Annotated in this window: 45 protein-coding genes; 36 read left to right on the top strand and 9 right to left on the bottom strand. The window is 37.3% G+C overall.

Going from position 1 to position 47,056, the window contains the following annotated elements; translation table 11 throughout:
- Positions 1 to 205 precede the first annotated feature (205 nt).
- Both H5S39_RS00315 and H5S39_RS00310 read left to right on the top strand, forming a co-directional pair.
- A complete protein-coding gene (locus H5S39_RS00315; RefSeq protein WP_182595597.1) occupies positions 206 to 1,621 on the top strand; it encodes a C69 family dipeptidase in 1,416 nt (471 codons plus the stop codon).
- A 47-nt stretch (positions 1,622 to 1,668) separates the two neighbouring features.
- Positions 1,669 to 1,842 (top strand): hypothetical protein, encoded by a 174-nt coding sequence (locus H5S39_RS00310; protein WP_182595595.1) that lies wholly within the window; start codon positions 1,669 to 1,671, stop codon positions 1,840 to 1,842.
- Positions 1,843 to 1,915: 73 nt separating this feature from the next.
- Here H5S39_RS00310 and H5S39_RS00305 read toward each other — a convergent pair whose 3' ends face one another.
- Positions 1,916 to 2,872, bottom strand: coding sequence for an L-lactate dehydrogenase (locus tag H5S39_RS00305; RefSeq protein WP_182595593.1), 957 nt, complete (start codon positions 2,870 to 2,872; stop codon positions 1,916 to 1,918).
- Positions 2,873 to 3,352: 480 nt separating this feature from the next.
- Here H5S39_RS00305 and H5S39_RS00300 point away from each other — a divergent pair, with 480 nt between their 5' ends.
- From H5S39_RS00300 to dtd, 6 genes are all read left to right on the top strand, one after another.
- On the top strand, positions 3,353 to 3,658 hold the full coding sequence (locus tag H5S39_RS00300; RefSeq protein ID WP_182595591.1) for a hypothetical protein: 306 nt from the start codon (positions 3,353 to 3,355) through the stop codon (positions 3,656 to 3,658).
- A 76-nt stretch (positions 3,659 to 3,734) separates the two neighbouring features.
- Positions 3,735 to 4,694 (top strand): 50S ribosomal protein L11 methyltransferase, encoded by a 960-nt coding sequence (gene prmA, locus H5S39_RS00295; protein ID WP_182595589.1) that lies wholly within the window; start codon positions 3,735 to 3,737, stop codon positions 4,692 to 4,694.
- A complete protein-coding gene (locus H5S39_RS00290; protein ID WP_182595587.1) occupies positions 4,695 to 5,435 on the top strand; it encodes a 16S rRNA (uracil(1498)-N(3))-methyltransferase in 741 nt (246 codons plus the stop codon). It begins immediately after the preceding gene.
- A gap of 79 nt (positions 5,436 to 5,514) precedes the next feature.
- Positions 5,515 to 5,853, top strand: a complete 339-nt coding sequence (locus H5S39_RS00285) for a hypothetical protein (protein ID WP_182595585.1) — start codon at positions 5,515 to 5,517, stop codon at positions 5,851 to 5,853.
- 14 nt (positions 5,854 to 5,867) lie between these two features.
- Positions 5,868 to 8,105 (top strand): RelA/SpoT family protein, encoded by a 2,238-nt coding sequence (locus H5S39_RS00280; RefSeq protein ID WP_182595584.1) that lies wholly within the window; start codon positions 5,868 to 5,870, stop codon positions 8,103 to 8,105.
- Between the two features lie 10 nt (positions 8,106 to 8,115).
- The gene (dtd, locus tag H5S39_RS00275; RefSeq protein WP_182595582.1) at positions 8,116 to 8,553 is read left to right on the top strand and encodes a D-aminoacyl-tRNA deacylase; all 438 of its coding nucleotides are present in this window, start codon (positions 8,116 to 8,118) and stop codon (positions 8,551 to 8,553) included.
- Between the two features lie 140 nt (positions 8,554 to 8,693).
- On the opposite strand, the gene H5S39_RS00270 is transcribed toward dtd, so the two are convergent.
- Positions 8,694 to 9,542, bottom strand: coding sequence for a fructosamine kinase family protein (locus H5S39_RS00270; protein ID WP_182595580.1), 849 nt, complete (start codon positions 9,540 to 9,542; stop codon positions 8,694 to 8,696).
- A gap of 379 nt (positions 9,543 to 9,921) precedes the next feature.
- Here H5S39_RS00270 and aspS point away from each other — a divergent pair, with 379 nt between their 5' ends.
- Positions 9,922 to 11,724 carry an aspartate--tRNA ligase gene (gene aspS / locus H5S39_RS00265; RefSeq protein WP_182595578.1) on the top strand — a complete coding sequence of 601 codons (1,803 nt, stop codon included), beginning with the start codon at positions 9,922 to 9,924 and terminating at the stop codon, positions 11,722 to 11,724.
- 61 nt (positions 11,725 to 11,785) lie between these two features.
- Here the strand turns inward: aspS and H5S39_RS00260 are convergent, their stop codons facing one another.
- Together H5S39_RS00260 and H5S39_RS00255 are read right to left on the bottom strand one after the other, a co-directional pair.
- Positions 11,786 to 12,526 (bottom strand): amino acid ABC transporter ATP-binding protein, encoded by a 741-nt coding sequence (locus H5S39_RS00260; protein ID WP_269448399.1) that lies wholly within the window; start codon positions 12,524 to 12,526, stop codon positions 11,786 to 11,788.
- Entirely contained in the window at positions 12,516 to 14,012 is a 1,497-nt protein-coding gene (locus tag H5S39_RS00255; RefSeq protein ID WP_182595576.1) for an ABC transporter substrate-binding protein/permease, read from the bottom strand. The genes H5S39_RS00260 and H5S39_RS00255 overlap by 11 nt, the downstream gene beginning before the upstream one ends.
- A 300-nt stretch (positions 14,013 to 14,312) precedes the next feature.
- On the opposite strand from H5S39_RS00255, the gene rpsU reads away from it, so the two are divergent.
- The 18 genes from rpsU to pepT all read left to right on the top strand — a co-directional run bounded on the left by rpsU (position 14,313) and on the right by pepT (position 33,320).
- A complete protein-coding gene (gene rpsU, locus H5S39_RS00250) occupies positions 14,313 to 14,504 on the top strand; it encodes a 30S ribosomal protein S21 (protein WP_003674289.1) in 192 nt (63 codons plus the stop codon).
- A gap of 59 nt (positions 14,505 to 14,563) precedes the next feature.
- Entirely contained in the window at positions 14,564 to 15,010 is a 447-nt protein-coding gene (locus H5S39_RS00245) for a GatB/YqeY domain-containing protein (protein WP_182595612.1), read from the top strand.
- A gap of 118 nt (positions 15,011 to 15,128) precedes the next feature.
- A complete protein-coding gene (gene bsh / locus H5S39_RS00240; RefSeq protein ID WP_182595574.1) occupies positions 15,129 to 16,106 on the top strand; it encodes a choloylglycine hydrolase in 978 nt (325 codons plus the stop codon).
- 159 nt (positions 16,107 to 16,265) lie between these two features.
- Positions 16,266 to 17,489 carry an argininosuccinate synthase gene (locus H5S39_RS00235; RefSeq protein ID WP_182595572.1) on the top strand — a complete coding sequence of 408 codons (1,224 nt, stop codon included), beginning with the start codon at positions 16,266 to 16,268 and terminating at the stop codon, positions 17,487 to 17,489.
- Positions 17,479 to 18,861 (top strand): argininosuccinate lyase, encoded by a 1,383-nt coding sequence (gene argH / locus H5S39_RS00230; RefSeq protein ID WP_182595570.1) that lies wholly within the window; start codon positions 17,479 to 17,481, stop codon positions 18,859 to 18,861. Before H5S39_RS00235 ends, argH begins: the two co-directional genes overlap by 11 nt.
- A 129-nt stretch (positions 18,862 to 18,990) precedes the next feature.
- The gene (locus H5S39_RS00225; protein WP_182595568.1) at positions 18,991 to 19,998 is read left to right on the top strand and encodes a PhoH family protein; all 1,008 of its coding nucleotides are present in this window, start codon (positions 18,991 to 18,993) and stop codon (positions 19,996 to 19,998) included.
- Complete coding sequence (ybeY, locus tag H5S39_RS00220; protein WP_182595566.1) at positions 19,998 to 20,477, top strand: rRNA maturation RNase YbeY; 480 nt, start codon at positions 19,998 to 20,000, stop codon at positions 20,475 to 20,477. The genes H5S39_RS00225 and ybeY overlap by 1 nt, the downstream gene beginning before the upstream one ends.
- Positions 20,461 to 20,853 carry a diacylglycerol kinase family protein gene (locus H5S39_RS00215; RefSeq protein ID WP_182595610.1) on the top strand — a complete coding sequence of 131 codons (393 nt, stop codon included), beginning with the start codon at positions 20,461 to 20,463 and terminating at the stop codon, positions 20,851 to 20,853. Before ybeY ends, H5S39_RS00215 begins: the two co-directional genes overlap by 17 nt.
- A 16-nt stretch (positions 20,854 to 20,869) precedes the next feature.
- A complete protein-coding gene (gene era, locus H5S39_RS00210) occupies positions 20,870 to 21,775 on the top strand; it encodes a GTPase Era (RefSeq protein WP_182595564.1) in 906 nt (301 codons plus the stop codon).
- Positions 21,776 to 21,792: 17 nt separating this feature from the next.
- Positions 21,793 to 22,578 carry a DNA repair protein RecO gene (gene recO / locus H5S39_RS00205; protein WP_182595562.1) on the top strand — a complete coding sequence of 262 codons (786 nt, stop codon included), beginning with the start codon at positions 21,793 to 21,795 and terminating at the stop codon, positions 22,576 to 22,578.
- Between the two features lie 263 nt (positions 22,579 to 22,841).
- Positions 22,842 to 23,828 (top strand): glycine--tRNA ligase subunit alpha, encoded by a 987-nt coding sequence (gene glyQ, locus H5S39_RS00200; RefSeq protein WP_182595560.1) that lies wholly within the window; start codon positions 22,842 to 22,844, stop codon positions 23,826 to 23,828.
- 1 nt (position 23,829) lies between these two features.
- Positions 23,830 to 25,908, top strand: coding sequence for a glycine--tRNA ligase subunit beta (gene glyS, locus H5S39_RS00195; RefSeq protein WP_182595557.1), 2,079 nt, complete (start codon positions 23,830 to 23,832; stop codon positions 25,906 to 25,908).
- Between the two features lie 136 nt (positions 25,909 to 26,044).
- Positions 26,045 to 27,913, top strand: a complete 1,869-nt coding sequence (gene dnaG, locus H5S39_RS00190) for a DNA primase (protein WP_182595555.1) — start codon at positions 26,045 to 26,047, stop codon at positions 27,911 to 27,913.
- A 1-nt stretch (position 27,914) separates the two neighbouring features.
- Positions 27,915 to 29,057, top strand: a complete 1,143-nt coding sequence (gene rpoD / locus H5S39_RS00185) for an RNA polymerase sigma factor RpoD (protein WP_182595553.1) — start codon at positions 27,915 to 27,917, stop codon at positions 29,055 to 29,057.
- 216 nt (positions 29,058 to 29,273) lie between these two features.
- Positions 29,274 to 30,458 (top strand): aminotransferase class I/II-fold pyridoxal phosphate-dependent enzyme, encoded by a 1,185-nt coding sequence (locus H5S39_RS00180; protein WP_182595551.1) that lies wholly within the window; start codon positions 29,274 to 29,276, stop codon positions 30,456 to 30,458.
- Between the two features lie 83 nt (positions 30,459 to 30,541).
- The gene (locus H5S39_RS00175) at positions 30,542 to 31,252 is read left to right on the top strand and encodes a tRNA (adenine(22)-N(1))-methyltransferase (RefSeq protein ID WP_310735855.1); all 711 of its coding nucleotides are present in this window, start codon (positions 30,542 to 30,544) and stop codon (positions 31,250 to 31,252) included.
- A complete protein-coding gene (locus H5S39_RS00170; RefSeq protein ID WP_182595547.1) occupies positions 31,236 to 32,060 on the top strand; it encodes a Nif3-like dinuclear metal center hexameric protein in 825 nt (274 codons plus the stop codon). The genes H5S39_RS00175 and H5S39_RS00170 overlap by 17 nt, the downstream gene beginning before the upstream one ends.
- Positions 32,061 to 32,072: 12 nt before the next feature.
- Positions 32,073 to 33,320: a peptidase T gene (gene pepT / locus H5S39_RS00165; RefSeq protein ID WP_182595538.1), complete on the top strand. Its 1,248-nt coding sequence runs from the start codon at positions 32,073 to 32,075 to the stop codon at positions 33,318 to 33,320.
- A 228-nt stretch (positions 33,321 to 33,548) separates the two neighbouring features.
- Here the strand turns inward: pepT and H5S39_RS00160 are convergent, their stop codons facing one another.
- Entirely contained in the window at positions 33,549 to 33,791 is a 243-nt protein-coding gene (locus H5S39_RS00160) for a YjzD family protein (RefSeq protein ID WP_182595536.1), read from the bottom strand.
- 84 nt (positions 33,792 to 33,875) lie between these two features.
- On the opposite strand from H5S39_RS00160, the gene dnaE reads away from it, so the two are divergent.
- The 8 genes from dnaE (at position 33,876) to H5S39_RS00120 (ending at position 43,190) form a co-directional block, all read left to right on the top strand.
- Entirely contained in the window at positions 33,876 to 37,235 is a 3,360-nt protein-coding gene (dnaE, locus tag H5S39_RS00155; protein WP_182595534.1) for a DNA polymerase III subunit alpha, read from the top strand.
- A gap of 170 nt (positions 37,236 to 37,405) precedes the next feature.
- Positions 37,406 to 38,827: a pyruvate kinase gene (gene pyk, locus H5S39_RS00150; RefSeq protein WP_153930687.1), complete on the top strand. Its 1,422-nt coding sequence runs from the start codon at positions 37,406 to 37,408 to the stop codon at positions 38,825 to 38,827.
- A 144-nt stretch (positions 38,828 to 38,971) separates the two neighbouring features.
- On the top strand, positions 38,972 to 39,853 hold the full coding sequence (locus H5S39_RS00145) for a CvfB family protein (protein WP_182595532.1): 882 nt from the start codon (positions 38,972 to 38,974) through the stop codon (positions 39,851 to 39,853).
- Complete coding sequence (locus H5S39_RS00140) at positions 39,853 to 40,749, top strand: tyrosine-type recombinase/integrase (protein ID WP_182595531.1); 897 nt, start codon at positions 39,853 to 39,855, stop codon at positions 40,747 to 40,749. The genes H5S39_RS00145 and H5S39_RS00140 overlap by 1 nt, the downstream gene beginning before the upstream one ends.
- Before the next feature lie 13 nt (positions 40,750 to 40,762).
- Entirely contained in the window at positions 40,763 to 41,119 is a 357-nt protein-coding gene (locus tag H5S39_RS00135; RefSeq protein WP_182595530.1) for a reductase, read from the top strand.
- Complete coding sequence (locus H5S39_RS00130) at positions 41,112 to 41,903, top strand: segregation and condensation protein A (RefSeq protein ID WP_182595528.1); 792 nt, start codon at positions 41,112 to 41,114, stop codon at positions 41,901 to 41,903. Before H5S39_RS00135 ends, H5S39_RS00130 begins: the two co-directional genes overlap by 8 nt.
- Positions 41,866 to 42,471, top strand: coding sequence for an SMC-Scp complex subunit ScpB (scpB, locus tag H5S39_RS00125; protein ID WP_231832844.1), 606 nt, complete (start codon positions 41,866 to 41,868; stop codon positions 42,469 to 42,471). The genes H5S39_RS00130 and scpB overlap by 38 nt, the downstream gene beginning before the upstream one ends.
- On the top strand, positions 42,471 to 43,190 hold the full coding sequence (locus H5S39_RS00120) for a pseudouridine synthase (RefSeq protein WP_182595526.1): 720 nt from the start codon (positions 42,471 to 42,473) through the stop codon (positions 43,188 to 43,190). Before scpB ends, H5S39_RS00120 begins: the two co-directional genes overlap by 1 nt.
- A 245-nt stretch (positions 43,191 to 43,435) precedes the next feature.
- Here the strand turns inward: H5S39_RS00120 and H5S39_RS00115 are convergent, their stop codons facing one another.
- A complete protein-coding gene (locus tag H5S39_RS00115; protein ID WP_182595524.1) occupies positions 43,436 to 44,644 on the bottom strand; it encodes a tyrosine-type recombinase/integrase in 1,209 nt (402 codons plus the stop codon).
- A gap of 308 nt (positions 44,645 to 44,952) precedes the next feature.
- On the opposite strand from H5S39_RS00115, the gene H5S39_RS00110 reads away from it, so the two are divergent.
- Complete coding sequence (locus H5S39_RS00110) at positions 44,953 to 45,582, top strand: hypothetical protein (protein ID WP_231832845.1); 630 nt, start codon at positions 44,953 to 44,955, stop codon at positions 45,580 to 45,582.
- Here the strand turns inward: H5S39_RS00110 and H5S39_RS00105 are convergent.
- The 3 genes from H5S39_RS00105 to H5S39_RS00095 are packed head-to-tail and all read right to left on the bottom strand — an operon-like array spanning position 45,579 to position 46,844.
- Positions 45,579 to 45,725, bottom strand: coding sequence for a hypothetical protein (locus tag H5S39_RS00105; protein ID WP_182595522.1), 147 nt, complete (start codon positions 45,723 to 45,725; stop codon positions 45,579 to 45,581). The two genes, H5S39_RS00110 and H5S39_RS00105, sit on opposite strands and share 4 nt — an antisense overlap.
- Positions 45,726 to 45,780: 55 nt before the next feature.
- Complete coding sequence (locus tag H5S39_RS00100; protein WP_182595520.1) at positions 45,781 to 46,260, bottom strand: hypothetical protein; 480 nt, start codon at positions 46,258 to 46,260, stop codon at positions 45,781 to 45,783.
- Positions 46,257 to 46,844, bottom strand: coding sequence for a hypothetical protein (locus tag H5S39_RS00095; RefSeq protein ID WP_182595518.1), 588 nt, complete (start codon positions 46,842 to 46,844; stop codon positions 46,257 to 46,259). The genes H5S39_RS00100 and H5S39_RS00095 overlap by 4 nt, the downstream gene beginning before the upstream one ends.
- Positions 46,845 to 47,056: the final 212 nt, after the last annotated feature.

Raw genomic sequence — 47,056 nt, 5'->3', positions numbered from 1 at the left:
CAAGACGCTCCAGTTAATTCAAAGTGATTAAGTTGTCGAACCGCCGTATACGGAACCGTACGTACGGTGGTGTGAGAGGTCGATAATTGAATTAATCAATTATCTCCTACTCGATTCTTTTATAACAACCAAGCAAGAATAAATGTCGTATTATAAAAAGTAGTATAATTATTATGATATTTTACAGTAGGGGGTAAGTATACTTATGCAAAGTAAAGACGCATGTACGTCAATTATGGTTGGAAAAAAGGCATCGTTAGACGGAAATGTTTACATTGCAAGAAATGAAGATCGAGTAAAGGCAATTGAGCCCAAACGATTTTTAACCAAACCAGCAGTGAAAGGGCGGCATGAAACTTATGTATCGCCATATAATAAGCTAACAGTATCTTTGCCCACAAGTGGAATGCGATATACATCAACACCATCATTAGATCAAACAGCAGGTCCTAATGAGGAGGATGGGATTAATGAAGCTAATGTTGCGGCTTCATTTACTGAAAGCGTCTATGCAAATGACCGCGTACTAGCTTATGATCCCTTTATCAAAAATGGGTTAGCGGAGGATTCTCTTTGTACCCTTGTCTTGCCGTATATTCACTCTGCTCGTGAAGGGGTTGAATATACTGGAAATTTAATTGCAAAATATGGTTCAGCAGAAGGCAATGGGATCCAATTTGCCGATAAAGATAATGTTTGGTACATGGAAGTAGTAACAGGACATCAATGGGTTGCGGTTCGTATTCCTGATAATTGTTACGCCGTTACGCCTAACCAAGTGGCGATAGAAGATGTTAACTTTGATGACCCGCAAAATTATATGTGGGCACCTAAAATTCGTGAATTTGTTGAGGAGCATCAATTGAATCCTGACCATAATCGTTGGGATTTCCGTCATATTTTTGGTACAAGCACTCAAAAAGACCGTCATTATAATACTCCACGAACATGGTTTGCGCAGCGTTACCTTAGTCCGCAGGCATCACAAGGTCAAACACCGGAAGATGCAGAGATGCCTTTTATTCGTAAAGCTGAGTTTAAAATCGCTCATGAAGATATTCAGTATGTTCTGAAATCTCATTTTAATGAAACACCTTTTGATCCAATGACTGATGGTCCAGAGAGTAAAAAGTATCGTGCAATTTCATTATCACGGACAGCGCAGTCTCATATTCTACAAGTTCGGGATACTAAGAGGTATAAATCAAGTATTCACTGGATAGAGTTAGGAGTACCAGCTTTCAATCCATATGTACCGTTCTTTACTAATGCTGAAGATACTGATGAATCTTATCGGAATGTTCCAGCAAAGATGGATTTAAGTTGCGCTTTTTGGCTAAATGAAGCACTCGCAGAAGTAGTGGAAAGCCACTATAATGAATTTATTGAAAAAGATGAAGCATACCAAAAAGAATTAAATGAATGGGCACGACGAAAGATTGCCGAAGTTGATAAGGCAACAGAAAAGCTTGCTGGTCAAGAACTACTTAATTATCTGACAGATCAAAATCATGAAATTGCTAGCCATTATAACCGACGAACAACTGAACTTTTTTATGAGTTATTAACTGCTGGGTGTGAACTATCAAAGATGTCGTTTAAGATGGATCCAAATCTTTAATCTTAATCCCAATTATAGGCAAAATAGAAATAGGGGAGGGATAAGAAATGGAAGATCGCGAATTAGTAATGTTTTGGCTTGCTGGTGATCACCAATTAGCAATTCAAAAAGGGTTAACTCCTACAATATTGGCAAATGAACTAAAGAAAAAGGGCTACAAGGATAGTTTAATAAAGGATTTTCTTAATGATTTTGCCCGTGATTTAAATAATGACCGCTAATTTTGTGTGGTAAGCAGAAAAGACTCCCAACGCTCGTAATAAACGTTGAGAGTCTTTAATTTAATAATAGGTTTTAGTTATTTTGTAACTTTGCCATACCGTTCTTAGCAACTTCTTCCAATTGCTTTGCAGAATCAGCCATTGCTTTCTTCTCACGGTCGTTAAGAGGAACTTCGATAACCTTGGCAACACCAGAAGCATTAACAACAGCTGGAGTACCGATGTAAAGGTCATTAAGTCCATATTCACCATTCATTGGAGCACCAATTGGGAGAACAGAATTTTCATCACGAAGAATAGCCTTAGAGATCCGCATTAAGGCAGTAGCAACACCGTAGAAGGTAGCACCTTTGCGGTTAATGATTTCGTAGGCCTTGTTACGAACGTCATCTTCAATCTTAAGTAATTCGTCGTCTGAAATACCTTCATCCTTAGCGATGTCGAGTAATGGCTTGCCACCAATAGTAGCACTTGAGTAAGCGGCAAATTCTGAGTCACCGTGTTCACCCATAATGTTAGCAACAACATCTCGTGGATCTACATGAAGCTTCTTAGCAAGAGCAACACGAAGACGAGCTGAGTCAAGTGAAGTACCAGAACCAACAACCTTGTTCTTAGGGAAGCCGGAAAGCTTTTGAACAGCGTAAGTAAGGATGTCAACTGGGTTAGCAGCAACTAAGAAGATACCGTCGAAGCCAGATTTAACGATTGGTTCAACAACAGACTTAATAATCTTTAAGTTCTTGTCAACTAATTGAAGACGAGTTTCACCAGGCTTTTGAGGAGCACCTGCAGTGATAACAACTAAATCGGCATCCTTGCAAGTGTCGTAATCAGCAGAGTAAATATTCTTAGGAGCGGTAAAAGCAGTAGCATCTTCAAGGTCCATTGCGTCCCCTTCAGTCCGTTCCTTAATAATATCAACAATAGCAAATTCTTCGGCAATTCCTTGTTGTGCCATTGCAAAGGCGTAGCTAGAACCTACAGCACCGTCACCAACAAGAACAACCTTTTGATGATTCTTAGACATAATAAACAGTCTCCCTTTCATCTTATGTATAATACATTATTTGAGATTTCTCTCACAGTAACGATTATAACATTCCTTGTGAAAATTACTATAAAATTCTTCTTAATAAATCAATTAAAGATACCAATGTCTAAAATAACAATGGCTAAAAGAATTGCGGGCCATAGTAGAATATGCACAAACATTCCTATTAAAAGAAGGAGCATAATTAAACTAATAAACTTAATGGTAAGAATTCCTACTTTCCACAGTAGCCAACAAATAAAAATAGCAATTAAGAGGCTCAATTAATCAATCACCTTTCGTATATATTGTGAAATTAGTATAGCATTTTTTCTGAAAATTAAAGTTTAAACATAGATTAAACTTTGGAACAATGCAGACCTGTGCTAAAATATACCTATCTAGGGAGATTAATTTAATTGATCAGGAATAAAGATAGAGGAGGTGGTTACCATTCTGAATAGAACTAAGCAGTTTATGCGCGATAATGATTTAATGTATAAAAAAGAGTACATTCGGCCAATGATGACACCCCAGCACGTATATGTGTTCCGCTTCGGCAAGCACAAGCTAAATAATCGGGTAATTGTTCGTTATTCCCACACATGGACTGGACGATTGAAGATTAACGAGATTGATGTGCGATTACATCACCAGCATCACCCTCGTATTTTCTTAACTGAGTCTGATCTAATTGATTACTTGAACCATCATCTCGAAAAAGAAAAAAGACGTGAACAAGAACGACCACACATTAATAAGACTGATACAGAAACTAAGTAGGCCTTATTAATCAGCATTTATCGTGACCATCTGATTAGATTGTGGTCACGATTTTATTATTTAAGGAGGCCATTAAATGGATTGGACAGCAATCAAAGTAATAACTTCCAGCGAAGCAGTCGAAGCCGTTAGTTACATTCTTACTGACGAAGGTGCGCAAGGAGTACAAATTGAAGATGCAGCGGACTTTAAGAACTTACATAAGGGCGAGTATGGGGATCGTGGTGAATTTATTGATCCTGCATCAGTTCCTCATCGCCATAGCGGAGCAGCCGTGACTGGTTATTTCCCACAAAATATATTCGTTCCCGAGTTGCTCCCTACCATTCACCAACGAGTTGCTAAACTAAGTGATTATAATTTGGATCCTGGTAAGAATGATGTATCTGCAGAAGCAGTGGACAATCAAAAGTGGGCAACGGTTTGGCAAAAATATTATCACCCGTTGCGTGTGACAGACCAGTTAACCATCGTACCACAATGGGAAGAATATCATCCCGAAAGTCAAAATGAAAAATTAATCTATCTTGATCCGGGGATGGCTTTTGGTACTGGTACCCATCCAACAACAAGATTAATGCTTGAAGCACTGGAAAAAGTGATTACCGGTGATGAATATGTTATAGATGTGGGAACGGGTTCTGGAGTATTAAGCATTGCTGCTAAGCAATTAGGAGCAGGAAAGATTGAAGCATATGATATAGACGAAGTTGCAGTGAATTCTGCTAAAAAGAATTTAGCATTAAATCCGGTGGCTAAAGATGTCAAAGTTGGCATTAATAGTTTGTTAGATGGAATTCATACGCAAGCTGATATCATTGTTGCTAATATTCTGGCAGAGATTATAGTCCCATTGGTACCACAAGCGTATGCAAATCTCCGACCAGGTGGTAAATTCCTTGTATCCGGAATTATTGATGATAAAGCTTCATTAATTCGGCAAAAACTTTCTGAACAGGGCTTTGTTATTGATGAAGAACAACAAATGAAAGATTGGCACGGTATTATTGCTCATAAGCCAATTGAGGTGAAATAAATGCAACGATATTTTGCTAATATTTCTCCCCAAGAAACGATTGTTTTACCCAAAGATCCAGCTCACCATTTAGTAAAAGTGATGCGGGCAAAAATAGGAACCGAAATTGAACTAGTTTTAGCAGATCATTGTGTATATCGGGCAGTATTGACTGAAACAGCGCCGGAAGTTAAATTACAAATCACTAAAAGACTGACTATTAATAGTGAATTACCGGTTTCGGTGGTATTGGCATGCGGCATTCCAAAAACTAAAGAAAAACCAGAATTAATTGTTCAAAAGGCAACAGAAATGGGGGCAGATAAAATTGTCTTTTTCGATGCTGCCCGTTCCATTAGCCATTGGCAGGAGAACAAGCGCGAACGTAAAATTACTCGTTTGCAAAAAATAGCTAAATCTGCAGCAGAACAGTCTCACCGTAACAAGGTACCAGAAATTAAGTATTGTGATAATTTAGACCAATTATTAGATAGGTACCAAACAACTAAACGAGTAGTTGCTTGGGAAGAATCTGCCAAGCAAGGAGAGACGAGTGCCTTATCACAGCAATTTCAGCGTTTAAGAACTGGTGATTCAATTCTTGCTATTTTCGGTCCTGAAGGTGGTTTGACATCTGAAGAAGTTATGAAGATGAATAGTGCAGGTGTGATATCAGTCGGTTTAGGACCACGAATTTTGCGGACTGAAACAGCACCGTTATATTTTATGGCAGCAATTTCATATGCAACAGAATTGTTATAATGAGTGTATCTAATTTTATGGTAAAATAAGTGATAACTTTAAACGGCGACTCGAAACTGAATATAGGTGTTGAAAGAGAATGAATTTTATAAAAAAAGCATGGCAAGGCTTGGATAAGCGGTTGTGGTTATCCAGTATTTTGATTGGAATTTTGTTAACATTAATTGTTGATAAGCTGCCCTTTGTTACAAGGGTAGTAATGGTAGAGCTCATCTTAATTTTAGTTAATGGGCTTTTTAGTATTTGGACAGGATACTGGATTTATAAACAACACAGAAAATGGATGGAATTATTTATTTTTCCATTCTTTTATTTCATCACTGCATATTTCTTCCTACCACGATATACATATTATTTTGCTCTTGCTTATTTAGCATTAGCATATCTGTCATGGTCATTACGTCAGCAAAATAACTGAGAGGAGGGAAGCTGATGTCAGAGCAAAAGGAATTAACGCATGAAGACGTTAAAAAAATGATTAGTTCATATATGAATGAGGAACACGTTGCCCTAGTTGAAAAAGCTTACCATTTTGCTGAGGTTGCTCATCATGATCAACGGCGTAAGTCAGGAGAGCCATATATTATCCATCCAATTCAAGTTGCTGGAATCTTAGCAAATTTGCATATGGATCCAGAGACTGTTTGTGCTGGTTACCTGCATGATATTGTCGAAGATACAGGAGCTACGTTAAGTGATATTGAAGAGCTTTTTGGTTCTACTATTGCGATGATTGTTGATGGTGACACCAAGCTTGGAAAGATTCGTTATAAGTCGAATAAGGAACAGATGGCGGCAACTCATCGAAAACTTTTGTTAGCAATGTCAAAAGATATTCGGGTTATGATCGTGAAACTTGCTGACCGTCTTCATAATATGCGAACGCTCAAACATTTACGCCCGGATAAGCAACGACGGATATCAAATGAGACTCTTGAAATCTATGCTCCAATTGCTGATCGGTTAGGAATCAGTACAATTAAGTGGGAGCTTGAAGACCTTTCGCTGCGCTATTTAAATCCACAACAGTATTATCGAATTGTTCATTTAATGAATTCCCGGCGCGATCAGCGGGTAGATTATATTGATGATTCGATTAAGCTAATAAAAAAGGCAATTGCAGACCTTGATTTAGGACCCAATGTTGAAATTTACGGACGGCCAAAGCATATCTATTCCGTTTATCGTAAAATGGTTACTCAACATAAACAATTTAGTCAAATTTATGATCTTTTAGCAGTTAGAATTGTTGTTGATTCAATTAGGGATTGTTATGCGGCACTAGGAGCAATCCATACTAATTGGAAACCGATGCCTGGACGATTTAAAGACTATATTGCGATGCCGAAAGCAAACGGTTACCAGTCTCTTCATACTACAATTATTGGACCAGAAGGGCGACCTTTAGAAGTGCAGATTCGTACTCATAAGATGCATGAGATTGCGGAATATGGTGTTGCTGCTCATTGGGCTTACAAAGAAGGAAAAACTAATGGTATTCAGCAGACACAGGATAGTCAAAAATTAAACGTTGTAAAAGAAATTTTAGAATTACGAAGTGAGAGTCAAGGCACTGATGAATTTATGCAGGGGATTCAAAGTGATATCTTTACTGATAAGGTATATGCTTTTACTCCTAAGGGTGATGTGATCGAGATGCCGAAAGGATCAGGTCCGCTTGACATGGCCTACCAAATTCATACGGAAGTCGGCAATCATACAACTGGTGCAAAGGTTAATGGACGAATTGTACCATTGGATTATGAGATTAAGAATGGTGATATTGTTGATATTCTTACTTCACCATCATCGGCAGGGCCAAGTCGAGACTGGTTTGATCTTGTTTCAACACGTCGAGCACGAAATAAAATTCGTCAGTTTTTCCGTGCTCATGATCGTGAAAAGAATATTGAACAAGGGAAACGGCTATTAGAAAATGAATTGCGTGAAGCAGGGTACTCTCCCGCCGAACTCATGACTGATGAAAAATGCGAAGAAGTTGCAAAAGAATCTCACTATAATAGTAGTGATGATATGTTTGCAGCGCTTGGCTTTGGTGATTTAGCACCGGTAGGTATTCGTAACCGGTTTACTGCTGATATTCGTCAGCAGGTAGAAAATGATCGTCAACAGGCTGCTGAAAAAGCAGTCCTTGAAGACCACCAAACGCTTGAACAACCGAACGAACGTGAAAAACAAAAGCAAGCAAAGGCGTCAAGTGAAGGTGTAGTAGTTGAAGGAGTTGATAACCTTCTTGTTCGCTTAAGTCATTGTTGTAGTCCAATTCCTGGAGATGCTATAACTGGTTATATTACTAAGGGACGTGGTGTTTCAGTTCACCGTGATGATTGTCCTAATATTAAGGCAGCACGAAAGAATGGTGAACGAATTGTCAGCGTATACTGGGCCAATCCAAATGGTGATAAGACTAATTATAATGCTGACCTTGAAGTTCAAGGCTATAACCGTAATGGACTATTAAATGACGTGCTTAAATCAGTTAATAATAGTACCCGGTTCCTAAACTCTATTAACGGTAAAGTTGACCATAATAAGATGGTAACAATTAGTCTGATTATTGGTGTCCGTAATTTAAGACAATTGCAATTAATTATGGATAGCTTAAAAAATATCCCAGATGTATATGTTGTTAAGCGAATTATTCGCTAGGAGGTCTAAAGTGCGAGTTGTTTTACAAAAAGTAAATCATGCGGCCGTTTCGATTGATGACAAAGTTGTTGGCCAAATCAAACAGGGTTACTTTCTTTTAGTCGGTTTTGCACCAAGCGATGGTGAAGAGCAGATTGATTATCTTGTCCATAAGATTACTAATTTACGTGTCTTTGAAGATGAAGATGGCAAGATGAACAAGGGACTGCGAGATGTTAACGGGGCGATTTTGTCAGTCTCTCAGTTTACGTTATATGCTGATACTAAGCATGGCAATCGGCCTGGTTTTTCGCAGGCAGCACGGCCGGAAATTGCCGAACCATTATATGACTTATTTAATCAAAAATTAGCAGCAACGGGAATTCATGTTGAAACTGGTCATTTTGGTGCAATGATGAAAATAGATTTGGAAAATGATGGTCCAACAACAATTTTGTATGAACGATAGAGAAAACGTGAGCAGTTTACTTAACGCTATATTCACATTCTTATAACACAAATAGAGCTCCAGGGGCATATCACTTTTGCCAGCACTGGAGCTCATTTATATACTGTGTTATTTGCTTTTAAATCAATCGATCAGGATATTTAATACTGACCTAAAATTCTATCGACTGCACTACCATAACTTTCACCAAATAAAATTAAATGCATGCATAAGTAATAGAAACGGTACCATGATAGACGTTCGTCAAGCTGGTCATCAAATGGGAAAATCTGGCTATACGCATGATAAAAACTTTTATCAAAGCCACCGAAAATAGTAGTCATTGCTAAGTCAAATTCCCGATCGCCATATACGGCATCAGGATCTATCAAGTATGGTTCATGATTGTCAGCAAACATAAAATTACCAGCCCATAAGTCGCCATGTAGTAGGCTAGGCTTTACCTGATGCTGATGATAAAAATTGCTAAACTGTTTAACCATTTGTAAATAGTGTTCTTGTCGCCATTTATTCCAATAACCGCGTTTAGCTGCAGCTTCAACTTCCGGTTCTAGTCGTTGATGAACGTAAAAATCAACCCAGTTGGAAGTCCAGGTGTTGTTCTTGATGAGTGCTTTTGTTTGATGATTTTCTGTAAAGCCAAATTTATCATTATAATGTTGATGCATTTTAGCAACAGCATAACCAAGGTCTGTTTGATCTCCCCACGTTTCATCGAGCCAATTAAGAATTAGGTAGGCATTTCCATCGATTTCGCCATGATAAATTGGGGTGGGAGTATTAATAATTTTTCCTATTGCGTTCAGTCCGCTAATTTCGTGATTGAAATAGTCCTGATTGTGGTGTGGTTGAACTTTAATAAAAAATTTTTTCTCATCTTTGGTAATTACTTGATATGCGAGATTAATATCTCCGCCACTTACGGATTTAACAGTGGTAATGTTAGTTAAAGGGAGTTTTCTAAACCAAGAAGTATCTAAATTATTCATTCTATCCCTCCTCTTTTATTATTAGACTAACCTATTTATAACATTTTAGATCAAGTTGTGTTAAGCAAAATTTATTTGTTAGGCGAGTATTGACTTTTAAGATGCTTTCGAGTATGGTAAAAATGTAAATTAAAGAATATTAATAGCTTTTGATAAAGAATGCTTGAGTATCTGGTATTAATCAGCGATTGGAGATTGGTGAGAGCTCCAAAATAATCCAGCCTCGATTGACACTTTTGAAGCTGAGCACTGAGCTCCGTCATTATGGCGTTATTTTTGAGTGATACCAAGGTGGTACCGTGCATTTGCACCCTTGTAATTTCAAGGGTGCTTTTTTATTTAAATTGTTATTAATAATATTGAAAGAGGTAAGCGGAAAATGAAGAGAACAAATTACGCTGGAGATACAAACGAACAACAGGTAGGACAAGAAGTTGTTTTAAAAGGATGGGTTGCTAAACGCCGTAATCTTGGTGGACTTATCTTTATTGACCTATGGGATCGTGAAGGAATCGTACAATTAGTATTTAATGAAAAAGAAAATCCAGAAGCCTTTAAGGTTGCTAATGCTGTCCGTAACCAGTATGTTCTTGAAGTCCAAGGAAAGGTTCAACTACGGGCACCAAAGGAACTTAACCCTGATATGAAGACTGGAAAAGTTGAAGTGGCTGTTGAGAATATCAAGGTTCTTGCTAAATCTGAGACAACACCGTTTGATATCGTTGATAATGTAGATGCTTCAGAAGATTTACGAATGAAGTATCGCTATCTTGACCTTCGTCGTCCAGAAATGATGCGAAATCTTAAGCTTCGAAGTAAAGTTGCTTCAATTGTTCATAATTACTATGATAACGAAGGGTTTATGGATGTTGAGACTCCTGACTTAACACGGTCCACTCCTGAAGGGGCACGGGATTACATTGTGCCATCACGAGTATATCCTGGTCATTTCTATGCATTGCCACAATCACCACAATTATTTAAGCAGCTATTGATGGCAGCAGGAGTGGATAAATATTATCAACTAGCGCGCTGCTTCCGTGACGAAGACCTTCGTGGAGACCGTCAACCAGAATTTACCCAAATTGATACTGAGATGAGCTTTGCTACACCAGAAGATATTCAAACTGTTACCGAAGGCCTAATCAAACGCGTGATGAAAGAAATCGTTGGTGTTGATGTTAAGACTCCTTTCCCACGGATGGAATGGCAAGAAGCAATGGATAAGTACGGGTCAGACAAACCTGATACTCGTTTTGGAATGTTAATCCATGATCTTTCTGATATTGTAAAGAACAGTTCATTTAAGGTCTTTGCTAATACAGTCGCAGACGGAAATTATGTTCGGGCAATTTGTGTGCCAGGTGGGGCTGATAAATATTCACGTAAAGATATTTCTAAGTATGAAGATTATATTAAGCGCTTTGGTGCTAAAGGACTTGCATGGGTTAAAGTAACTGCCGATGGCTACAATGGCCCAGTCGCAAAATTCTTGAATGACCAAGCAGCCCAGATTAATAACGAGATGGACGCAAAGGACGGCGATTTAATTCTTTTTGTTGCTGGTAGTTTCCATGTTGTTGCTGATTCTCTTGGATACCTTCGTCGTGCAATTGCAGAAGAATTAGGAATGATTAAACCTGACCAGTGGAATTACCTCTGGGTTGTTAATTGGCCGATGTTTGAATACGATGAAGGATTCGGTAAGTGGATTGCTGCTCACCATCCATTCACAATGTTAAACGAAGAGGACCTTCATTATCTTGAAGATGGCGAAGATCCACATAAGGCCCATGCACAAAGCTATGACATTATCTTAAATGGTAATGAAATTGGTGGTGGATCTATTCGTATTCATGATCCAAAAGTTCAAGAAAAAGTTCTTAAGGCATTAGGATATACGAAAGAACGTGCAGAGGCGCGCTTTGGCTTCCTGCTTAAGGCGTTAACAATGGGAATGCCACCAGAGGGAGGATTAGCTTTTGGGTTAGATCGTTGGGTAATGCTTCTTGCCCAAGCTGACAATATTCGTGACGTTATTCCATTCCCTAAGAATTCTAAAGCAGTTGAACCGTTAACTGCTGCTCCAGGCAAGGTTAGCCAACAACAGCTTGATGATCTTAAGATTGAGTTTGATGAAAAGGTTGATTATAAGCAGGATCAGGATCCTGACGAACAGTAATTAAAAATAAACCCTGTGAATAGTACACATTGATAATGTGTTGTCTATTCACAGGGTATTTTTATTTGAGGATTTTCTTTAAGAAGTCTTGTGCACGAGGGGTGGTAGGATGATTGAAAAATTCTTCCGGGGTGCCGGTTTCTTGAATATAGCCATCTGCCATAAACCAAATTTGGTCAGCAACTTCACGGGCAAATCCCATTTCGTGAGTTACAACAACCATTGTCATCCCAGAATTAGCAAGATCACGCATAACTTTTAATACCTCATCAACCATTTCTGGATCAAGAGCACTTGTTGGCTCATCAAAGAGCATTACTTCAGGGTTCATTGCTAAGGCACGGGCGATTGCAACCCGTTGCCTTTGACCACCTGATAGTTGATCAGGGTATTGATTTGCTTTATCAGCTAAGCCAACTTTAGTTAATAATGACATTGCAGTTTTTTCAGCAGTTGACTCATCAACTTTCTTAACTTTAATGGGAGCAATTGTAATATTTTTTAGGACGGTCATATTTGGAAAAAGGTTAAATCCTTGAAAAACCATCCCCATTTTTTCCCGCAACTGGTCGAGCTTTTTATCATCGAGGCCTATTAATTCTTGCCCCTCAAAGAGTACTTGACCGCTTGATGGCTGTTCTAAGGCATTGAGACAACGTAAGAAGGTACTTTTCCCAGCTCCAGAAGGGCCAATAATACAAATTACTTGTCCTTTATTAACCTGTTCAGAGATGTCTTTTAGAACAATAATATTTTTGAATTTCTTTTGTAAATTTTTGATTTCAATCATTTTAGTGGGCATGTTTCATTCTCCCTTCAAAGTAAAGTAAAATTCTGGAAAGCGTAAATGTAAGAATAAAGTAAATGATCATCGTAATAAATAATGGAAGCACACCTTTATATGTGGCAGACTGAACTAATTGTGTTTGGTACATTAATTCGGTAACACCGATAACTGATACTAGTGAACTATCCTTTAAAAGGGTGATTAATTCATTCCCTAGTGCTGGCCAAATATTTTTAAGTGCTTGAGGCATAATGACGTAGTGGAATGTTTCGCTTTTACTCATTCCTAGACTCCGCGCAGCTTCGGTTTGACCGAGTGGAATTGATTGTATTCCAGAACGAATGATTTCAGCAACATATGCTCCAGAGTTTAGAGAAACAGCAATAATTCCGGCAAGTAATGCGGGTAACGATTGAATAATAGCACCGATACCAAAGTAAACAAACATAATTTGAACCATCATTGGGGTTCCCCGCAAAAATTCAATGTAGCAAACGGCAATTGAATGTAGAAGTTTATTTTTTGATAAACGCATTAAGGCAAAGAGCGTTCCGAGGATAAAACCGAAGAAAACTGAAACGATAGTAATGATTAAAGTATACTCAATACCCTTTGCAAAATAACGCCAATAACTAAGGATGGTATTTTGCTTCTTATAACTCTTCATATATTGTGAAGCTTGAGGAATCCACTTTTTATTAATAAGATTTTCGCTATTAACCTTTTTGATTGTTTGATTAGCCGCGTTAACTAATGAAGTGTCACCCTTTGGGAATGCCATCGCAATCCCACCGGCTGTATTCGGTAACTTTGAATTAAAAGCATATAGATTGGAATTGTTTGCGGCATAGGCCTTTGCTGTGGCGGCATCCATTAAGATTCCGTCATATTTATGTGATTGTAAACCAATTACTAAAGAGGATAGCTTGGCAAGTCCTTTACCGGTTGCCTGGGGCATTTCTTTAGCGATGAGCGAAGATTGAAGCGTTCCGTTCTGCGCTCCTACTGTTTTTCCATTGAAACTTTTTGCGTTAACAAGTTTATCTTTATCGCTTTTATTAATTAGAAAATAACTGTCCCCAGAATAGTAGGTGTTGGAAAAGTCAACACTCTTTTTCCGTTCATTTGTAACATTCATTCCAGAAATAATGACATCTATTTTACCGGTTTCTAAGGCGACAAGAAGTGAATCAAAGTCCATATTTTTAATGACTAACTTGACACCAAGGTCCTTAGCAAATTGTCTGGCAAGTGAGACTTCAAAGCCAACATATTTGGTTTTGCCATTTTGTTTAGTGGTAAATTCATATGGAGGATAATCAGCACTTAACCCAACCACTAAGGTTCCTTTTTGCTTAATTTTCTGAAGTGAATCATTATTAGCGACTTGTGATGTATTTGTTGCTGAAGATGAATTTTCAGCAGCTAATGCTGAAGTCGGTGCACATAAAATCGGCAGTGCAATGATTATCAACATTAGTAAATGTTTAAAACCTTTCATAATCAATAGCTCCTTTGTATTTCAAATTGAATTATTGATATGTAATATACGCTATAATGATTAATTATGCAATATAATTTAGATAAAAAGTATAATTATTCATAAAAATGTATAGTTGAGGGTAACGCTTTCTTTGTTGTGTGCCAGTTAATGGTTAATATTCGAATATTTTTAAATTTTTATTTAAAAGTAATGTTGACAGGTTAAAGCATGTTGGGTACAATAACTTTTGTAGTGAAAGGGAAGTTGGTTTACCGCTTCCTCGATACGTAACTTTAAGCTCGGAGGGAGGGAATCAACATGTCAAAAACAGTCGTTCGCAAGAATGAATCTTTAGACGACGCTCTTCGACGCTTTAAACGTTCGGTTTCACGTAACGGAACTTTACAAGAATACCGTAAACGTGAATTTTACGAAAAGCCAAGTGTAAAACGCAAGTTGAAATCTGAAGCGGCACGGAAGCGTAAGAACAAGCGCAGTCGTCGTTACTAAAATGTGTGCTCTCACCTGTTGCCTGGTGAGAGCTTTTTTATATGAAAGAAGGACTAAAGATGAGTTTGCTACAACAGCTAACAGCAGATATGGTAACTGCAATGAAGGAACGTGACAAAGAAACACTTAATGTCGTTCGGATGTTAAAAGCAGCAGTACAGAATGAACAAATTGAACTTGGCCATGATTTAAATAGTGACGAAGAAGTTGCTGTAATGGCAAGGGAATACAAGCAACGTAAGGAATCGCTGGCAGAATTCGAAAATGCTGGGCGTGATGATTTAGTTGAACAAGCCAAAAAAGAGTTAACGATTGTTGAAAAATACATGCCTCAACAATTATCAAAGGATGATGTTGAAAAAATCGTTAGTGAAGTAATTGATACGTTAGGTGTCGATAGTATGAAGGGCTTTGGTCAGGTCATGGGTGCTGTTATGCCTAAGGTAAAAGGACAAGCAGATGGCAAGCTAGTAAATCAAGTTGTAAAGGAACAACTGAGTAAATAACAATAAGTGCAATAAATCAGCCATTTCGTTGTAATGATTTATTGCACTTCTTTTTAGTTTTGGCAAAGAGTGTTATATTCTTAGAGTAGGTAGTTAAACAAAAAAAGGAGTCCTTGAAATGTGTACATCTATTATTTATCAAGCAGGGGATAGTTATTTTGGTCGTAATTTAGATTTAGAGGTTTCACTTGGCCAACAGGTAGTTATAACTCCTCGTAATATGGTCTTAAATTTCCGCAAATTGCCGACTTTAGATCATCACTATGCCATGATTGGGATGTCAATTGTTCGTGATAATTATCCATTATATTTTGATGGAATAAATGAAAAAGGGGTTGGAATGGCCGGACTTAATTTTGATGGTCCTGCACATTATTTCCCAATTCAAGAGGGCAAGGATAATATTGGTTCATTTGAATTAATACCTTATGTTCTTGCTCAAGCTGCTTCGGTTGCAGAAGCAAAGGAACTTCTTGCTAATGCTAACATTGCTGATATTAATTTCTCAGCAAAAATGCAAGCAGCACCACTTCACTGGATTATTGCTGATAAGACTGGAGCGTCGGTAACGGTAGAATCGACTACTGAAGGATTAAATGTTTACGATAATCCTGTTGGAGTGTTAACTAACAATCCTAAATTTCCAGACCAGTTAATCAATTTAAGTAATTATCAGAGTGTATCTCCAGCTGAACCGCAAAATACGCTTGCACCAGGAGTAAAGTTACCAGTATATAGTCGAGGATTTGGCAGTCATTTTCTTCCTGGTGGGATGGATTCTGAAAGTCGTTTTGTTAAGGCTACGTTTGTAAAAATGCATGCACCAATTGGCGATAATGAAGTTGAAAATATAACTAACTATTTTCATATCTTACAATCTGTAGAGCAACAAAAGGGATTAGATGAGGTAGCACCTAATACATATGAGTATACTATTTATTCTGATGGTTCTAATTTAACTAAGGGAATCTTTTACTACCGAACATATGATAATGGTCAAATTAATGCAGTTGATATGCACAAAGAGGATCTCGAATCAACAGCATTAATTACTTATCCGGTAAATGATCAACAAAAGATTGAATATCAAAACTAATTTTTATACCTCTTATATGCAATCATGTGTATATAAGAGGTATTTTATACAATATTTTAAATAAAAATTGAAAAATTATGCTAAAACTATTGATTTTTATTCATAAAGATCGTATATTTATAAACAATCAATTATACGAAATTTATGGAGGACGAGATTATGACAAAAGAAAAAATTGTTTTAGCTTATTCTGGTGGACTTGATACTTCAGTAGCAATTGCATGGCTAAAAAATAAGGGCTATGACGTAATTGCTTGTTGTATTGATGTTGGTGAAGGTAAAGACTTGGAAGCTATTAAGGAAAAAGGCCTTCAAGTTGGTGCCTGGAAATCTGTTGTAATTGACGCTAAGCGTGATTTTGCAGAACAATTTGTTTTACCAGCACTTCAAGCACATGCAATGTATGAACAAAAGTACCCATTAGTTTCCGCACTTTCTCGTCCATTAATTGTTCAAAAATTAGTTGCGGTTGCTAATCAATATGGTGCAACCGCAATTGCCCATGGGTGTACTGGTAAAGGAAATGATCAGGTTCGATTTGAGGCTGGAATTCATGCGTTAGCACCAGAAATGAAGATTGAGGATCCAATTCGGGACTGGCATTGGTCACGGGAAGAAGAAATTCAATATGCAAAGGATAATGGAATCCCAGTACCAATTACTAAAGCAAGTCCTTACTCAATTGATGAAAACTTGTGGGGACGGGCAAATGAATGTGGAATTCTTGAAGATCCATGGGCAGCTGCTCCTGCTGATGCTTATGACCGGACAGTAGCAATTGAAGATGCACCAGATACACCAGCAACGATTGAAATCACTTTTAGCGAAGGGGTGCCAACAGCTATTGATGGTGAAGAAATGCCACTAGATCAATTAATTATGAAGCTTGATAAGTTAGCAGGAAGTCATGGCATTGGACGGATCGACCATGTAGAAAATCGGCTTGTTGGGATTAAATCACGGGAAATCTATGAATGTCCTGCAGCAACCGTTTTGCTTGCCGCTCATAAGGATTTGGAGGATTTAACTCAAGAACGGGAAGTAGCACACTTTAAACCATTAATTGAACAAAAAATGAGTGAAATTATTTATAACGGTCTTTGGTATTCACCATTGATGAAATCGCTAGTAGCATTTATTGATGAATCGCAACAAGTAGTTAATGGCGTAGTAAGGGTTAAATTATTTAAGGGAAATGTGATTTGTGAAGGACGGAAGTCACCAAATTCTCTATATGATAAGAATCTTGCAACATATACTTCAGCTGATGAATTCGACCAGGAAGCAGCTACTGGCTTTATCAAATTATGGGAATTACCAGATAAGGTCTATGCACAAGTACAAAATAAAAAGCTAAAGGAGGAAACAAGTAATGCCCATTAAGAGAATGTGGGGTGGCCGGTTTGAAGCGGCTGGCGACCAACTAGTTAATCAGTTTAATGCCTCAATAGGGTTTGACCAGGAAATGGCTCATGAAGATATTGAGGGATCATTAGCACATGTAAAAATGTTGAAACAAACAAAGATTTTATCAGCGACGGATGCAGATAAGATTATTGCAGGATTAAAGAAATTACGTGACCGATTAACTAACGAGGGACTCCCATTTTCAATTGAAAATGAAGATATTCATATGAATATTGAGGCGTTACTAACCGAAGAAATTGGACCGGTGGCTGGTAAGCTTCATACTGGACGAAGCAGGAACGACCAAGTTGCAACTGATCTTCACTTATATGTAAAAAAACGATTGCCGATTATAGTTAAAGAATTAAAAAAGCTTCAACAAGAATTAGTTAATAAAGCTGAAGAAAACGTTGAAACGATTATGCCTGGTTATACTCATATGCAACATGCTCAGCCAATTTCTTATGCTCATTACCTAATGGCATACTTTCAAATGTTTCAACGAGATATCGAGCGTTTTGAATTTAACAAGCTCCACACTAATTTGTCACCGCTAGGAGCAGCTGCTTTAGCTGGGACTACTTTTCCCATTGATCGGCAATTAAGCGCTGAATACCTGGGCTTTAAGCTTCCTTATCATAATTCACTTGATGCAGTATCTGACCGTGATTTTGCACTTGAATTTTTGAGTAATGCTAGTATTTTAATGATGCATTTATCGCGTTTATGTGAAGAATTAATTTATTGGTGTAGCTATGAATTTGGGTATATTGAATTATCAGACTCTTATTCGACAGGAAGCTCAATCATGCCACAAAAGAAAAATCCTGATATGGCTGAATTGATTCGGGGTAAAACTGGTCGGGTATACGGTAACTTAATTGGCTTGCTTACTACGATGAAAGGTCTTCCTTTGGCATATAATAAGGATATGCAGGAAGACAAAGAAGGACTTTTTGATGCAGTGAAGACAATTTTACCGAGCATAAAAATCATGGGTGGAATGATTGCAACATTAAAGGTAAAAAAGGATAACATGGAACACGCAACGCATCATGACTTCTCAAATGCAACTGAACTTGCTGACTATCTTGCAACGAAGGGAATTCCTTTCAGAAAGGCACATGAGATTGTTGGTGAACTAGTATTAAAAGGAATTAAAACAGGTACAAATCTTGTTGATATCCCGTTAGAGGAATATCAACAAATTTCTCCTGAAATTGATGAAGATGTGTATACATGTCTTCAGCCTAAAGTGGCTGTGCAGCGGCGAAATTCATATGGTGGTACAGGATTTAACCAAGTACGGCAACAGATTGCTGATGCTAAAAAATTGTTAGCTAAATAAAATAAGGATTTAGAGTGTGACCCATTCTAAATCCTTATTTTCTCATCCATTGACTTAATGTCATCAAATTATAAGCTATGATATAATTATCGTAAATAAAAATCTGCTAAATTAAAGGAGATTGTTTAGTTGGGAGAACAAAAAAAGACAATTGAACAGACTTTTCAAATTGAAAGTCCAGAGATTGAAGTAGGATTATTGGGCACACAAGACAAGTTTGTGAGCTTAATTGAAGAGGGGATGAATGTGGAAGTTCGTCCCTTTGGTGAAAATTTAAAAGTAACCGGACTAGAAGAAGATGTCAAACTGACGATTGATGTTTTTCGGGCGCTAATTGCTCTGTTGAATCAAGGAATTCATATTCATAGTACAGATATTGTTAGTGCAATGAAAATGGCACATCGTGGGACACTAGAGTATTTTGCGGATTTATATAGTGAGACAATTATTAAAGATCGTCGTGGACGCGCAATTCGCGTAAAGAATTTTGGCCAGCGCCAATATGTTAATGCAATAAAACACAATGACATTACATTTGGAATAGGACCAGCTGGGACAGGGAAAACATATCTAGCAGTAGCGATGGCAGTGGCAGCTTTAAAACAGGGTGAGGTAGAAAGAATTATTTTGACTCGTCCTGCTGTTGAAGCTGGCGAGAGCCTTGGATTCCTTCCGGGTGACTTACGTGAAAAGGTTGATCCATATCTTCGGCCAATTTATGATGCGCTTAATGATATTTTTGGTGCCGATCATACCCAACGATTAATCGACCGTGGAATTATTGAGATCGCACCACTAGCATATATGCGTGGACGGACACTTGACGGAGCATTTGTTATTTTGGATGAAGCACAAAATACAACAAATGCGCAGATGAAAATGTTCCTTACGCGATTAGGATTTGGCTCTAAAATGGTGGTTAATGGGGATATATCACAAATTGATTTACCCCATGGTACACGTAGCGGTCTAGTAAATGCTGAACGAATTTTAAAAAATATTAAATCGATCAAGTTCGTGCAATTTAGTGCAGAAGATGTTGTACGACATCCAGTTGTTGCTCGAATTATTACCGCATATGAAGATCAGACGGTGAAAAAATTAGCTAAAAAGGATAAGAAAAAAGAGGAAGAGTAATGGAACTTGAACTTTTTGATCATACAGCTGGCCAAGTAACAAGTGCCCAACAAGAATTAGTTAGTGATTTATTACAATTTGCTGCTAAAAAACTTGCGTTAACTGATAATACAGAAATGTCATTGACTTTCGTTAATAATCCGGAAATAAAGGAATTAAATTCAAAGTATCGAAATGTTGATCGGGCAACTGATGTTTTAAGTTTTGCGGCTGAAGAAGCGGGTGATGAGACACCGATTATTATGGATTCTGAATTAGCAGCGGAATTGCCTGTCAGTTTAGGAGACCTCTTTGTTTCAATTGATAAAGTCAATGAACAAGCAAAGTTTTTAGGGCATTCTATTAATCGTGAATTAGGATTTTTAGTAGTTCATGGCTTTTTGCATTTAGATGGTTATGATCACGAGAATCCTACCGATGAAAAAGAAATGTTTGACTTACAACGGGAGATCTTAGATGGTTATGGACTCACGCGATAAGCAGCAAACAGATAAGAATCACCACTTAGTTCAAGCGATGGGCCATGCAATTGATGGGATTGTCGAAGTTTTAAAAGAAGAACGAAATATGCGTTTTCATGTTGCAGCAGCAATTTGTGCTATTTTAGTAGCCTTTTATTTGCATATTTCATCGATGGAATGGTTGTGGATTTTGCTAGCCATTTTTGTTGTGTTTACAGCAGAATTTCTTAATACTGTTACCGAGGCGGTTACGGATTTAATTGTTGATCATCACTATGAGTTAAATGTTAAAAAGGCTAAAGATGTCGCTGCTGGTGGTGTTTTAATTTCAGCAATTTTTGCTGTGATTGTAGGACTGGTTATATTTATTCCACACTTTTTAGCAATTATATAGAAGGGAAAATATTAAGATGGATAATCCAAATTATAAATCAGGGTTTGTAGCTATTATTGGTCGGCCCAATGTTGGTAAATCGACACTGTTAAATTATGTTGTCGGTCAAAAAGTAGCAATTATGAGTAATGTTGCTCAAACAACGAGAAATAAGATTCAAGGGATTTATACAAGTCCAGAGGCCCAAATTGTATTTATTGATACACCAGGAATCCATAAGCCGGCTACAAAGCTGGGCGATTTTATGGAAAAATCAGCAATGTCTGCCTTAGACGAGGTAGATGCAGTCCTATTTGTTGTTAGTGCGACTGAAAAACGTGGACCTGGGGATAATTTTATTATTGAGCGTTTAAAAAAAGTTAGCCAGCCGATTTTCTTGGTGGTGAATAAGATTGATCAAGTTAACCCTAATGACCTTCCAGAAATTATTGATCAATATAAGGATGCCCTACCATTCAGAAATATTCTGCCAATTTCTGCATTGCAGGGAAATAACGTTAACAATTTGATTAATGACTTAATTAAAATTCTGCCAAATGGTCCCCAGTATTATCCAGCAGACCAAGTTAGTGACCACCCGGAGCGCTTTGTTATTGCGGAAATGATTAGGGAAAAGGTCTTTTTGCTGACTCGGCAAGAAGTACCGCATTCAGTGGCCGTTGATGTTACATCAGTAAAACGTGAGGATGAGAACCATATTCATATATCTGCCAACATTATTGTTGAACGTCCTGGTCAAAAGGGAATAATTATTGGTAAAGGCGGCAAAATGCTTAAAAAGATAGGCACGATGGCGCGACAAGATATTGAGAATTTGCTAGGCGATAAGGTTTTCCTTCAATTGTGGGTGAAAGTGGTGCCGGATTGGCGTGATAAATCGGCAATGCTAAAGGATTATGGTTACCGCAATAAAGATTATTAAAAGAGGATGGTGGTTACATGGCACGCGTAACCACGCAGTTTACTGGGATTATTATGTACCGGCAGGATTACCGCGAACGAGATTTGTTAGTGAAAATGCTTACCGATAAGATTGGCCCCGCAATGTTTTTTGTAAAAAATGCAAAGAAACGTGGCTTTCGGATGACTGCTGATATCTTACCGTTCACTCATGGAACATATATTGGTTCCTTAGATAATAATGGATTGAGTTTTATAAATGCGGCAAGTGATGTAAAACAGTACAGTAATGTTGCTGGTGATATAAATAAAAATGCCTATGTTACTTATATTCTTGCTTTAGTTGACAGTGCATTTAATGATGGAAAAAGTATTGGTGCTTGGTTCAACCAGGTGGCGGCGGCGCTTGATTTAATAGATAAGGGTCGCGATGAACAAGTGGTTACAAATATCATTGAGACTCAACTATTAGTTGCTTTTGGCGTTGCTCCGGTTTGGGATCAATGTGTGGTTTGTGGGCGAAGTGATATTCCGCTTGACTTTTCAGAGCAGTATGGAGGAATGCTTTGCCAAAATCATTGGCACTTGGATAGTCATCGAATGTATCTTGACCGTAAAACAGTCTATTATTTACAGCAGTTTGCTAGAATTAATTTACAGAAACTTAATTCGATTCGTATCAATAATCAGACTAAACAACGGTTACAGTTGGTACTCGATACCATTTACGATAATCAGGTAGGGTTAAACCTGAAGTCAAAACATTTTATTAAGCAGATGCGAAAGTGGGAACAAAATATAGGAAAACTTTCCCTGGGTGATTGACATTTAGTAAATATTTTTCTATGATAATAGCGTGTTTAATTGAATATCGGCAATGACGGAGATTATAAGATAATGACTAACAGCGATTGAGGGATAGTGGGAGCCTTAAAAGTTTATCTTTCGGCACTCTACCAGCCAACGAAACTAAGCTGTTTTACAGAAATGTAAAAAAGTAGGGTGGAACCGCGAATAACTTCGTCCCTACAGTATCTATGATTATTTTTAGATACTGTAGGGATTTTTCTTTGAAAGGGGAAGAAAATATGACGAAAAAATTAACGGTGCAAGATATTATCTTTACACTGGAACAATATTGGGCTGACCAAGGTTGTATGTTAATGCAAGCTTATGATAACGAAAAAGGTGCTGGGACAATGAGTCCTTATACATTCTTGCGAGCAATTGGACCAGAACCGTGGAATGTAGCTTATGTTGAACCATCACGGCGACCAGCAGATGGCCGTTACGGCGAAAACCCAAACCGTCTTTATCAGCACCATCAATTCCAAGTATTAATGAAGCCATCACCAGATAATATTCAAGAATTATATCTTGGTAGTTTAAAAAAACTAGGTATTGATCCCTTAGAGCATGATATTCGTTTCGTTGAGGATAACTGGGAAAATCCTTCAATGGGCTGTGCCGGCGTTGGTTGGGAAGTATGGCTTGATGGAATGGAAGTTACTCAATTTACATATTTCCAAGTTGTTGGTGAATTACCAATGAATCCAGTTGCTGCAGAAGTTACATATGGATTGGAACGATTAGCTGAGTATATTCAAAACGTTGATTCGGTTTATGACCTCGAATGGGCTGATGGCGTTTTGTATGGCGATATCTTCCAGGAACCTGAATATGAACATTCAAAATATGCCTTTGAAGAGAGTAACCAGGATATGCTTCTTGAAGACTTTAATGATTACGAAAAAGAAGCAAAACGCTTAATTGAGTTAGGCCTTGTACATCCCGCTTATGATTATGTCCTAAAGTGCAGCCATACTTTTAATTTATTGGATGCACGAGGAGCAGTTTCTGTTACTGAACGTGCTGGTTATCTCCATCGAATTCGGATTATGGCAAAGTCAATTGCAAAAGCCTTTGTTGAAGAACGACGGAAACGTGGCTTCCCACTAATTCATGATGAAAAAGTCCGTCAAAAGACTGTTAATGAATATACAAAGAAAGCAGAAAAAGCAAAAGAACGTGCTGCTAAAAAGGCCGCAAAGAAAGCACAAAAGGAGGACAAATAAGATGGCTAATTCATATTTACTCGAAGTTGGAGTAGAAGAAATGCCAGCCCATGTTGTAACGCCAAGTATCAAGCAGTTACATGAACGGGTTGCAAAATATTTAGAAGAACAACGAATCGCTTTTGATGAAATCCAAGAATTTGCGACCCCCCGGCGAATGGCACTATTAATTCATGGGCTAAGTGATAAACAGCCTGATATTGATGAATCGGTAAAGGGACCAGCTAAAAAAATTGCTCAAGATGCTGATGGAAATTGGACTAAAGCAGCAGTTGGTTTTACGCGTGGACAAGGTGCTACGGTTGATGATATTGAATTTAAGAACGTTAAGGGAGTCGAATATGTTTTTGTTGAGAAACATATTACTGGGAAATCGGTAGCAGAAGTTCTTCAAGGATTGCCAGCAATTATTACAGCAATGACTTTCCCAACTTTGATGAAGTGGGGTTACAATAACTTACAGTTTATTCGTCCAATTCGTTGGCTAGTATCATTATTAAATGAAAAAGTAGTACCATTCAGTATTCTTGATGTTGAAGCTGGCCGGACAACTCAAGGACATCGCTTCTTAGGCCATCCAGTTGAAATTGCCCAGGCTGACGATTATGAAGAGGCCCTTCATGATGATTTTGTTATTGCAGACCAAGCAAAGCGAAAGGCCTTAATTAAGGATCAAATTACAGAAATTATTAATGAAAATAATTGGCAAGTTGATTGGGATGCTGATTTATTAGAAGAGGTTAATAATTTGGTTGAATGGCCAACAGCCTTTGCCGGCAATTTTGACCAAAAATATTTAGCATTACCTGAGCCGGTATTAATTACTTCAATGAAAGATAATCAACGTTTCTTCTGTGTTCGCGATGAAAATGGTAAATTATTATCACACTTTATTTCAGTTCGTAATGGTAATACTGACTATCTTGATAATGTTATCAAAGGAAACGAACGGGTACTTGTACCCCGATTAGAAGATGCTCAATTCTTCTACCAAGAGGATCAAAAATTAACTATTGATGAATATGTTGAGCGTCTTAAAAAAGTTAGTTTCCATGATAAAATCAGTTCAATGTATGACAAAATGCAACGAGTTGCAGTTATTGCTCGTTTGATTGGTCAGCAGCTTAACTTTTCAAACGAAGAATTGGCAGATTTAGATCGAGCTGCGCATATTTATAAGTTTGACCTTACAACACAAATGGTTGGAGAGTTTGCAGAACTTCAAGGTGTTATGGGTGAAATTTATGCCAAGCTATTTGGTGAAAAGAACGATGTAGCGACAGCTATTCGTGAGCATTATATGCCAATTTCAGCAGAGGGTGAGTTACCACAAACCAAGATCGGTGCTGCTTTGGCTATTGCAGACAAGCTCGATAGTATTCTTAGCTTTTTTGCAGTTGACATGATACCTAGTGGTTCTAATGACCCATATGCTTTGCGGCGGCAGGCCTTTGGAATTGTTCGAATTATTGCTGATCGGGGATGGCATTTACCATTATTAAATGTTCAACAAGAAATTATCACAGCATTAACTAATGCAAATATTGAAATTAGTTTTGATTTAAATAAGAACAGTGATCAGGTTCGGGCATTCTTCTTGGACCGTGTTAAACAATTATTCCATGGTCAAAAGATTCGTCACGACATTATTGATACTGCTACTGACACAGATCAAGATGACATTGCCAATATTCTTGAATCAGTTGAGGCAATTAATAGTAGTAAGGACGATAAAAACTTCAAGGAAGATATCGAGGCCCTTACGCGGGTATTACGAATCGCTAAGAAAAATAAGTTAGCAACTACTGAACTTACGGTTGAGCCATCATTATTTGCTAATCCATCAGAGAGTAAAATGTATGCTGCTGTTACTGAACTGACGAAAAATACTGAAAAACGTTCTATTCGTGAAAACTTTACAGCGTTGCGCAGTTTAGCTCCGGTTATTAATGAGTACTTTGATGAGAATATGATTATGGATAAAGATGAGAATATTCGTAACAATCGTTTGTCACAATTAAGTATTTTAGCTAACCAAGCTGCTTTAATCGGAAATTTAGATAACTTAATTGTAAAATAAGCTGTTTTGATTGTTTTACTAAAAACTTGTGGTATCATATATACTAGTGAATTATGGATATATGTAGTGGAGGTCGCATTCCGTTAGGTTGCGACCTTTCGTTGCTGTTCGCTTACTAAGTGAGTGAGGTGGTTCAATGGCGAAGATACCGCGTAACGTAATTGATGAGATACGAAATTCAGTTGATATTGGTGATGTAATTGGTCGTTATGTTCAATTACATCAGGCTGGGCAGAATTTGACGGGTCTATGTCCATTTCATGAAGAAAAGACACCATCATTTTCAGTAAATGAAGAAAAACAATTTTTCTATTGTTTTGGATGTCACCGTAGCGGAAATGTATTTCAATTTTTAATGGAATTGAAACACATTAATTTTGTGGAGGCTGTTAAAGAAGTAGCTAATGATCATAATATTGAAATTCCAGAGCAATACATTAGCACTCAGCCTAAGCCACCTGTCAATAATGAGGTCCGGCAATTACTTACACTTCATGAAAAAGCTGCAAAGCTGTATCATCATATCCTGTTGAATACACCTGCAGGACAGCCGGCTCTTAAGTACCTAAAAAAACGGGGAATGACTGATGAATTAATTAATCAGTTTAATTTAGGTTATGCACCAGATCAGCGAATATTAAAGCCATTTTTTGAACAACAAAAAATAGAATATCAGCTGATGCGTAAAAGTGGTCTTTTTAGTGAAGATCAAGAGGGAAAGTTAAGGGATCGGTTTGTTGATCGGGTTATTTATCCAATAAAAAATGGGCAAGGACAAGTAATTGCTTTTTCCGGTCGACTACTCGACACTAGCAAGACTGAATTACCAAAGTATTTGAATAGTCCTGAAACACCAATATTTAATAAGCGACGGACATTATTTAATTTAGATATTGCTAAAAAAACTGCTCGTAAGACTGGTAACCTATACCTATTCGAAGGATTTATGGATGTAATTTCTGCTTTTGGAGCTGGTGTAACAAACGGAATTGCTTCAATGGGAACGAGTTTTACAGAAGAGCAAGTATCTATTATTGGTCGCACCACTAATCAACTTGATATTTGCTATGATGGTGATGAGCCAGGACAAAATGCAATCGATCGTGCTATTGGTTTAGTAAATGATCATCGTCCACCACAGCTTAAGATTAAGATTGTGCAGCTGCCTGCAGGTATTGATCCAGATGAATATATCCAAAAACATGGAGCTGAACATTTTAATAATTACCTGTCTAGCCAAGAAGAAACAACTACTGACTTTTATTTACGTTTCTTACGGAATGGTAAAAATCTTAATAATCAAAACGAACTCATGGCGTATTTGAACCAGGTATTAAAGGTAGTTGCGTATGTTCGATCACCTTTAGAAGAAGATATGTATCTACAGAAGCTGGCTAGTGAGTTTGATCTAGATCGTCAAACACTGAAAATACAATTAAAGCAGGTTCAACAAGAGCTGGGGATTAACAAACAGCAGCAAAAGGGCTTTTCACAAGCTCCAAGAGGCGATTACAACAGGTATAATGGACCGGTTGAGGAACGAAAAGTTGAAAAAATAACTCGAACAGAGTTGGCTGAACAGATTTTGTTACGGTATATGCTATATGATCGTGAAGTGTGGATGCATGTGACAGCTAATCACGATTTTCACTTTGTTCATGAAAAATATCAAACATTATACTTATTAGCAGCAAGTTACTTTTCTGAAAATGGGGCATATTCAACAGCAGATTTTCTTGATTATCTTGATAAGAGTGATTTGCAAGCCGCATTAGGACAAATTGAACAATTGAATGTTGAACAACAAGTGGATATGCGGGCAATAGATGACTGTATCCATATCATTACGCAACAAACACCATTAGCTGCTCAAATTGCTGATAAACAAGCACAATTAAAAGAAGCTAATTCGTTGCACAATACAGAATTAGCTACGCAACTGACCATTGAGTTGATAAAATTATTAAAACAGCAACAACAGCTAAAAACGGAGGAGACTAATTAATATGGCAAAGAGCAAGAAAAAAGATATTGTTATTTCTAACAGTGCCGACTTCGACCAATCTAAATATGATACTGCGGTTGGTAAGCTAATTCGCAATTACAAAAAGAAAAAAGAAATTGAATATAATGAATTGACTACTAAAATTGCAAAACCGTTCGAATTAAATGCTGATGGTATTGATAATTTGCTTCAAAATATTGAAGATGCCGGAATTAGTGTTGTGGATGAAAATGGTGATCCAGATCCACGGGCATTAAAGGCAACGGAAAAGTTATCGCAGTCAGCAATGAAAGATACATCAGCACCAACCGGGGTTAAAATTAATGACCCCGTACGGATGTACTTAAAAGAAATTGGTAGAGTTAATTTGTTAACGGCAGATGAAGAAGTTCAGCTTGCATTACGGATTGAAAAAGGTGATGAAGTTGCTAAACAAGAATTAGCAGAAGCCAATTTGCGTTTAGTTGTATCAATTGCAAAACGTTATGTTGGTCGGGGAATGCAATTCCTTGATTTGATTCAAGAAGGTAATATGGGCTTAATGAAGGCCGTTGAAAAGTTCGATTACCGGCGTGGATTCAAATTCTCAACTTATGCTACTTGGTGGATTCGGCAAGCTATTACACGGGCTATTGCGGATCAGGCACGTACAATTCGTATTCCAGTCCACATGGTTGAAACAATTAATAAATTAATTCGTATTCAGCGTCAATTACTCCAGGATCTTGGTCGAGAACCACTTCCAGAAGAAATCGGTGCGGAAATGGATATGCCTACAGAAAAGGTTCGGAATATTCTTAAAATCGCTCAGGAACCTGTATCACTTGAAACACCAATTGGCGAAGAAGATGATTCTCATTTAGGAGACTTTATTGAAGATCAGGATGCCACTAGTCCAGCTGATCACGCTGCTTACGAAATGATGAAGAAGCAGCTCGAAAATGTCCTTGATACGTTAACTGATCGGGAAGAGAATGTTTTACGTCTTCGTTTTGGCCTCGATGATGGTCGTACTCGAACATTGGAAGAAGTTGGGAAGGTATTTGGTGTCACACGTGAACGTATTCGTCAAATCGAAGCAAAAGCGTTACGTAAATTACGCCATCCATCACGTTCAAAGCAATTAAAAGATTTCTTAGAGTAGCTCCTTCATTAATATATATACGTAAAAAGAATTAATTTGCACTAAAAAAACTGGCTTAAGAAATAATTTAATTTTCTTAAGCCAGTTTTTATCTTTTTCTAATACAAATTAGATAATTCTTAATTTTATATTGAATTAAAGTAATTGTTCGAGTAAAATTTTTATAAAGCGTTTTGATATTTAGGATTAATATTATTATTGAGGAGAGATCGAACAATGCCAGAATTATCTGCTGATTTATATGGGACCGTTAGCCATAAGCTAGATGCACTAGCACCATCAGGAATTCGTGAATTCAATAAGGAAGTTTCAAAAATTCCTGGAATTATTAAATTAACATTAGGAGAGCCAGATATGGCAACTCCAGAACATGTGAAGCAGGCAGCAATTAAGAGTATCGAAAAAGATGACTCTCACTATGCCCCCCAAATGGGTAAGCCAGAATTACTTGATGCGATTAGTGCTTATATTCAAAAAACACGAAATGTGTATTATGATCCCCAAAGTGAAATTATTGCTACAGTTGGGGCAACAGAAGCGTTAGATGCGACACTGTTTTCTTTGTTAAATACAGGAGATAAAGTTGTTGTTCCAACTCCTGTTTTCTCACTATATTTCCCACTGATTGAGATGACAGGTGCTACTGTTGTTCAAGTTGACACTTCAGCAGATAATTTCGTTTTAACTCCAGAACGACTTGAAAAGGTCCTTGCAAAAGAAGGCAAGGGAGTCAAGGCGGTGATCCTTAACTATCCAAGTAACCCAACTGGCCGTGAATATCCTAAAGAGGTCCTGGAAGGGTTAGCTAGTGTAATTAAAGAACATCATTTATATGCCATTGCAGATGAAATTTATAGTGAGTTGGTATACGGAGTCAAACATTATTCAATTGCTACAATAATTCCAGAGCGAACCATTTTTATTTCAGGCCTTTCGAAATCACATGCAATGACAGGTTACCGTTTAGGATATATTGCTGCTCCAGCTAAAATTATGACTAATATTTCTAAAATGCATGCGTTTCTTGTAACCACAGTAACAAATAACGTTCAAGCTGCTGCTGCTGAAGCATTGACAAATGGATTAAATGATCCGGTAGAATTCCGTAAAATTTACCAACACCGACGTGATTTACTAGTTGCGGGATTAAAAGATCTTGGATTCGAAATGTTAACTCCTGAAGGGGCCTTTTATCTTTTTGCAAAAATTCCAACACAGTTTGGTAAAGATGATGTTACTTTCGCTAAACAATTAGCAACACAAGCAAAGGTTGGCGTAACACCGGGAAGTGCCTTTGGAAAAGGTGGTGCAGGTTATGTTCGTTTATCATATGCATCATCTGATGAGAACCTAACTGAGTCATTAAAACGAATTGGTAAATTTTTAAATCATTTATCATAATTTAGAAATAGGAACAAGAGAACGCTCTATGTTCCTATTTTTGTTATAATTAAAGTATTTAGTAAGGTAAAGGAATGGTTTTTGTGGATGAAAAACATCTATCAGTACGATTAACTAACGTTGCATCGTTAGTTCCAATTAACGCGCGAGTTGCTGATATTGGTTCTGACCATGCATATTTACCAGCAGCTTTAGTCTTAGATGGTAAAATTAAATACGCAGTCGCTGGGGAAGTAGTAAGAGGTCCTTACGAAAATGCGGTTCGTGAGATTCATGCTCATCACCTTGAAGACAATATTATTCCACGGTTAGCAGATGGACTAGCAGCGATTACAGCTGGAGACAAGATCGATACTATTACAATTGCCGGAATGGGTGGAAGTTTAATCGTATCAATTTTAGAGAATGGTAAGGATAAGCTCAAAGGTGTAAAGCGTTTAATCCTTCAGCCAAATGTTGGTGAAAGTCAATTGCGACAATGGTTGATGGATAATCGGTATCAAATAATGACAGAGAAAATAGTTGAAGAAGATGGGCATATTTATGAAATTATTGTAGCTGAACCATCAGTTGTTCCATTTCGCTATAGTCAATATGAACTCGACTTTGGACCATTTTTATTAGAAAATAAGGGACCAGTTTTTACCCAAAAATGGAATGAATATATTTGTAGAGAAGAAAAAGTTATTAACCAAATGAAACAGGCACAAAAAATACCGGTTAAAAAGATAGCCCAGTTAAGGAAACACTTAGAAGTGGTTAAGGAGGCAATTGCAGATGACAACTGGAACTGAACTAATTAATCGATTCGAGAAGTTTGCTAACCCGCGTTTGGCTGAAAAATGGGATCATGTCGGTTTACAAGTAGGGAATCCCGATCAGCCGATTAATCGATTAATGACGACGCTTGATGTCCGTCCTGAAACCGTGGATGAAGCAATTCAAAAGAAAGTTGACTTTATTTTTGCTCACCACCCCATTATGTTTCATCCTGCTAAAGATCTTGATACGAGAAATCCGCAGAATAAAATGTATGCTAAGCTATTAGCTAATAATATTACTGTGTATGCTGCACATACTAATTTAGATACAGCTAATGGTGGAATGAATGATTGGTTGGCGGATAAGCTTCATCTAAGGAAAACGTCTTCGTTGGTTCCAGCAGGCAATGACCCGTTAAGCAATGAACCTGTTGGAATGGGACGAGTTGGTGAGTTAGAAAATGGAATGTCTGTGCAAGAATTTACAGATTATTGTATGAATACTTTTCAGGTAAAAGGACTACGATTAATAGTAAATCCATTAGATAAAGATAAAAAAATTAATCGAGTAGCAGTTCTTGGTGGTTCTGGGCAGGAATTTTACCAGCAAGCAATTGAAAATGGGGCAGATGCTTATATTACGGGTGATGTAAGTTATCACTTTGCTCATGATATGATTGCGAACCATTTAGTAGTAGTTGATCCTGGACACCATATTGAAGTTATTGCAGCCCATAAACTTGCAAAGTTAATTTCACAGTGGCAAAAAGAAAATAATTGGCAGTTTACGGTAATGGAGAGTCACGTTAACACAGAACCATTTACTTTTATGGTTAAGTAAGGAGAGATAATTATGGTTAAAGAAAAGTATGAAGGTTTATTACCACGATTTTTAAAATATGTAAAAACGGAGACGAGGTCTAACCCTGATTCAGATACTATCCCGTCTGATCCTAAAGAAACAGCTTTTTTAAATGAACTAAAAGATGAATTAGTTGATCTAGGATTAAGTGATGTTCATATGAATGCGCAGAGCTCATACTTAATTGCAACTATTCCTAGCAACATTGATAAAAAAGTACCAACTGTTGGTTTTATTGCCCACATTGATACTGCTGACTTCAACGCCCATAACGTTAAGCCACAAATTGTTGAGGACTATGATGGTAAGTCTGATATTAAACTTGATGCAGATGGACAGTATGTTTTGACCACCGCTGAATTTCCATCACTAAAGAAGTACCAAGGTAATACATTAATTACTACGGACGGTTCAACACTACTTGGAGCTGATGATAAGTCGGGGGTTGCAGAGATCGTTACGATGGCTGCTTATTTGATGAATCACCCAGAAATCAAGCATGGCACAATCAAAATTGGCTTAGGCCCTGATGAAGAAATTGGAACTGGGGCTGATCATTTTGATGTTGCTGATTTTGGCGCCGACTTTGCATATACTGTTGATGGTGGACCGCTGGGTGAATTGGAATACGAAACATTTAATGCAGCTCAAGCAGAGATTGAAATTCAAGGGAAGGATGTCCATACCGGGGTTGCTAAGGGAACAATGATTAATGCAATTCAAGTCGCGATTGATTTACAAAACAGTCTACCAGCTTATGATCGTGCTGAGCGAACTGATGGACGGCAGGGATTTTACCATCTATATAAGTTTGATGGAACAGTCGACCATGCTTCAATGACTTACTTGATTCGTGATCATGATAAGAACATTTTTGAAGAACGGAAACACCTCCTTGAGAGAATAGTAGCTGGTTTGAATAATGAATTAGGTGCAGACTTAATTACGATGAAGTTATATGATCAATATTATAATTTGAAAGATGCCTTAAAAGATCATATGGATGTTGTAGAAATTGCAAAAAAGGCAATGGAAAATCTAAATATTAAACCAGATATTTATCCTGTTCGTGGTGGTACAGATGGCTCAACGATTTCATATAAGGGATTACCAACACCAAACTTATTTGCCGGGGGCGAAAATATGCATTCCCGTTTTGAATATGTATCTCTCCAAACAATGGAACGCGCATTGGACACCCTGCTTGAGATTTCACGGTTGAACGTGGAAAATAATTAATAAAGATTAATTAAAAAAACAAAGAGAGGCTGAGAAAAATATTTCATTTCTCGGTCTCTCTTCGATTTACAAATATTATTATATAACGTGGAAAAGTGATAGGCTAACTTCCTTCGTGTCGTAATCACAGGGATAGTCTAACACAATGCCCTGTATAGCTATCATTTTAGGTTAGCCTTGTACTTAGTCAAGAAGACCGTTTTCCTTCCACTCACTTTTGATTAGATATTAGTCATGCTTTTCACTAGGATTAGCGTCTGCAGTAATCTTATCAATGCAATTAATAACGATCAATCCCATAATTACTGAACACCAACCGACAGCGGTATAATCTGGTGACATTGATTCTAGTTGACTTGTAATGTAAGCTAAAACTTCACCTAAAATAAGTGCCCAAATACCGGCAACAATGTTTTTTGATAGAAAATTCATATTGGTCATCCCCTTTAAATTCATAACATATTCTAGCATATTTTTTTAAGATTATAAAAGGGACAGTTCAATTTATCCGTTCAAAAGGCGGTTTGGTATAATGCTATAGAGAGGTGAATAGAAGTGGATTTTGTGCCTTTAGATGTGAAGAGTAGTTACAGTTTGTTAAAAAGTCCTACCCGTATTTCTGAGCTTGTAGCAGCCGCTAAAGCACGGGGATATACATCACTAGCCCTGACTGATGAGAATATCTTATATGGGGCGGTTGAATTTTATAATATAGCACGTCAAGCAGGGATTAAACCAATTATTGGTCTTAAATTAACGATTTCCTTAGATAGCATTGATGGAACTAAGCTAAACTTAATCTTTTTAGCTAAAAACCAACGTGGCTATCAACACTTGATGGATTTATCGACGCTTCATCAAACAAAAGCGAAAAGTAGTCTACCATTAACATTATCAAATATTAGTTCGCTACTTAGCAATCTATTTGTAATTGTTCCTCCACAAAGCACAATTTTTAATGTTATTACTCAACCTAATATGCTCTTAAATAAATTACACGAGCTTGTTGATCGCGATAGCTTATTATTAGGAGTGAATCCCCGGTTAGATAAGGTCCAACTAGCAACAATTCGCCAATATGCCCAGCAATCTACACTGGATCTGGTAGCTGTTTCCCCAGTTGAATACATTGACGCTGATGACTTATTTGCTAGTCGTGTAATTCAAGCAATTGGCGTAGGGGCAGAGTTAAAAGATCCGCTAATGGAGGCAAAAAGGCTGGGACAAAACTATCTAGATGTAAAAGAACAGCTTATTCAAAAATATAAAAGAGCAGGGCTTGAAACAGCGATAGAAAAAACAGTTGAAGTTGCTGACAAATGCAATATTGAACTTCAATTTAGGTCACCAATACTACCCCGCTACTCAATTCCTAATGACTTATCAACCCAACAATATTTACGGTCATTATGTATAGCGGGTTTAAAGAAGAGAAAAGTTGCCCCTGGAAAAACTCTTCAGCAATATCAAGAGCGTCTTGCAATGGAGTTGAAGGTTATTCATGAAATGGGCTTTGACGATTACTTTTTGATTGTATGGGACGTAATGAATTTTGCTCATGAACAAAACATTACAACGGATCCGGGACGAGGATCAGCTGCTGGATCATTAGTTGCCTATGCATTAGCGATTACTGAAGTTGATCCGCTTCAGTATAATTTGTTATTTGAACGTTTCTTGAATCCAGAACGGGCACAAATGCCAGATATTGATTTAGATATACCCGATAATCGTCGTGATGAAGTATTAAATTATGTTCATCAGAAATATGGTCATGAACGGGTTGCACAGATTATTACTTTTGGAACGTTAGCAGCTAAGCAGGTTGTGCGGGACGTGAGCCGAGTATTCGCTCTTTCACGTTATGATATGGAGCGCTTGGTAGATGCGTTACCACGGGGGCTGCATACAACATTAAAACAGGCTTTAGCTGAATCACAAAGGTTAAAAAACTTGTTAGATGATAATCCTAAGATGCGTTTATTAATCAAAGTCGCTCAGCAGTTAGAAGGTTTGCCGCGACATTATTCAATTCATGCTGCAGGGATTGTTTTATCGGAACAGCCGCTTCATGAGCTAATTCCGTTACAAGAAGGAAGCGAGGGACTGTTAATGACCCAGTTTCCTAAAGATACGGTTGAATCATTAGGACTTTTAAAAATGGATTTCTTGGGATTGAAGAACCTATCGATTATGGATAATGCAATAAAAATAATACGTCAAAAAGAGTCCCGTTTTAATCTACAAAATATAAATCTTAATGATCCACTAACACTTAATTTATTTCAGCAGGGAAAAACAGGAGGAATTTTTCAATTTGAATCAAGCGGTATTAGGAATGTATTGACTAGCTTACACCCCACGGATTTTGAAGACATTGTAGCCGTTAATGCTCTTTATCGACCGGGGCCGATGGAAAATATAGCCCACTTTATCGCGCGTAAAAGGGGACAAGAAAAAGTTACGCTTCCTGATCCATCGTTGGGTAGTATTTTAGGCCCAACATATGGAATTTTAGTTTACCAGGAACAAGTAATGCAGGTTGCGTCAGCAATGGCAGGCTTTTCGCTTGGGGAAGCCGATTTATTGCGGCGGGCAATGAGTAAGAAGAAACGGCAAACAATGGAGCAGATGCGGGCAAAGTTTTTGGCAGGCGCTGAGAAACGTGGTTATTCTTTGCGAGTCGCAACACAAGTATTTGATTATATTGACCAGTTTGCTAACTATGGATTTAATCGGTCGCATGCCGTAGCATATTCAAAAATGGCATTTGAAATGGCCTATTTAAAATGCCATTATCCGACAGCCTTTTTTACAGCACTGATGAATGCGGAAACTAATGTCGAAAAACTTAAAAGACATGTTGCGGATGCAAAGCAACTCGGGGTTAAAATAAGCGGACCACGAATTAACATTAGTACTAGTGGCTTTTTAATGTATGATGGAAAAATTTATTTTGGCTTTTCGGCAATTAAGGGGATGCGTCGTGACTTTATTTCTACAATCGTTGAAGAACGACAAAAAAATGGTAATTTTTTGAGTTTTCGTGATTTTATTGCACGTATTCCTGACCGTTGGCAAAAACAAGAATTAATAGAACCGTTAATTTATAGTGGCGTATTCGATGGGCTTGGTTATAATCGCGCCGAGATGATAGATGCGTTGCCAAAGCTTATTTCAGGGATTGAGTTGTTTGGTAGTCTCCCGTCATTTGAAGATGATCCGGCGTTACAAACAGCAATTCCTCAACGTAATGAGTTTCCGTTATTAACGCGTTTGACTAAAGAAAATGAGTATTTAGGCGTATATCTTTCTGGTCATCCTGTAACCCAATATTATCAACTTAGTCAGCAATTAAAAGCTACCAAAGTTGGAAACCTGTATCCCCAAATGGAAGTAGCGTTGATTGTCTTAACAAACCACGTAAAAACAATTCATACGAAACGTGACCATCGCGAAATGGCTTTTATCAATGCTACGGACGAAACGGGAGCAGTTGATATAACTGTATTTCCTAAGCAATACCAGCAATATAGAGATTTAATTGCGCCTAATAGGGTTTTAGTAATTTGGGGACAAGTAGAAAATCGTGAAGGAAGGGGTCTTCAAGTAGTTGCCAACCGAATTGGTGATGCCAAAAAGATCCGTCAACAATATCAACCGCGTAAACGATGGGTATTAAGAATTGTAGAAAAGTTAAATACAGAATTAACAAATCAACGGTTAAAAAATATCGCTACCCACCACCATGGTAATATTCCCGTTATATTGTTCTATCCAGCGACGGATAAGAAGATTATTCTTTCTCAGCAGCAATGGTTAGAGGATTCTCAGAAAACTAAAAAGATATTGGAAGAGCTTTTAGGACAAGAGAACGTTGTGTTGCAGGTCTTAGACAAAAATGTTGAAAATTAAATAATAATTAGAAAAAGTAATTAATTTGTAAATGATAGCGCTTTTTTGTGAACTTTTATGCAAAAAATAAAGACACCTTATTTGAAAAGTGCTATCATAACAATGTGCAAATAAGGTATGCAATTGTAAATTGCAATTGTTGCTATAGATGCAAAAGGAGAGATTCATTTATGAAGAAAACCAAGATTGTAAGTACACTTGGTCCTGCAAGTACTGATGTTGACACAATCGTTAAGTTGATTAATGCGGGAGCTAATATTTTCCGTTTTAACTTCTCACACGGTGACCACCCAGAACACTTGGGCCGAATGGAAAACGTACACAAGGCCGAAGAAATTACCGGTAAGCACGTTGGTATCATGCTTGATACTAAGGGTGCTGAAATTCGGACTACTGTTCAAAAAGAAGGTAAGATTAACTTCGAAATCGGCGACAAGGTTCGTATTTCAATGGACCCTTCAATTGAAGGTACCCATGACAAGATTGCTGTTACCTACCCAGGTTTATACGATGATACTCATGTTGGTGGTCATGTCCTTTTTGACGATGGTTTAATCGACATGGTTATTGATGAAAAAGACGATGCAAATAAGGAACTTGTTTGCCACGTATTAAACCATGGTGTTCTTGGTTCTCGTAAGGGTGTTAATGCTCCTGGTGTATCAATTAACTTACCAGGTATTACTGAAAAGGATAGTAGTGATATCCGTTTTGGTTTGGAAAATAAGATTAACTACATCTCAGCTTCATTCGTTCGTAAAGCTCAAGATGTTCTTGATATCCGTGAACTTCTTAAGGAAAAGAACATGGAAGATGTTCAAATTTTCCCTAAGATTGAATCCCAAGAAGGTATTGATAACTTTGAAGAAATCATTGAAGTTTCTGATGGTTTGATGGTACCTCGTGGTGATATGGGTGTTGAAATTCCTGCAGAAAATGTGCCAATTGTTCAAAAGCACATGATTAAGCGTTGTAATGAATTAGGTAAGCCAGTTATTACTGCTACCCAAATGCTTGACTCAATGCAAGAAAACCCACGTCCAACTCGTGCCGAAGTATCTGACGTTGCTAACGCTGTTTTTGATGGTACTGATGCAACCATGCTTTCTGGTGAAAGTGCTAATGGTGATTACCCAGTAGAATCTGTAGCAATGATGAATGCTATCGATATTAAGGCTGAAAACCACCTTTGGGAATTCGGTACTGAAAAGTTTGACTGGGACAAGTCTGATGTAACTGAAACAATTGGTTCAGCAGTTGCTAATGCTGCTAAGGATTTGGATATCCACACAATTGTTGCCTACACTGCTTCAGGCTACACTGCTAAGATGATTTCTAAGTATCGTCCTAATGCAGATATCGTTGCTCTTACACCAAATGAACGTGTAGAACGCGGTCTTATGATTAACTGGGGTGTTCAACCATACGTTGTTGATGAAATGAAGAACACTGATAAGATGTTTGACTTAGCTGCCAAGAAGGCTGTTGAACTTGGCTTTGCTAAGAAGGGCGACAAGATTATCATTGTTGCCGGTGTTCCTTTAGGTGTACCAGGCGCAACTAACATGATGCGTGTTAAGACTATTGACTAATAGTTAATGCAAACATTCTTTAAAGATCGGTCAAGTACCGGTCTTTTTTTGATTTCACAATTAATAAAACAAACTTACTAGCAAAAAAAGGTACCACCGTGTAAAATCGATATAGAATAAAAAAGATAAGTGGTGTGAGAAAATATGAATTCAGCATTAGGAAAAGTAGTCACTGGTATTATGATCGATGAGAATGATAAAGACTATTTTGTTCAGCCGGATCGTAATGGGCAGACATATCGATTACCTAAAGAAGAAAGCCCCCAGGTCCTTCATATCGGGGGACAAGTACGTGGATTTGTTTATGAGAATGAAAATCACCAATTGCAGATGACATGTGCACACATTCCTACAGTACAAGTAGATCATTATGATTATGGTACAGTTGTTAATGTTCGTCGCGATTTAGGTGTTTTTGTTGATATTGGATTGCCTAATAAAGACATCGTTGTATCATTGGATGATTTACCGAGTTTAAAACATCTTTGGCCACAACCAGGAGACCGTTTATTAATGGCGCTTAGGGTGGACGAAAAAGATCGACTGTGGGGAAAACTTGCAGATGAACAAATTTACCAGACGATTTCTACAGCTCCTAATAAAGGTTTACTCAATCGTGACACGTATGCGACTGTTTATCGTTTAAAAATGAGTGGGACATTTGTAATTACTGATAATTATCATTTAGGCTTTATTCATCCTAGCGAACGGGATCAAGAGCCACGGTTAGGTCAACGAGTAAAAGTGCGAGTTATTGGGATTTCGTCGCACGGGAGTTTGAATTTGTCTCTTAAGCCACGTTCCTATCAAGCAATTGGCGAAGATGCGCAGATGATTTTAACAATGCTTGACCATGATATTAATCACCGGTTACCTTATACTGACAAAACGGATCCAACGATTATTCGTGAAGTTTTCGGGATTAGTAAGGGGCAATTTAAACGTGCAATTGGTCATCTGTTGAAAGAAAAACTGGTAAAACAGCAAGATGGTCAGTTAATTTTAATAAAAGAGAAGCAAGAGTAATGGAGAAAGAAGTTGCTGAATTTTTAAAATTTTTGGTAAATGATCGTCATCTTAGTGATAATACGATTATGAGCTATCGCCGGGATCTTAATCAAACCATGGCGTATTTAACGAGTCGTGGGGTGTCCCAATGGCAACAAGTAGATCAATACATGCTTATTGAAGTACTAAATACTTTTCGACACCAGCATAAAGCAAACTCAACAATTAATAGGGTGATTTCAAGTTTACGGCAATTCTATAAGTATATGGTTCGCCATCATTATTTAACAGTAAATCCGATGGATATGATTGACCATCAATATGACATTGATGATCAATCAACACCACCGGTAATTTTATCAGAAGAAGAAATTGAGCGGTTATTACAGGTTCCTGATCCTTCAACGCCGATTGGTCTTCGTGATCGGGCATTATTAGAGGTTTTAGATGCTACAGGGATGAAGGTTAGTGAAGTGATTACCTTAAAAATTACCGCGCTTCATTTAGACGTAAAGTTATTACAGCTTACGGGAAAGAACGGCCGCGAGCGGATAATACCATTGAGCAAGCCAGCAGTAATTTGGCTGAAAAAATATCTTGAAAGTGGTCGGCCACAGTTAACAAAAGACAGCAAATTAATGACTGTATTTGTGAATGCTCATGGACAACCATTAACTCGTCAGGGTATTTGGAAGAAAATGAAAGAGTGGGTAAACAAGGCGCAAATAGCAAAGGAAGTAACACCACAAACTATTCGCTATTCTTTTGCGGTTCACTTAATCGAAAATGGTGCAGATATTCAATTACTTCAAGAAATTCTCGGATATAATGCGATGAAAGCACTACAGCCATATTTAAAGGTATCTCCCCAAGAACTTACCGCAAACTATATCAAATATCATCCCCGCGCATAGAAAGGAATCCATAATGTTAGTTCGTTACCGTCAAGATTATCAGAAGATAGCTTTGGGTTTATTGTCGTTAGTAGCTGATTTACGCAAAAATAATCGTTTTATGGAAGAATTAGACCGGGCAACAGCTAATGATTGGCCAATATTTTTATGGAAAGATATGGATGACAGTCACTTCATTGGAATTGTTATTCTCGAAATTGGTGACTACTATATTTTAGTTCGACGTCTGTCATTTACGCCGAGTGAACGAACTGGGCATAATATTTTTTCGTTACTAAGCGCAATTCATGACCAGTACTCGGATAAACGATTATTAGGAACATTAACAACCCAGCCAATAATAAGTATGTGGGAGAGAAATAATGAGTGAGCAGGTACAACTACAAAATTCATTTCAGCCAACTATTAAATTACATGATTTTGAAGGACCACTAGATTTATTGCTGCACTTAATCAAGCAATCTGAGATGGATATTTATGATATAGAAATTTCACAAATTACAAGTCAATACTTAGAATATTTACATCAAATGCAAAGTCATCAACTAGAGGTGGCAGGTGAATACTTTGTAATGGCTGCAACACTTATGAATATAAAAAGCCAGATGCTCTTACCGGCACCACCAATAATGGAAGATGAGCCGGAAGTTGCAGAAGTCGATCCTCGTCAAGAATTGGTTGATCAGTTACTTGAATATCAACGCTATAAAAAGGCGGCAGATCATTTAAAAGTTAAGGAAAGTTTACGTCAGCAAGAGTATACAAGGCCCGCAATGCAGGTCCCTGATGAGTTAGTAAAGACCAGTGTTGAACCAGGGATTAGTTTAGGTGAATTGCAATCAGCATTTGCTAGTGTTTTGCGTCGTCACCAACTAGCATCGCCAATTGTTGAAACAGTATCAGCAGAAAAGGTAAGTGTTAGCCATCAGATGAAAGAAGTATTTGCAATTGTGCGGCAAGGGTCAGCCCGATTTGATGATCTTTTCGTAGATTTAAAGACCCGTGATGGGTTAGTTACAACCTTTTTAGCAATTCTTGAATTAGCAAAACATCAAGCAATCCTTATTAATCAAAGTGGATTATTTGATCCAATAATATTAGTGGAGGGACCTAAGAGTGACGAATACGAAGCTAACCAATCAGGCACAAATTGAGGGGTTATTATTTATCAGTGGAGACGAAGGAATTACACTTGGTGATTTATCAAAAGTTTCTGGATTTATGAAACCTGCTATCTTATCAATTTTACAAGATTTAAAGATTAAATATGAAAATGATCCGTCATCAGCATTTGTTCTTTTAGAAAGCAATCAGACATACCGCTTAGCAACTAAGCATCAGCTAGCAGGAGTGATTAAGCATTATTTTGAAGTACCGCTTACTGTACCGTTAACCAAAGCACTACTAGAAGTCCTAGCGATTGTTGCATACCGCCAACCAATCACTCGACTAGAAATTGATGATATTCGCGGAGTCCAAAGCTCAGGATCGCTACAAAAATTGATGGTTCGGGGGCTGGTTACTACTGATGGTCGATTAGACGCTCCCGGCCGTCCATTCTTATATTCCACCACTCCAGCGTTTTTAGATTATTTTGGACTAAGTAATTTAGATGAGTTACCTCCGTTGCCAGAACAAGATGAATTGGATCTTGGTGATATGAATGGAGATATTTTCCTTGAAGCACTACAAGCACGCGAAGGACGAAAGGACGATAATTAATGGAACGTTTACAAAAAGCGATGGCGGAAGCAGGCGTTGCTTCCCGTCGTGCATCTGAAAAGTTAATATTAGCAGGAAAAGTAGTTGTTAATGGGCAAAAAGTGACTGAATTAGGAACCAAGGTGGGCGTTCATGATGAGATAGTGGTAAACGGGGTGCCTATTCAACGCGAACAGCATGTATATTATTTATTGAATAAGCCTCGTGGTGTTATTTCAAGTGCTCATGACGAAAAAGGGCGGCGAACAGTTACTGATATTATCCATGATGAGGATGTTGACGAACGGATTTATCCTGTTGGTCGACTAGATTACGACACGACAGGTATTATTCTCTTAACTAATGACGGTGCTTTAGCTAATAAATTAATGCATCCAAAGTATGAAGTGGAAAAAACATATATTGCAAAAGTTAACGGGATTATCGAAAATAGCGAATTGAAGCAGTTACGTTTAGGAGTTGTTATCGATGGTCGCAAAACTAAGTCTGCTAAAACTAAGCTAATCAATATTGACCGTAATAAAAAAACGAGTTTAGTCCAGCTGACAATTCACGAGGGGAGAAACCACCAAGTGAAAAATATGTTTAAAGCTGTCGGTCACCCTGTTATTAAATTACACCGTGAAACTTATGGTCCTCTCAATTTACATGGACTACAACCTGGTGAATTTCGTGCATTAAAGCCTGATGAGGTCCAATTGCTAAAAAATAAGAAATAAACTTAAGCTTTATTCCTGAATTAAAAATAGTTGTCCTTGATAGGGAATAGTGATAAACTGTATTTGAAAATATTAAATATTTATTAAACGTTTGTCTTCAAGGCAAACTACTAAAAAATTATAGTCCCTTGTGGCAGTAAGAACTAAGCCTATATTTTATATTACCAAATAAGCTTAGGGGGCACTGAGGGGGCAAAAAAAGGAGCTGATTTATATTAAGTCAGTTCCTTTTTTGCGTTATAAAATTATTCTGTATCATCAATTTTGTCGATCATATCAATAAATTCTTCTTTAGCATGTTTGGTAACATGCAGATAGATTCTTCTGGTGATGTCACTATCAGCATGCCCTACACGTTTTTGAATTACTCGAAGTGGAACACCCATATCAGCTAAATTTGAAACATGGGTATGTCTAAAAATATGGGTTGTAACTTTTTTGCTTATTTTTTCTTCTTTAGCAGCATGTTTTAAAAAACTATTAGCTGAATTGAGAATTAAAGGGCTATTTGAGCCACTTTTTTTAGTCCTATGGGAAATTAACCATTCGTCCTTTTTCTTTCCTATACAGTTACGCTGAACGATTTTAGTGGCATGTGGTGAAAGAAGTACCTGTCTTAAACCAGCTAAAGTTTTAGTTCGTTTAGATTTAAAGTGACGAATAGGATGAGTATCAGTTGTAACCATTGTTCCATTGATATCCAGATAGGTGTGCCCATCTTTTTCGAATACATCTTTAACTTGGAGTGCTGATAATTCACCAAATCGTAGGCCAGTCAAGTATTGCAGTTCAAAAGCATCTTTCAAATATTGCTTATGTTTTTTATCGCAGTATTTGAGAATCTTTTGATATTCTTTTTTATTTAAATACTTGTTTTCAATTCGATCCCGCTTAGTTTCTGTTTCATCTTTAAAGGTAATTTGGGAATCTTTAACTGGATTGATAGAAAGATATCCATAACGATTAGCATACTTATATAGAAGAGAGAGTGTTTTCTTAAGGGCATTAACGTAACTGTTTGATAAGCTGGTGTCAGAATTGTATAGTTTACTATCAAAGTATCGATTTAACATTGGTGTAGTTATTCTGACAACTAGTATATCTTCACCTAAATCCTCATAGATTTGATTAAGAAGTGATTTATGGTAGATATATGTTCTTGGTGCAACAGTTGGTTCGTAGTAACTTAAAAATAGCGTGCCAAGTTGTTTAAGGGTTAAAGTAGTAGCTTTTTGATTAACTTGTTTTTGTAACTTATCGATCTTATCATTAATTTCATTAAGTGCAGCTTTTCTAATACGAGCATTATCGCGATTATAGGTCACCGATACTTTGTGTTCTTTTCCTGTTAAAGAGTCTTTGTAGCGTTCAATAAACTTATATCGGGTAACTTCAATCTTTTTTCCAGGTTTATTTTTATCATTGATTTTAATTTTTCTTTTTTCTACCCACATAAATGTTCCTCCATTCAGATAAATACAAATGTTATAATGAAGGAGTTAAAAATTAGGGGATGTAACTGATTTTTAACTCCATAACTAATCTTCATTGCAGTGAAGATTAGTTGAATTAGTAGACCTGTTTCCTATTGCAGTAGGGAATAGGTTTTTTTATTTTGCATAGGGCACCACCTCCTTAAATGCAAACTGGTGTTCTTTGGATGCTATTTTTAAAACGGCCACGGAATTGACCGCTTTAAATTGTTTAAACCAGTTGATAATGCTATACTTTAGCCAATGTAATTCAAGAAAGGAGCAAAGTATTGCAAAAAGAAATCACCCAAATTATATTTTCAGTAATTTCGTTATTAGTAACTTCTGGTTGTTTTGGATATTTAAATTATGCTATTTTAGAAAAATTAGATGCCGTTTCCTATTCATTTAATTTTACAGACGAAAAGAAATTAGTAATAACATTATTTTCAGGTTTGAACTTTTTCTTATACCTTTGGATAAATACCTTTTTTGGAATATCACAAAAAGGGATTGTTATAACTATTGGTATAATCCTATTATTTGATATTTTTGGTACTGTTATTGCAATTTATCCTTTACTTATGCTTGGAAAGTTCATAATCAACCTGATACGATCAAAATTATTAAATAAAAGTGAAATAGATACAAGGTCTACACGTGATTTTATTTTTAATAGTAATAAATTTCAACGAGTTTATATTTTTGATTTTGATAATAATCTGATATCAGCAGGATGGTTAGATTATCAACAAGCAAGTAGTAATAATTATTTTGATATTTCTTTAATGCCGCTAGACGAGTCAGAAACAGATTTAGATTTTCAGGTAGTTGCAAAATACGTATCAAAGCAAAAAGAAAGTAGAGTCTTAGTAGACTTTGAAAAGAAAGTAAAACTTTACATTGTTAGAGAATCCTAATCTTTCTTTGAATTATGATTCTTCGATTTACTTGGTCCAGGTTTTTGTCCACGCGTAGGAAGATGACCTTTATTACCAGATCTTTGGAAGGTCTCGTTTGGCTTAAAAACTTTATTAATTGATTTTTGCTTATGTTCCGGCATTAGATATCACCACCTTTCATTGCTCACCCTAGAAATAGGGTGGGCTTTTTGCTTACTACTGTCCGCCATTCATCATGTATTGGTCTTGTAATTCTCCAGATGTTTTCATGTCATCAGGAGTAGACGCAAGAGCATCTTGGGGTGACATTCCATGATCTATCTTATAGGCGGTCATTGTTTCACCATATGTATTTACGAAGTCATGAATGTCACCATTAAAATTATCAATACTAGATGATTTACCTGCGCTTTGCTGAGAAACAGCACTAGAAGCTTGTGGAGTATTGGCTTGAGAAGACTCTTGCAGTTGATTAATTTGATCGCTAGATGAACTGGTTGCTATCTCATCTTTATCCTTGTTCTTTTCATCTTTTGCAATCTGCTTTTTCAACTTAGCATTATCTTTCTTCAAACTATTAGCCTCTCGTGCTTCAGATGTAGATTGGCTAGTTTCATTCTTTTGATTACCACAGGCACCAAGAGTCAAACAAAGTAGGGAAGTAGCGCCAATTAAAACTAACTTATGTTTCCTCATTGCTGACCTCCTTGACCAAAGCTTTGTCCACCGTCTTTGTTCATTTGCTGGCGCATATCATTAAGCTGTTGATCGTTCATTGGTGTCATTTGCCCCGTTGATTTGTCATAGTTGAAACCTTGTTCATATGCAAGATATGCTTGATAATCCTGACTGTTACTGAATGTGCTTGGCTTTCGAGTACCATTTCTATATCTGCTTGGGTCACCATTATAAGTATCATCGTCATAAGTATTGCCACTGGAAGTATTAGTGTTTGTTGTGTTATTGCTTACTTTTGAATTAGCACCTTGACCAGTTTGGTTGTTGTTTGTAGATTCTCTTGGATTGCCTTTACTGTTTGAATGAACACTGTCACTTGAATTAGATGATTTTGAAGTTCTTGTTGAACTACTAATATCACGTTTTTGAGTTTTCTTTGGCTTCTTGGAGTGCTTAGCATTCTTTTTTGATTCTGCAACTAAACTAGAGTGTTCAGCCTTTAAACTATCTAGTTTTGATGATTTTGTTGATGATTGACTACCACATGCTGCTAATGTTCCACAGATCAGCAATGTGCTACATATTAAACCTATCTTTTTCATAATATCCCCCAAAGTATCGTTACTCTTTCTTTTCAAATTCTATATCCTTGTGACTCAATAAATTAGTGAATTCGTTGAAATTTAAGAATTTAACATTAGTGCGCCCGGCATGGATATTAGCTAGGCGGTGAGAGTCCGCTATGGGCCATAGTAGTCGGAACCATGAGCCGAGGACAAGGGTGTCCACTGCGAGGTGGAATCTGAAGGAAGTC

The sequence above is a fragment of the Limosilactobacillus rudii genome (genome assembly GCF_014145455.1).
Classification (GTDB): Bacteria; Bacillota; Bacilli; order Lactobacillales; family Lactobacillaceae; genus Limosilactobacillus; species Limosilactobacillus rudii.
The sequence above is the reverse complement of the archived record's forward strand: the minus strand, read 5'-3'. Positions and strand labels throughout refer to the sequence as shown.

What these genes read in the sequence shown, in the direction of transcription:
- rpoD (WP_182595553.1), top strand. Translation starts at nt 27,915, where the DNA reads ATGGCAAAGAGCAAGAAAAAAGATATTGTTATTTCTAACAGTGCCGAC.
- bsh (WP_182595574.1), top strand. Translation starts at nt 15,129, where the DNA reads ATGTGTACATCTATTATTTATCAAGCAGGGGATAGTTATTTTGGTCGT.
- H5S39_RS00305 (WP_182595593.1), bottom strand. Translation starts at nt 2,872, where the DNA reads ATGTCTAAGAATCATCAAAAGGTTGTTCTTGTTGGTGACGGTGCTGTA.
- H5S39_RS00105 (WP_182595522.1), bottom strand. Translation starts at nt 45,725, where the DNA reads ATGCCGGAACATAAGCAAAAATCAATTAATAAAGTTTTTAAGCCAAAC.
- H5S39_RS00260 (WP_269448399.1), bottom strand. Translation starts at nt 12,526, where the DNA reads ATGCCCACTAAAATGATTGAAATCAAAAATTTACAAAAGAAATTCAAA.
- H5S39_RS00285 (WP_182595585.1), top strand. Translation starts at nt 5,515, where the DNA reads ATGAATTTTATAAAAAAAGCATGGCAAGGCTTGGATAAGCGGTTGTGG.
- recO (WP_182595562.1), top strand. Translation starts at nt 21,793, where the DNA reads ATGGCACGCGTAACCACGCAGTTTACTGGGATTATTATGTACCGGCAG.
- H5S39_RS00130 (WP_182595528.1), top strand. Translation starts at nt 41,112, where the DNA reads ATGAGTGAGCAGGTACAACTACAAAATTCATTTCAGCCAACTATTAAA.
- H5S39_RS00300 (WP_182595591.1), top strand. Translation starts at nt 3,353, where the DNA reads ATGCGCGATAATGATTTAATGTATAAAAAAGAGTACATTCGGCCAATG.
- H5S39_RS00095 (WP_182595518.1), bottom strand. Translation starts at nt 46,844, where the DNA reads ATGAAAAAGATAGGTTTAATATGTAGCACATTGCTGATCTGTGGAACA.
- H5S39_RS00115 (WP_182595524.1), bottom strand. Translation starts at nt 44,644, where the DNA reads ATGTGGGTAGAAAAAAGAAAAATTAAAATCAATGATAAAAATAAACCT.
- H5S39_RS00255 (WP_182595576.1), bottom strand. Translation starts at nt 14,012, where the DNA reads ATGAAAGGTTTTAAACATTTACTAATGTTGATAATCATTGCACTGCCG.
- prmA (WP_182595589.1), top strand. Translation starts at nt 3,735, where the DNA reads ATGGATTGGACAGCAATCAAAGTAATAACTTCCAGCGAAGCAGTCGAA.
- H5S39_RS00270 (WP_182595580.1), bottom strand. Translation starts at nt 9,542, where the DNA reads ATGAATAATTTAGATACTTCTTGGTTTAGAAAACTCCCTTTAACTAAC.
- pepT (WP_182595538.1), top strand. Translation starts at nt 32,073, where the DNA reads ATGGTTAAAGAAAAGTATGAAGGTTTATTACCACGATTTTTAAAATAT.
- H5S39_RS00245 (WP_182595612.1), top strand. Translation starts at nt 14,564, where the DNA reads ATGAGTTTGCTACAACAGCTAACAGCAGATATGGTAACTGCAATGAAG.
- dnaG (WP_182595555.1), top strand. Translation starts at nt 26,045, where the DNA reads ATGGCGAAGATACCGCGTAACGTAATTGATGAGATACGAAATTCAGTT.
- H5S39_RS00290 (WP_182595587.1), top strand. Translation starts at nt 4,695, where the DNA reads ATGCAACGATATTTTGCTAATATTTCTCCCCAAGAAACGATTGTTTTA.
- pyk (WP_153930687.1), top strand. Translation starts at nt 37,406, where the DNA reads ATGAAGAAAACCAAGATTGTAAGTACACTTGGTCCTGCAAGTACTGAT.
- aspS (WP_182595578.1), top strand. Translation starts at nt 9,922, where the DNA reads ATGAAGAGAACAAATTACGCTGGAGATACAAACGAACAACAGGTAGGA.
- H5S39_RS00310 (WP_182595595.1), top strand. Translation starts at nt 1,669, where the DNA reads ATGGAAGATCGCGAATTAGTAATGTTTTGGCTTGCTGGTGATCACCAA.
- glyQ (WP_182595560.1), top strand. Translation starts at nt 22,842, where the DNA reads ATGACGAAAAAATTAACGGTGCAAGATATTATCTTTACACTGGAACAA.
- era (WP_182595564.1), top strand. Translation starts at nt 20,870, where the DNA reads ATGGATAATCCAAATTATAAATCAGGGTTTGTAGCTATTATTGGTCGG.
- H5S39_RS00140 (WP_182595531.1), top strand. Translation starts at nt 39,853, where the DNA reads ATGGAGAAAGAAGTTGCTGAATTTTTAAAATTTTTGGTAAATGATCGT.
- glyS (WP_182595557.1), top strand. Translation starts at nt 23,830, where the DNA reads ATGGCTAATTCATATTTACTCGAAGTTGGAGTAGAAGAAATGCCAGCC.
- H5S39_RS00315 (WP_182595597.1), top strand. Translation starts at nt 206, where the DNA reads ATGCAAAGTAAAGACGCATGTACGTCAATTATGGTTGGAAAAAAGGCA.
- H5S39_RS00170 (WP_182595547.1), top strand. Translation starts at nt 31,236, where the DNA reads ATGACAACTGGAACTGAACTAATTAATCGATTCGAGAAGTTTGCTAAC.
- H5S39_RS00120 (WP_182595526.1), top strand. Translation starts at nt 42,471, where the DNA reads ATGGAACGTTTACAAAAAGCGATGGCGGAAGCAGGCGTTGCTTCCCGT.
- H5S39_RS00160 (WP_182595536.1), bottom strand. Translation starts at nt 33,791, where the DNA reads ATGCTAGAATATGTTATGAATTTAAAGGGGATGACCAATATGAATTTT.
- argH (WP_182595570.1), top strand. Translation starts at nt 17,479, where the DNA reads ATGCCCATTAAGAGAATGTGGGGTGGCCGGTTTGAAGCGGCTGGCGAC.
- H5S39_RS00145 (WP_182595532.1), top strand. Translation starts at nt 38,972, where the DNA reads ATGAATTCAGCATTAGGAAAAGTAGTCACTGGTATTATGATCGATGAG.
- H5S39_RS00235 (WP_182595572.1), top strand. Translation starts at nt 16,266, where the DNA reads ATGACAAAAGAAAAAATTGTTTTAGCTTATTCTGGTGGACTTGATACT.
- rpsU (WP_003674289.1), top strand. Translation starts at nt 14,313, where the DNA reads ATGTCAAAAACAGTCGTTCGCAAGAATGAATCTTTAGACGACGCTCTT.
- H5S39_RS00215 (WP_182595610.1), top strand. Translation starts at nt 20,461, where the DNA reads ATGGACTCACGCGATAAGCAGCAAACAGATAAGAATCACCACTTAGTT.
- H5S39_RS00135 (WP_182595530.1), top strand. Translation starts at nt 40,763, where the DNA reads ATGTTAGTTCGTTACCGTCAAGATTATCAGAAGATAGCTTTGGGTTTA.
- ybeY (WP_182595566.1), top strand. Translation starts at nt 19,998, where the DNA reads ATGGAACTTGAACTTTTTGATCATACAGCTGGCCAAGTAACAAGTGCC.
- H5S39_RS00100 (WP_182595520.1), bottom strand. Translation starts at nt 46,260, where the DNA reads ATGAGGAAACATAAGTTAGTTTTAATTGGCGCTACTTCCCTACTTTGT.
- H5S39_RS00280 (WP_182595584.1), top strand. Translation starts at nt 5,868, where the DNA reads ATGTCAGAGCAAAAGGAATTAACGCATGAAGACGTTAAAAAAATGATT.
- H5S39_RS00180 (WP_182595551.1), top strand. Translation starts at nt 29,274, where the DNA reads ATGCCAGAATTATCTGCTGATTTATATGGGACCGTTAGCCATAAGCTA.